This window comes from Hydrogenophaga intermedia (genome assembly GCF_023715105.1).
Lineage (GTDB): Bacteria > Pseudomonadota > Gammaproteobacteria > Burkholderiales > Burkholderiaceae_C > Hydrogenophaga > Hydrogenophaga intermedia_A.
Genome location: NZ_JAMBNO010000008.1, coordinates 1 through 55,320 on the forward strand (window position 1 = coordinate 1; position 55,320 = coordinate 55,320).

Annotated in this window: 53 protein-coding genes, 1 tRNA gene and 1 pseudogene (1 of these 55 only partly in view); 22 read left to right on the top strand and 33 right to left on the bottom strand. The window is 68.8% G+C overall.

Annotated elements, in window-relative coordinates:
- The 19 genes and pseudogenes from M3149_RS08730 to M3149_RS08820 all read right to left on the bottom strand — a co-directional run.
- Positions 1-246, bottom strand: a pseudogene (locus M3149_RS08730) (cell envelope integrity protein TolA); the annotation flags it as partial.
- Between the two features lie 4 nt (positions 247-250).
- Positions 251-694, bottom strand: a complete 444-nt coding sequence (locus tag M3149_RS08735) for a biopolymer transporter ExbD (RefSeq protein WP_251708919.1) — start codon at positions 692-694, stop codon at positions 251-253.
- A gap of 17 nt (positions 695-711) precedes the next feature.
- Positions 712-1,422, bottom strand: a complete 711-nt coding sequence (gene tolQ / locus M3149_RS08740) for a protein TolQ (protein ID WP_251708920.1) — start codon at positions 1,420-1,422, stop codon at positions 712-714.
- Between the two features lie 52 nt (positions 1,423-1,474).
- Positions 1,475-1,882, bottom strand: coding sequence for a tol-pal system-associated acyl-CoA thioesterase (gene ybgC, locus M3149_RS08745; protein ID WP_251709093.1), 408 nt, complete (start codon positions 1,880-1,882; stop codon positions 1,475-1,477).
- Positions 1,883-1,890: 8 nt separating this feature from the next.
- A complete protein-coding gene (locus M3149_RS08750) occupies positions 1,891-3,102 on the bottom strand; it encodes a pyridoxal phosphate-dependent aminotransferase (RefSeq protein WP_251708921.1) in 1,212 nt (403 codons plus the stop codon).
- Entirely contained in the window at positions 3,099-3,587 is a 489-nt protein-coding gene (gene nusB / locus M3149_RS08755) for a transcription antitermination factor NusB (RefSeq protein ID WP_251708922.1), read from the bottom strand. Before nusB ends, M3149_RS08750 begins: the two co-directional genes overlap by 4 nt.
- Positions 3,588-3,589: 2 nt before the next feature.
- Positions 3,590-4,054: a 6,7-dimethyl-8-ribityllumazine synthase gene (gene ribH / locus M3149_RS08760; protein ID WP_251708923.1), complete on the bottom strand. Its 465-nt coding sequence runs from the start codon at positions 4,052-4,054 to the stop codon at positions 3,590-3,592.
- A 23-nt stretch (positions 4,055-4,077) separates the two neighbouring features.
- Entirely contained in the window at positions 4,078-5,208 is a 1,131-nt protein-coding gene (gene ribBA / locus M3149_RS08765; RefSeq protein WP_251708924.1) for a bifunctional 3,4-dihydroxy-2-butanone-4-phosphate synthase/GTP cyclohydrolase II, read from the bottom strand.
- The gene (locus M3149_RS08770) at positions 5,205-5,849 is read right to left on the bottom strand and encodes a riboflavin synthase (protein WP_251708925.1); all 645 of its coding nucleotides are present in this window, start codon (positions 5,847-5,849) and stop codon (positions 5,205-5,207) included. Before M3149_RS08770 ends, ribBA begins: the two co-directional genes overlap by 4 nt.
- 94 nt (positions 5,850-5,943) lie before the next feature.
- The gene (locus M3149_RS08775) at positions 5,944-6,378 is read right to left on the bottom strand and encodes a type IV pilin protein (RefSeq protein WP_251708926.1); all 435 of its coding nucleotides are present in this window, start codon (positions 6,376-6,378) and stop codon (positions 5,944-5,946) included.
- The gene (locus M3149_RS08780) at positions 6,375-9,638 is read right to left on the bottom strand and encodes a pilus assembly protein (RefSeq protein ID WP_251708927.1); all 3,264 of its coding nucleotides are present in this window, start codon (positions 9,636-9,638) and stop codon (positions 6,375-6,377) included. Before M3149_RS08780 ends, M3149_RS08775 begins: the two co-directional genes overlap by 4 nt.
- Before the next feature lie 100 nt (positions 9,639-9,738).
- A complete protein-coding gene (locus M3149_RS08785; protein WP_251708928.1) occupies positions 9,739-10,446 on the bottom strand; it encodes a pilus assembly PilX family protein in 708 nt (235 codons plus the stop codon).
- Positions 10,443-11,216: a hypothetical protein gene (locus M3149_RS08790; RefSeq protein ID WP_251708929.1), complete on the bottom strand. Its 774-nt coding sequence runs from the start codon at positions 11,214-11,216 to the stop codon at positions 10,443-10,445. The genes M3149_RS08785 and M3149_RS08790 overlap by 4 nt, the downstream gene beginning before the upstream one ends.
- A complete protein-coding gene (gene pilV / locus M3149_RS08795; RefSeq protein WP_251708930.1) occupies positions 11,213-11,806 on the bottom strand; it encodes a type IV pilus modification protein PilV in 594 nt (197 codons plus the stop codon). Before pilV ends, M3149_RS08790 begins: the two co-directional genes overlap by 4 nt.
- Positions 11,793-12,386, bottom strand: a complete 594-nt coding sequence (locus tag M3149_RS08800; RefSeq protein ID WP_353056808.1) for a GspH/FimT family pseudopilin — start codon at positions 12,384-12,386, stop codon at positions 11,793-11,795. Before M3149_RS08800 ends, pilV begins: the two co-directional genes overlap by 14 nt.
- A 102-nt stretch (positions 12,387-12,488) precedes the next feature.
- The gene (gene ribD / locus M3149_RS08805; protein WP_251708932.1) at positions 12,489-13,619 is read right to left on the bottom strand and encodes a bifunctional diaminohydroxyphosphoribosylaminopyrimidine deaminase/5-amino-6-(5-phosphoribosylamino)uracil reductase RibD; all 1,131 of its coding nucleotides are present in this window, start codon (positions 13,617-13,619) and stop codon (positions 12,489-12,491) included.
- Between the two features lie 7 nt (positions 13,620-13,626).
- Positions 13,627-14,076 carry a transcriptional regulator NrdR gene (gene nrdR / locus M3149_RS08810; protein ID WP_251708933.1) on the bottom strand — a complete coding sequence of 150 codons (450 nt, stop codon included), beginning with the start codon at positions 14,074-14,076 and terminating at the stop codon, positions 13,627-13,629.
- Between the two features lie 7 nt (positions 14,077-14,083).
- On the bottom strand, positions 14,084-15,328 hold the full coding sequence (gene glyA / locus M3149_RS08815) for a serine hydroxymethyltransferase (RefSeq protein ID WP_251708934.1): 1,245 nt from the start codon (positions 15,326-15,328) through the stop codon (positions 14,084-14,086).
- Between the two features lie 234 nt (positions 15,329-15,562).
- Positions 15,563-16,444, bottom strand: a complete 882-nt coding sequence (locus M3149_RS08820) for a lytic transglycosylase domain-containing protein (RefSeq protein WP_251708935.1) — start codon at positions 16,442-16,444, stop codon at positions 15,563-15,565.
- Between the two features lie 675 nt (positions 16,445-17,119).
- On the opposite strand from M3149_RS08820, the gene M3149_RS08825 reads away from it, so the two are divergent.
- Positions 17,120-20,773: a DUF748 domain-containing protein gene (locus tag M3149_RS08825; RefSeq protein WP_251708936.1), complete on the top strand. Its 3,654-nt coding sequence runs from the start codon at positions 17,120-17,122 to the stop codon at positions 20,771-20,773.
- A gap of 155 nt (positions 20,774-20,928) precedes the next feature.
- Complete coding sequence (locus tag M3149_RS08830) at positions 20,929-23,586, top strand: DUF349 domain-containing protein (RefSeq protein ID WP_251708937.1); 2,658 nt, start codon at positions 20,929-20,931, stop codon at positions 23,584-23,586.
- Here M3149_RS08830 and M3149_RS08835 read toward each other — a convergent pair.
- Genes M3149_RS08835 through M3149_RS08855 form a run of 5 tightly spaced genes read right to left on the bottom strand, consistent with a single transcriptional unit; the run spans position 23,576 to position 26,903 of the window.
- Entirely contained in the window at positions 23,576-24,439 is an 864-nt protein-coding gene (locus M3149_RS08835; protein WP_251708938.1) for a zinc-dependent peptidase, read from the bottom strand. The two genes, M3149_RS08830 and M3149_RS08835, sit on opposite strands and share 11 nt — an antisense overlap.
- On the bottom strand, positions 24,436-25,227 hold the full coding sequence (locus tag M3149_RS08840; RefSeq protein WP_251708939.1) for a UDP-2,3-diacylglucosamine diphosphatase: 792 nt from the start codon (positions 25,225-25,227) through the stop codon (positions 24,436-24,438). The genes M3149_RS08835 and M3149_RS08840 overlap by 4 nt, the downstream gene beginning before the upstream one ends.
- A 7-nt stretch (positions 25,228-25,234) precedes the next feature.
- The gene (locus M3149_RS08845) at positions 25,235-25,741 is read right to left on the bottom strand and encodes a peptidylprolyl isomerase (protein WP_251708940.1); all 507 of its coding nucleotides are present in this window, start codon (positions 25,739-25,741) and stop codon (positions 25,235-25,237) included.
- Between the two features lie 2 nt (positions 25,742-25,743).
- Complete coding sequence (locus tag M3149_RS08850) at positions 25,744-26,316, bottom strand: peptidylprolyl isomerase (protein WP_285886814.1); 573 nt, start codon at positions 26,314-26,316, stop codon at positions 25,744-25,746.
- A gap of 8 nt (positions 26,317-26,324) precedes the next feature.
- Positions 26,325-26,903 carry a tetratricopeptide repeat protein gene (locus M3149_RS08855; protein ID WP_251708941.1) on the bottom strand — a complete coding sequence of 193 codons (579 nt, stop codon included), beginning with the start codon at positions 26,901-26,903 and terminating at the stop codon, positions 26,325-26,327.
- Positions 26,904-27,122: 219 nt separating this feature from the next.
- On the opposite strand from M3149_RS08855, the gene cysS reads away from it, so the two are divergent.
- From cysS to M3149_RS08890, 7 genes are all read left to right on the top strand, one after another.
- Complete coding sequence (cysS, locus tag M3149_RS08860) at positions 27,123-28,505, top strand: cysteine--tRNA ligase (protein ID WP_251708942.1); 1,383 nt, start codon at positions 27,123-27,125, stop codon at positions 28,503-28,505.
- The gene (locus M3149_RS08865; RefSeq protein ID WP_251708943.1) at positions 28,505-29,158 is read left to right on the top strand and encodes a DNA-3-methyladenine glycosylase family protein; all 654 of its coding nucleotides are present in this window, start codon (positions 28,505-28,507) and stop codon (positions 29,156-29,158) included. Before cysS ends, M3149_RS08865 begins: the two co-directional genes overlap by 1 nt.
- A gap of 22 nt (positions 29,159-29,180) precedes the next feature.
- The gene (locus M3149_RS08870; RefSeq protein ID WP_251708944.1) at positions 29,181-30,167 is read left to right on the top strand and encodes an acetyl-CoA carboxylase carboxyltransferase subunit alpha; all 987 of its coding nucleotides are present in this window, start codon (positions 29,181-29,183) and stop codon (positions 30,165-30,167) included.
- Positions 30,121-31,149 (top strand): tRNA lysidine(34) synthetase TilS, encoded by a 1,029-nt coding sequence (tilS, locus tag M3149_RS08875; RefSeq protein WP_285886818.1) that lies wholly within the window; start codon positions 30,121-30,123, stop codon positions 31,147-31,149. The genes M3149_RS08870 and tilS overlap by 47 nt, the downstream gene beginning before the upstream one ends.
- A 90-nt stretch (positions 31,150-31,239) precedes the next feature.
- Entirely contained in the window at positions 31,240-32,520 is a 1,281-nt protein-coding gene (locus tag M3149_RS08880; RefSeq protein WP_251708946.1) for an aspartate kinase, read from the top strand.
- 44 nt (positions 32,521-32,564) lie between these two features.
- Positions 32,565-32,657 (top strand) — tRNA-Ser (locus M3149_RS08885).
- Between the two features lie 62 nt (positions 32,658-32,719).
- A complete protein-coding gene (locus M3149_RS08890) occupies positions 32,720-33,616 on the top strand; it encodes a DMT family transporter (RefSeq protein WP_251708947.1) in 897 nt (298 codons plus the stop codon).
- A 7-nt stretch (positions 33,617-33,623) separates the two neighbouring features.
- Here the strand turns inward: M3149_RS08890 and M3149_RS08895 are convergent, their stop codons facing one another.
- From M3149_RS08895 to M3149_RS08905, 3 genes are read right to left on the bottom strand one after another with little or no spacing between them, the layout of a single operon-like run.
- Positions 33,624-34,052, bottom strand: coding sequence for an RNA-binding S4 domain-containing protein (locus M3149_RS08895; RefSeq protein ID WP_251708948.1), 429 nt, complete (start codon positions 34,050-34,052; stop codon positions 33,624-33,626).
- On the bottom strand, positions 34,049-35,473 hold the full coding sequence (locus M3149_RS08900; RefSeq protein ID WP_251708949.1) for a sensor histidine kinase: 1,425 nt from the start codon (positions 35,471-35,473) through the stop codon (positions 34,049-34,051). The genes M3149_RS08895 and M3149_RS08900 overlap by 4 nt, the downstream gene beginning before the upstream one ends.
- Entirely contained in the window at positions 35,470-36,144 is a 675-nt protein-coding gene (locus M3149_RS08905) for a response regulator transcription factor (RefSeq protein ID WP_251708950.1), read from the bottom strand. Before M3149_RS08905 ends, M3149_RS08900 begins: the two co-directional genes overlap by 4 nt.
- A gap of 119 nt (positions 36,145-36,263) precedes the next feature.
- Here M3149_RS08905 and M3149_RS08910 point away from each other — a divergent pair, with 119 nt between their 5' ends.
- The 10 genes from M3149_RS08910 to M3149_RS08955 all read left to right on the top strand — a co-directional run bounded on the left by M3149_RS08910 (position 36,264) and on the right by M3149_RS08955 (position 47,463).
- Entirely contained in the window at positions 36,264-37,223 is a 960-nt protein-coding gene (locus M3149_RS08910) for a Bug family tripartite tricarboxylate transporter substrate binding protein (RefSeq protein ID WP_251708951.1), read from the top strand.
- Between the two features lie 12 nt (positions 37,224-37,235).
- Positions 37,236-37,757 carry a tripartite tricarboxylate transporter TctB family protein gene (locus tag M3149_RS08915; RefSeq protein ID WP_251708952.1) on the top strand — a complete coding sequence of 174 codons (522 nt, stop codon included), beginning with the start codon at positions 37,236-37,238 and terminating at the stop codon, positions 37,755-37,757.
- Between the two features lie 90 nt (positions 37,758-37,847).
- Positions 37,848-39,338 (top strand): tripartite tricarboxylate transporter permease, encoded by a 1,491-nt coding sequence (locus M3149_RS08920; RefSeq protein WP_251708953.1) that lies wholly within the window; start codon positions 37,848-37,850, stop codon positions 39,336-39,338.
- A gap of 631 nt (positions 39,339-39,969) precedes the next feature.
- Positions 39,970-41,460: a sigma-54 interaction domain-containing protein gene (locus M3149_RS08925; protein ID WP_251708954.1), complete on the top strand. Its 1,491-nt coding sequence runs from the start codon at positions 39,970-39,972 to the stop codon at positions 41,458-41,460.
- A gap of 163 nt (positions 41,461-41,623) precedes the next feature.
- Positions 41,624-42,820 (top strand): substrate-binding domain-containing protein, encoded by a 1,197-nt coding sequence (locus tag M3149_RS08930; protein ID WP_251708955.1) that lies wholly within the window; start codon positions 41,624-41,626, stop codon positions 42,818-42,820.
- Positions 42,821-42,933: 113 nt separating this feature from the next.
- Positions 42,934-43,695, top strand: a complete 762-nt coding sequence (locus tag M3149_RS08935) for an ABC transporter ATP-binding protein (protein WP_251708956.1) — start codon at positions 42,934-42,936, stop codon at positions 43,693-43,695.
- Positions 43,692-44,432: an ABC transporter ATP-binding protein gene (locus M3149_RS08940; RefSeq protein ID WP_251708957.1), complete on the top strand. Its 741-nt coding sequence runs from the start codon at positions 43,692-43,694 to the stop codon at positions 44,430-44,432. The genes M3149_RS08935 and M3149_RS08940 overlap by 4 nt, the downstream gene beginning before the upstream one ends.
- An 11-nt stretch (positions 44,433-44,443) precedes the next feature.
- A complete protein-coding gene (locus M3149_RS08945; protein WP_251709095.1) occupies positions 44,444-45,463 on the top strand; it encodes a branched-chain amino acid ABC transporter permease in 1,020 nt (339 codons plus the stop codon).
- A 12-nt stretch (positions 45,464-45,475) separates the two neighbouring features.
- Positions 45,476-46,591, top strand: a complete 1,116-nt coding sequence (locus tag M3149_RS08950) for a branched-chain amino acid ABC transporter permease (protein ID WP_251708958.1) — start codon at positions 45,476-45,478, stop codon at positions 46,589-46,591.
- Complete coding sequence (locus M3149_RS08955; protein ID WP_251708959.1) at positions 46,588-47,463, top strand: alpha/beta fold hydrolase; 876 nt, start codon at positions 46,588-46,590, stop codon at positions 47,461-47,463. Before M3149_RS08950 ends, M3149_RS08955 begins: the two co-directional genes overlap by 4 nt.
- 17 nt (positions 47,464-47,480) lie before the next feature.
- Here M3149_RS08955 and hemH read toward each other — a convergent pair whose 3' ends face one another.
- Positions 47,481-48,572 carry a ferrochelatase gene (gene hemH, locus M3149_RS08960; RefSeq protein ID WP_251708960.1) on the bottom strand — a complete coding sequence of 364 codons (1,092 nt, stop codon included), beginning with the start codon at positions 48,570-48,572 and terminating at the stop codon, positions 47,481-47,483.
- Between the two features lie 19 nt (positions 48,573-48,591).
- On the opposite strand from hemH, the gene M3149_RS08965 reads away from it, so the two are divergent.
- Both M3149_RS08965 and M3149_RS08970 read left to right on the top strand, forming a co-directional pair.
- Positions 48,592-49,338 (top strand): HAD family hydrolase, encoded by a 747-nt coding sequence (locus tag M3149_RS08965; protein ID WP_251708961.1) that lies wholly within the window; start codon positions 48,592-48,594, stop codon positions 49,336-49,338.
- A gap of 131 nt (positions 49,339-49,469) precedes the next feature.
- Positions 49,470-50,120, top strand: a complete 651-nt coding sequence (locus M3149_RS08970) for a glutathione S-transferase family protein (RefSeq protein WP_251708962.1) — start codon at positions 49,470-49,472, stop codon at positions 50,118-50,120.
- Here the strand turns inward: M3149_RS08970 and M3149_RS08975 are convergent, their stop codons facing one another.
- The 3 genes from M3149_RS08975 to hpnD all read right to left on the bottom strand — a co-directional run bounded on the left by M3149_RS08975 (position 50,121) and on the right by hpnD (position 52,882).
- Positions 50,121-50,573: an SH3 domain-containing protein gene (locus tag M3149_RS08975; RefSeq protein WP_251708963.1), complete on the bottom strand. Its 453-nt coding sequence runs from the start codon at positions 50,571-50,573 to the stop codon at positions 50,121-50,123.
- A 120-nt stretch (positions 50,574-50,693) separates the two neighbouring features.
- Entirely contained in the window at positions 50,694-52,016 is a 1,323-nt protein-coding gene (gene hpnE, locus M3149_RS08980; protein ID WP_251708964.1) for a hydroxysqualene dehydroxylase HpnE, read from the bottom strand.
- The gene (hpnD, locus tag M3149_RS08985) at positions 52,016-52,882 is read right to left on the bottom strand and encodes a presqualene diphosphate synthase HpnD (protein ID WP_251708965.1); all 867 of its coding nucleotides are present in this window, start codon (positions 52,880-52,882) and stop codon (positions 52,016-52,018) included. Before hpnD ends, hpnE begins: the two co-directional genes overlap by 1 nt.
- Positions 52,883-53,053: 171 nt before the next feature.
- On the opposite strand from hpnD, the gene M3149_RS08990 reads away from it, so the two are divergent.
- Entirely contained in the window at positions 53,054-53,371 is a 318-nt protein-coding gene (locus M3149_RS08990) for a high-potential iron-sulfur protein (RefSeq protein ID WP_251708966.1), read from the top strand.
- Between the two features lie 13 nt (positions 53,372-53,384).
- Here M3149_RS08990 and M3149_RS08995 read toward each other — a convergent pair whose 3' ends face one another.
- Complete coding sequence (locus M3149_RS08995) at positions 53,385-53,903, bottom strand: Csu type fimbrial protein (protein ID WP_251708967.1); 519 nt, start codon at positions 53,901-53,903, stop codon at positions 53,385-53,387.
- On the bottom strand, positions 53,900-55,320 hold the 3' portion of the coding sequence (locus M3149_RS09000; protein WP_251708968.1) for a fimbria/pilus outer membrane usher protein. It continues 901 nt past the right edge of the window; 1,421 of the gene's 2,322 nt are visible here — the last part of the coding sequence; the start codon falls outside the window, past its right edge; it ends in the stop codon at positions 53,900-53,902. Before M3149_RS09000 ends, M3149_RS08995 begins: the two co-directional genes overlap by 4 nt.

Here is a 55,320-nt window from a genome sequence, read left to right on the forward strand (position 1 = left end):
GGGTGGTGGGGCGGGCGCCGGTGGTGGCGGTGGGGGTTCCACCGCGCGCGGTGCCGCCTGCTGCGGCAGGCGCGACCACAGCTCGGCCTCCACCGCCGGCGTGTCGGCGTCGTGCCGCCATGACACGCCCCAGGTGAGGGCGGCGATCAGCAGCGCGTGCACGGCGGCCGCCTTGCCCAGCGGGCCACCCCAGCGCGCGGGTGGCGGCGGGGCGAATTCGATGCGGCGGGCGGCGTTGGACGTCATGGGCTCAGCGGGTGGTCTGCACCGACAGGCCCACGCGTTGCACGCCGGCCTTCTGCAGCGTGTCCATCACGCGCACCACCGATTCGTACTTCACCGTCTTGTCGGCGCTGATGATCACCGGCACGGTGGCCGGATCGCTGCCCTCGGCTCCTTGTAGCTCGCGCACCCGCAGCGCCAGCAGGTTGATGGGCACCGGGACGCCTTCGGCACTCGCAGCGCGGCCTTCCACCACACGCAGTTGCTCATCCTTGTCGAGCAGCACCTGCACGAAGCGGTCGGGCTGGCGTGCCGCCTGGCCCACGCTGGGCAGCGCGATCTGGCTCGGCGTGATCAGCGGTGCGGTGACCATGAAGATGATCAGCAGCACCAGCATCACGTCGATGAACGGGACCATGTTGATCTCGTTGATCGTGCGGCGGCCACGGCCGCGAGAAGCGAGTTTGGCCATGTGGGTGCCCGCGTCGCTCAGTAGGTGGAGGCGCTGCCGGTCGGGCCGGCCGGATGCACCCCGAGGTTGCGTTGCAGGATGTTGGAGAACTCCTCCATGAAGGTCTCCAGGCCGTTGGCCACGCGGTCGATGTCGTGGGCGAAGCGGTTGTAGGCGACGACCGCGGGAATGGCCGCAAAGAGCCCGATGGCCGTGGCGACCAGTGCCTCGGCAATGCCGGGGGCCACCGTGGCCAGCGTGACCTGCGCCAGCGAGGCCAGGCCCGTGAACGCGTGCATGATGCCCCACACGGTGCCGAACAGGCCCACGTAGGGAGCCACCGAACCCACCGTGCCCAGAAACGAGAGGTTGGACTCGAGCACGTCGAGCTCGCGCTGGAAGCTTGCGCGCATGGCGCGGCGCGCGCCGTCGAGCAGTGCGCCGTTGTCGCTGATGCGGCGCTCGCGCAGCTTGTGGTACTCGCGCATGCCACTGGCAAAAATGCGCTCCATGGGCCCGCCCTGGCGGGCGTTCTGGGTGGCGGCGGCGTAGAGCTCGTTGAGGTTGGTGCCGGACCAGAATTCGCGCTCGAAGTCGTCGTTCTTGCCCTTGACGCGCTTGAGCGTGCCGAGCTTGCGGAAGATGGCGGCCCAGCTCAGCAGCGACATCAGCACCAGCAGCAGCACCACGGCCTGGACCACCCAGCTCGCGTTGAGCATGAGCTGGACGATGGAGAGTTCGGGAGTCATGGGGTCAGGGATACCAGAAGGGGATCAAAGGTTTCGTGATTGCGTGCGGCCGCTAGGTCAGGCCCAGGGCTTGCAGCAGTGCGGGCGGCATGCGGCGCGGGGTCAGGGTGCTCGCGTCGACCCAACCGATGCGGATGCTGCCTTCGCACAGCAGTTCGGCCCCGGGGCCGTGGCGGCGCGCGGTCTGCGCGATTGTCAGCGACGCACGGCCCGCTTCCGTCACCTGCGCGGTAACCAGAAGCAAATCATCGAGCCGGGCCGGGCGGTGGTACCGCACGTCGGTGGCGCTCACCACGAACAGGCCACCCGCGGTCTCGCGCAGGCGCTGCTGTTCCACGCCACGCGCGCGCAGCCATTCGGTGCGCGCGCGCTCGAAGAACTTGAGGTAGTTGGCGTAGAACACGATGCCGCCGGCGTCGGTGTCTTCCCAGTAGACACGCACGCGCCATTCGAACGGCAGGGCCGCGTTCACAGGGCCTTCTCCAGCCGCGCGACCGCCTCCTGGAGTTGCTCCAGCGAGCTCGCGGTGGAAAAACGCAGGTAGCGGCCCGGCTCGGCATGCGAGAAATCGCGCCCCGGCGTAGCGGCGATCTGGCAGCGCTGCAGCAGCTCGAAAGCGAAGCGCCAGCTTTGCGCGTTTTCGGGGCGCTCGCCGCCCGGGGCGATGCCCCAGCGCGTGGCGGCATCGGTGATGTCGGCCCAGGCGTAGAAGGCGCCGTCGGGCATCACCGGCACGGTCAGGCCCAGGCGGTTCAGTTCGGGAATGAAGAAGTCGCGTCGCGACTGGAAGGCCGCGCGGCGGCGCTCGTACTCGTGCAGGCTCTCGGGCTCGAAGCAGGCCAGCGCCGCGTGCTGGGCGATGGTGCTCGGGCAGATGAAGAGGTTCTGCGCCAGCCGCTCCACCGGCTCGACCAGTGCCGGCGGCAGCACCAGCCAGCCCAGGCGCCAGCCCGTCATGTTGAAGTACTTGCTGAAGCTGTTGACGCTGATCACCGATTCGCCCAGGCCACCGGGCAGCGAGAGCGCGCTCTGGCCGAAGGCGGTGTCGTAGCTCAGGCCGAGGTAGATCTCGTCGATGAGCGTGATGCCGTCGCGCGCGCGCACCTCGCCGGCGATGCGCTGCAGCTCGTCGCGCGCGATCGAGGTGCCGGTGGGGTTGGAGGGTGACGCCAGCAGCACGCCTCGCGTGCGTTCACCCCAGTGCGCACGCACCTGTGCTGCACTGAGCTGGAAGCGCTGGGCCGGACCGCTGGGCACCATCACCGCTCGCCCTTCGGCTGCCTGCACGAACTGCCGGTTGCAGGGGTAGCACGGGTCGGGCATCAGGATTTCATCGCCAGCGTCGATGAGCGCCAGGCAGGCCAGCTGCAGCGCCGCCGAGGCGCCGGCGGTGACCACGATGCGGGCTGGATCGATCTGCAGGCCCCAGCGGGTGTGGTACCAGCCGGCGATGGCTTCGCGCAGCGCAATGAGGCCCAGCGCGTGGGTGTACTGGCTGCGGCCGTCGCGAATGGCGCGTTCGGCAGCCTGCTGCACCAGCGGCGGCGCGGTGAAGTCGGGTTCACCGATGTTGAGCGCGATCATGGGGCGCGTGGCCGTGGCGGCCTCGCGCGCGGCAGCCTTGGCCACCTCCATCACGTAGAACGGGTCGACGCGCTGCGCGCGTGCGGCGAGCTTCATTTGCGCGCGCCGCCACGCGGCGAGGCCGCCACCTCGGCCGGACGCAGCTGCGCCGCCAGTGGATGCAGCACGCCGTTGACGAACTTGTGACCGTCGGTGCCCCCGAAGGATTTGGCCAGCTCGATGCACTCGTTGAGCACCACGCGCCAGGGCACGTCGGGGCAGTGCTGGAACTCGTAGGTGCCGATCCACAGCACGCCGTGCTCGATGGGAGACAGCTCCGCCAGCGGGCGGTCCAGGCGCGGCGCGATCAGTGCGTCCAGGTCGCTGGCTTGCGCCACGCAGCCGCGCACCAGGGCGTCGAAGTGCAGGCTGTCGCACTTGTGAAAGCCCGAGAGGTCGCGCGTGAAGGCGTCGATGTCGTCCACCGGGTTGCGGCCCACGAGGTGCTGGTACAGCGCCTGCAGCGCGAACTCGCGCGCGCGGGTGCGGGCCGATTTGTCGGCGGCCTTGCGGGGGGTGGGGGTGTCGGTGCTGGTGGCCATGCTCAACCGATCTGGTCCAGCACCAGCGCCATCTCGACGGCCACACGCGCGGCGTCGCGGCCCTTGTCGGTCTGGCGCGCCAGGGCCTGGGCCTCGTTCTCGGTGGTGAGGATGGCGTTGGCCACCGGGATCTGGTGGTCCAGCGCGACGCGCGTGACGCCGGCGCCCGATTCGTTGGCCACGAGCTCGAAGTGGTAGGTCTCGCCGCGGATGATGCAGCCCAGCGCGATCAGCGCATCGTATTCCTCGCGCTCGGCCATGGCCTGCAGGGCCACCGGCACCTCCAGCGCGCCCGGCACCTTCACGTGGGCGATGTGCTTTTCCTGCACACCCAGGGCCAGCAGCTCGGCGTGGCAAGCCTGGAAGAGGGCATCGGTGATGGCCTCGTTGAAGCGCGCCTGCACGATGCCGATGTGCAGGCGTTTGCCGTCGAGCTCGCCTGCGGATCCTTTGTCTGCACCAAACATGGTGAATTCCGTTTCCCTGGGTTTCAGTTCTGGCGGCCGATGAAGCCGGTGATTTCGAGGCCGTAGCCCTGCATGCTGGGCATGCGGCGCGGGTTGCCCATGAGCTCCATGCGGGCCACGCCGCATTCGCGCAGGATCTGCGCGCCCACACCGTAGGTGCGCAGGTCCATGCGGCCACGTTCGGGTGCCTGGGCGGAACGTGCCGTGCCTTCGAACTGCGCGAGCAATTGCTCGGCCGACTCGCCGCAGTTGAGCAGCACGGCCACGCCGCGGCCGCGCTCGCTGATGAAGCGCAGGCTTTGTTCCAGGCTCCAGCTGTGCATGGAGCGCCCGACCTCGAGCGCATCCAGCACCGACAGCGGCTCGTGCACGCGCACCGGCACCACGTCGTCGGTGCCCCACTGGCCCTTCACCAGCGCCAGGTGCAGCGCGCCGCTGGGCTGGTCGCGAAACGCGTGCGCGGTGAATTCGCCGAAAGCGGTGTTGAGCGGTCGCGAGCCGATCTTCTGCACCAGGCTCTCGGTGCGGCTGCGGTATTCGATCAGGTCGGCGATGGTGCCGATCTTGATGCCGTGCTCGGCGGCGAAGACCTGAAGGTCGGGCAGGCGCGCCATGGTGCCATCGTCCTTCATGATCTCGCAGATCACCGCGGCGGGCGTGCAGCCGGCCATGGCCGCGAGGTCGCAACCGGCTTCGGTGTGGCCGGCGCGCATGAGCACGCCGCCTTCCACCGCCTGCAACGGGAAGATGTGGCCGGGTTGCACCAGGTCGCTCGCTTTGGCGTTGGGCGCCACGGCGGCCTGCACGGTGCGCGCGCGGTCGGCGGCCGAGATGCCGGTGGTCACGCCTTCGGCGGCCTCGATGGACACGGTGAAAGCCGTGCCCATCTTGGTGCCGTTGCGCGGCACCATGGGCGGCAGGCGGAGGCGCTCGCAGCGCTCTCTGGTGAGCGTGAGGCAGATCAAGCCACGCCCATAGCGGGCCATGAAATTGATGGCGTCGGGCGTGACGTGGTCGGCCGCGAGCACGAGATCGCCTTCGTTCTCGCGGTCCTCTTCGTCAACGAGGATGACCATGCGACCGGCGCGCATGTCGGCCACGATGGCCTCGACCGGGGAGATGGCCACCGGTGCCAGGGGTTCGGGCGCGTTCATGCGGGTTCCTTGGGGGTGACGGGCGTTGCCGAGAGCATGCGCTCCACGTAACGCGCGACGGTGTCGATTTCGAGGTTGACGGTACTGCCAGCGGCCAGATCGCCGAGCGTGGTGTTCTGCACCGTGTGGGGGATGAGGTTGATGCTGAACTCGCAGCCGTCGGGCCGGTCGTCCACGCGGTTGACGGTCAGGCTCACGCCGTTGACCGTGATGGAGCCCTTGTAGGCCAGGTACTTGGCGAGGGCGGTTGGCGCCAGCACCCGCAGCTCCCAGCTTTCGCCCACCATGGCGAAATGGCTCACCGTGCCGATGCCGTCCACGTGGCCGGACACGATGTGACCGCCCAGGCGGTCGTGCGCGCGCAGGGCCTTTTCCAGGTTGACACGGCGGCCGACCTCGCCCAGGCCCGTCGTGCGGGCCAGCGATTCGGCCGATATGTCGATGGTGAAACGCCGGGCTGGCAGGTCGAGGGTGGTGACGGTCATGCAGGCGCCGTTGAGCGCAATGCTGTCACCCAGACCGACGTCGTCGAGGTAGCCCGGCGGTGCCTCGATGGCGAGGCGCCGTCCGTGCTGCAAAGAACTTCCCAGCGCATGGGAGTCGGCGATGCGCCCCACGCCGGTGATGATGCCGGTGAACATCCGTGCATTTTCGCAGGGTTTGGGGAGCCGCCCCGGAAACAGGGTTGCCGCCCGGCCGGCAACGGGGCGCAGGGCGCGGGCGGAATCCGCCCGCTCAGCGGTCCCAGCAGGTGGCGGTGTCGTCGGGTGTGGCCACCAAGGCGGTGGCCACTTGTGCGCGCAAGCCGGTGTGGGTCAGGCGGAACTCGCCGCAGCGGTCCGCCGCCTGCGCCCCGGCGGGGATGGCCACCAAGGTGAATGCGGTGGCGGTGAGAGAGTTGGGCAGGAAGTCGACCTGATAGCGCCCCCCCTCGACCGCCAACACTCCGGCAGGCACGGCGTCCGGGTAGCGGCCGCGGGCGGTGGCCGCGCGCTCCATCCACTGCGCGGCCTGCAACAGGGTGGCTCGCGCATGAGCGCGGTGGGTGCGGCGGACGTGCTCCTGGTAGGAGGGCAAGGCGACCGCTGCCAGCAAGGCGACGATCGCCACCACGATCATGGCCTCGATCAGCGTGAAGCCACCCGCGCACTTGGGCCCGCCGCGCTTCATGGGCGCAACTCCCGCCAGTCGGCCCGTGCAGGCGGGGGGACGATATCCTTGAGTTCGTCGGGGGAGACGTCCTTTCCCTGGCCGGTGCTTTTGCCGCCATTTGCCCTGGCAATGCGGAAGCGATCCCCCTGACCGGGCAACAACACGAACTCGTTGCTGCCGATGCGCGCGCGCGTGGCGGTGTCGATCGAGGTTGTGGTGTGCTGTGCGTAGAAAACGCCTCCCTTGGGCAGCTGGCCCGTGATCATGTCGCGCACGTTGAGCCAGTGCTGCCCGCTGGTGCTGGGCGGATCGCAGCTCTCCTGCGCGCTGGCCTCGCTCGGTGCGGTGGTGGTGAAGATCGCCTTGCGGCCGAGGAAGGTTTGCGGGTGGACGATCAACCGTTCGCCCGATACCGGGAGATCCACAAACCAGCCGCGCGGAGCCTTTTCGTCGTTGCGGGCGTAGCCCACCGCGTTGCTGGCCGAAGCCTGGTAGGCATCGTCGTGGGTGACGTCGTCCGTGTCCACCACCGGGATCGCGCCCGTGACCGGTTGCGACACCAGCCGCTCACGGATGTCGGCGTCAGCGAGGCGCCCGAGGTCTTCGCTCGTGAGGGCGTCGCCGGTGCCTTTGTACTTGCTCTTGTCCCACACCGAGTAGACCGTCTGCACGGCCTTGTTGGCCGGGTCGGTGGGCTGTAACAGTTGCCCGGTGCCGAAGAGCAGCTGGATGCCACCCAGTGGATGCGGCATCCAGGCCACCGCGGTGGTGATGGGTTGGGGCACGGTCGCGTTGTCGGAGTCGCTTGCCCGCAGAAAGGGCTGGCAGGTGGTGGCGTTGGAGCAGGTGGCGCCGCTGCCGTCCCACACCGCCACGCCCCATTTCGTGGGGTCGGTGTTGCTCAGGTTGAATTTCCAGAGCTGGCCCTTGAGGTCTCCGGCGTAGACGACGTCGGCGGTTCCGTTGCCATCGATATCGATCGGCCGGGCCGGCCCCAGGCCGTTGCCGGCGCCGTTGGTGCTGTTCGCCACGATGGGCCGCAGCGCGCGGTCCCCGTCGAGGTACTGGATCAGCAGCACCGGTCGCTCGTTGGCGCTGTTGACGCCGTTGCCCAGCACCACTGCCCAGCGGCCGTCGTTGAGCTTGACGATCTGTTCGCTGCGCTGCGTGAGGGGGCCGTCGGTCACGGCGGGCGCGTGCAGGTGACCGATGTCGCCGTGCGGGACCTGCGTGCCGGTGGCTTCCGCGGCGAACGTGCGATCGATCAGCACGTTGCCCGTACCGACGTTGGCGGGGTCGGTCACATCGAGCACGAAGTAGCCGCGTCCGCCCGCGCCCAGTGCACCCACCAGCAAGGTGCGCCAGTTCGGGGTCGTCAGCACGGTATTGCCGACCCGACGCAGGTCCGCGTCTGCGGTGAACGGGTGGCCGTCGACCGTGGCCTTGTAAGCGAACCCAGGCGTGGTGCTTTCGCGAAGGGTGTTGTACACACCGCGGGGCACATAGGCCAGGCGCTCCTCACCGGTATCGGCATCAAAGCCATGCAGCATGCCGTCGTTGGCGCCCACATAGACCATGGCCGGGCGTTTGGCCTGGGCGCTGCGGAAGGCGGCGTGGCCCTCCCAGTCGTGCCGCAGGCGTCGCGGGGGTGTCGTGATCCAGAGGTTGCTGTTGACAATGCTGCCCAGGCGCGACGCGCGGTCGCGCAAGGTGCCGCCGTTCTGTGTTTCCAGCTTGCGCTCTCCGCGCAGGTAGTCGAGCCGCTGTTGTCCCACGCTGTTGGTGGCGCCGTTCAATAGCTGGTTCTTGAGCGTGGTGTCGAGTGCGTTCCAGGTGAAGGCAACCCCGGCGCTGCCGTTGTGCGTGAAGATCTTGCGCTGGCTGAGGTTTCGGCTTTCGTCGTCCAGCCACGCGCTGGCGCGCCACTTGGGGCTGCTGCTGCGCGTGCCCGCGCTGCCCGACCAGTCCCAGGCCGTCACGTCGCCACGCCAGCGGTCGCTGTCGTACTCGGCCTCGTAGATCAGCTGGTCCTGGGCATGGCGCCCCGAGGTGGCCCCGATGCTCACCGAGCCGGCGCCGGCCGTCACGGTGATTTCGTTGAGGATGTTCTGGAAAGCGACGACCAGGGCGTTGGCATCGGGCGCCGGCACGAAGCGGCCCCGGCTGTTCAGGGCTGTGTGCCAGAGCTCCGCCTTGCGCGCGTCGCCACGCCTCTCGTAGTTGGTGCCCCCGTCGCAGGGCAGGTTGCCGCTGCCACTGGAGTTGGCCCCGCAAAACGGAGTGACCCAACCCACGTTGCCGCGGATGAGCCCGCCCAGCCCGGTGAAGGTGTCGCCGTGCCATGTCGGCGCGCCGGACCACGACGAAGCGCTCAGGAAGCCGATGGTGTAGTTCACCATGTGCTGCCACGTTGCCGGGTTGTTCCGTGGATTCCAGTAGGGATCGAGCATGGCCGAGTGGGTGTCGGTGCCAAACTCCTCGGGGCCGAGTGATTGCTGCGCGGGCGGCCGCAGCTGATTGGGTATGCCCGGTTGCAGGTCGCGCGACCAGTAGTAGAAGGACAGATCGGACAAGGAGCTGAGGTCGGCCGAGCCCCAGTTGTCGCGGTACAGCTTGGTCTGCTCGTTCGTGATGCTGTAGCGCGTGCCGTCAGGCAGTGTGGTGTCGCTGCCGTCAGCGTTGCCGCCGCGCACGATGCGCACGCCATCGGGGCCGGACATGTCGCGCTCTTTGAAGGGGGAGGGTGCGTTCCATGCCGAGTGACCGTACTCACCGTCGGTCATCAGGATGTGGTAACTGCGGCGGCACGCCAGCACTGGGGACTCGTCGGTGCCGGGGTTGTAGGCCCAGGGGCTGTTGACGCCCAGGCTCGTGGCACTGAGGTAGTCGCCCGCGTTCTTCATGACCCAATGGGTGGGCGTTCCCCGCACCGATGTGATGGATTCGACCCAATTGTTGAATTGGGTGCGGTGGGCTCCGCTGAAGCGGCGCATGCCGTTGTAGCCTCTACATGGTCCGTTGGTGCTGGTGTTGCTGCCTGGAATGGCGTTACAGCCGTGCATGGCCTGCCAGGCGAGGCGGATCTTGTTGTCGGGCAGGTTGGTGGCAGAGAACGTGGCGCGAAGGGCCGCCTTCAGGGCAGCAATGCCGGTGCTGCCCATGCTGGTGGAGTTGTCCACCGACACGATGATGTTGGGCGCAGCGCCCTGGCCCATGCCCCAGGGCCCGTGTTGCAGGGGCAGTGGCGATGCAACGGCGCCCGCCGCAAGGCCCGCCATCGCGCTTGCGAGGAGGGTTCGACGACCCGGCATGGGGCGGGAAAGGCGGTGCGACGGTCGGGTGTTCATTTGTGGACTCGACGTTGGAAAGCCTCTGGGCTCACAAGGCAGGGCGGGGGATGAAGACCGAGCGCAGGTGCACGCGCGTGCCCGCGCGCAGTCCGTACGCCACGGCGTTGATGCGGTAGATGTAGGGCTGGGCTGGCTCGGGTGCGACCAGTCCTTGCGTGCCGGTCTGGATGAGGGCGGCGGTGGAATAGCGGAACACCTCGATCCAGTACCAGCCGCTGGGCGCCGCGTTGTCGAGCAACGGGTTGCCGGTGTCGCCTGCCCGTGCGCCGGTGAAACGGCCGTACGTCGCACCGACCGCCTCGTGATCTTTCAGCCCCTGGTCGGTGCTGAGCGCCGTTTGCAGGGCGTTGATGTCCTGCGGCACGCACAGGCCGGCGATGCACCGGGTTGACTGCGCGGAGACCAGGCCCTGCAGCAGGTCGAAATCGTCGTCCTCGCGCGGGAACAGGCCCATGCCGTTGCTGCGGGTGCGGCAAACGTCCGATGTGGCCGAGGCCGGGCAGGCCGAGCCGTCGGCCAGCATGCCCTGGATGTCGAGTTCGGCATCGCGCAGCAGCGCTTCGGCCGCGGCGAATGCCCGTTGCTGGTCTGACTCGGTGGCGACGAGCTTGTCGTTGAGCCAGTTGCGACGTGTGCCGGACAGCAGCAGCAGGGAGGCCAGCAGCAGCATCACCAGCACGACGATGAGCGCCGCGCCGCGGGCCCGGGAGCGATCAAGGCGGGGAGGATTCATCATCGGGCCAGATTGCGAAGCTGGAACACGCGGCGAAACACCTTGTGCAGGCGCCCGTCGCCGGGCGTGACTTCCTGGCCCGCGCAATCGGTCAGCGGTGCGTCGATTTCGCCAGAGGGTTCGCTGGCCAGGTGCAGGCAGGCCTCTACCGCGACGACGGCGCTCCAGTTGGTGGGGGTGTCGAGGTACTGGAGATCGGCGCCGACCTGCTGGACGTAGCGCAGCCGCAGCGCTTGCACGCCGGCGATGAGTGCGCCTGTGGCGTCGGCACTCTTGATGCCATCGGGATACTTTTTCAAGTCGGTGGTGCGCACGCGGTTGTGGCCCTCGCAGCGCAGCTCACCGTCCACGACGCTGAACTTGCTTTCAATGCGATCAAGTTCTCCATCCGTGCCCAGGCAGCTCGCGCTGTGCGCCTGGGCATCGCCATCGGACACCGTGGTGATGCTGCTGGCGTCGCCATCCAGCGGGCCGGCTGCACCGCTGGCGGTGGTGGTCTTGAACCCGGCGTTGAAGGCCACGTCGGTGGAGCCGGCCGTGGTTTGCAGCCGCCGCGCCCCCGCTTGCCGCAGGTGCAGGCCGAGCACGCGCCACACGGTCGCGGCGTCCTGGTGCAGGGCGACGTCGGCGTCCAGCGTGCGGGAGGCCTGGCGCGTGTGCGAGACGCTCACCATCGCCGCCAGGGCCACCATCAGCCCGATGGTCAGCCCCACCATGAGCTCGATCAGGGCGCCGCCTGCGTGTCTGGCGGCCAGGAATCGGGGATGTGTCATGGCCGCAGATGCACCAGATGGCAGATGCGCGCCTCAGGACACGCGGCGTCTTTCACGCCGGTCCCTTGTGACGTGGTGCTTTGCCACACGCCGTTGGCTTCGTCGAGAAGCTCGACGTCTTCCTTCTCGCTGGCCGCTTCGGCCCGCGCACGTTGCCGGTTGCCGCCGTCCGACCATGCGATCAGCACACCGAACTGGTGCCGGTCGCCGTCTGCGTTGAACACCTGAGCATCGCCATCGGGCAGCAGGGCAGCCAGCTGTTGCTTCCAGGCGGCCAGATCGCTTTGTGCGATCTGGCTCGGGCTGCAGGCCTGCTTGCTGCAATCGGGCAGGTCTTCGGGTGGCGCCGATTTGAAGCCGGTCAGGTAGGGGTTGTCGGCGGGCTTGGCCGTCATCGCCCCCGGGTTGAGCAGCATGCGCTCCTTGAGGTCGGACGCCATCTGCACCGCCAGTGCTCGCGCATTGGTGTTGCGGGCTTCGGTGAGGTGGCCGGCCTGCAGCCGCGCCATGGCAAGCAAGCCAAGCGCGAGCACGAGCAGTCCCACCAGCGCCTCGATCAGCGAGACGCCGCGTTGTTCATTTCTCCCCATTGCAACCCTTGCCGTGAACCACGCGCAGGCGTGTGCCATTGCCGCACAGGTGTGCACCGGCTGTGCCCGCCTGCGCGGCGACCTGTGGCGATTGCGCCACCAACCCCAGGGCTGCGGGCAGGCCGCCGAAGCGGGTGATCTGGATGAAAGGCGCGATGTTCGCCATGCCGGTGCGATGCAGCCAGACGCCGCTGTGGTGGCCGCCATGCTGGATGACGGCTTCGCCAGCGTCCGGGACGTTGTCGCTGTCGAGGTCGACAAACAGCTGCCAGCCGCAGCGCCAGTCTCCGGTCGCTTGATTGGCCGCGCAGGGCTCGATGCGGCGCATCACCACCTGGCGGCCGGTGCGCACGGCCTCGGCCCGGCCGAGCTGAAGGGCTGCAATCAGCTCCTGCATGGCGCTGGCTTCGCGCTGGCGCTGCAGGGCCGCCGCGAACGACGGGGCGGCGAGAGCGGCGACGGTCCCCAGCACCGCGATCGCCACCAGCAGTTCGATCAAGGTGAAACCGGCGGACTGGGGGCGTCGATCAGGGAGTGATGGGCTCGGGCGCAATGGCATGGAGCTTGCGATGCTCTCCATGCGCCGCTGCGGGAGTGCCTGCCGCAGGACAAAGCGTCACATTGGTCAGACAGATCAAAGACTGGTACTTCAGATGTACTATTTGTGATGCCGGGCGCATGGTCAGGCGATGAAGCTGTCCCGACCGTCCACCACGGCCCGTACTCGCAGATCGACGCCCTGCTGCTGCACGTCGACGTAGCGCAGGGCAATGCCCTGCGCCAACTGTTCGAAAGGGCCCAGCGCGGCCATGCCGGCGCCCGTCCCCAGCAAGCGCGGCGCCATATAGGCCAACACCTCGTCGACCACCCCGGCCTTCAACAGCGACGCGTTGAGCTTGGCGCCGGCCTCAACGTGCAACTCGTTCACTTCGTGGCGTGCCAGCGCCGACATCAAGGCCACGAGGTCGGTCTTGCCACCTGGGCCGGGGATGTGCCAGGTCTCGGCGCCCCGCGCCTGCAAGGCTTGCGCGGCCGCGCTGTCCACCGCGTGTGCAATCCAGATGCGTCTCGGCCCGGACGCTGGCGGCTCGAACAGGCGCGCCGTTACCGGTGTTTCCAGCCGGCTGTCCACCACCACCAGGTGGGGTTGGCGCTGCAAGCCTTCGATGCGCGCATCCAGGCGCGGATCGTCTTCACGCACCGTGCCGATGCCGGTGAGCACGGCGCAGGCCCGTGCGCGCCAGTGGTGGCCATCGGTGCGCGCTGCCTCGCTGGTGATCCACTGGCTTTGCCCGTTGGGAAGGGCCGTGATGCCGTCGAGCGAGGCCGCGATTTTCATGCGCACCCAGGGCCGTGCGCGCAGCATGCGGCTGAAGAAGCCGATGTTGAGTTCACGCGACGCGCGGGCGAGTGGGTCGTCGTGTGGCAGCAGATCCACGCGCACGCCCGCCGCGCGCAGCCGCTCGATGCCCTGGCCAGCCACCTTGGGGTTGGGGTCCGTGGTGGCCACCACCACGCGCGACACACCCGCAGCAACCAGCGCGTCGCAGCACGGCGGCGTGCGCCCGTGGTGCGAACAGGGTTCCAGCGTGACGTGCGCGGTGGCGCCCACGATGCTGTGGCCTCGTGTCTGGGCGTCGCGCAGGGCCATCACTTCGGCGTGCGGGCCGCCTGCCTGCTGCGTGTGGCCCTGGCCGATGACGGCACCGGCGGCGCCCACCAGCACACAGCCCACGCGTGGGTTCGGGTTGCTCAGGTTGAGCGAGCGCTGCGCGAGCGCCAGGGCCTGCTGCATCAGCGCGCGCTCGTCCATGGCGCGCTCAGCGCTTCACCTCATCGACCAGCGCGCGGAACTCGTCGATGTCTTCGAAGCTGCGGTAGACGCTGGCAAAGCGTACGTAGGCCACCTTGTCGAGCTTCTTGAGCTCGCGCATCACCATCTCGCCGATGCGGTTGGCGGGTACCTCGCGCGCGCCCAGGTTGAGCAATTTTTCTTCGATGCGCTCGATGGCCGCGTCGACCTGCTCGGTGCTCACCGGGCGCTTGCGCAGCGCCAGGGCGAAGGAAGCGCGCAGCTTGCCCGGCACGAAGTCGACCCGGCGGCCGTCTTTCTTGACCACCGCCGGGAAACTCACCTCCGGGCGTTCGTAGGTGGTGAAGCGCTTGTCGCAGTGCCCGCAGCGGCGCCGACGGCGGATGAAATCCGCCTCCTCGGAGACGCGGGTCTCGACGACCTGCGTCTCCAGGTGGCCGCAGAACGGGCACTTCATGCGAGGCTTACTGGTAGACGGGGAAGCGCGCCGTGAGCGCGTTGACTTTGGCGCGCACCGCGGCGATGTTGGCCTCGTCGCGCGGGTTGTCCAGCACGTCGGCGATCAGGTTGGCCGTCAGTCGTGCCTCTTCGTCCTTGAAGCCGCGCGTCGTCATGGCGGGCGTGCCGATGCGCACGCCGCTGGTGACCATCGGCTTCTCGGGGTCGTTGGGGATGGCGTTCTTGTTGATGGTCATGTGGGCGCTGCCCAGCACGGCCTCGGCTTCCTTGCCGGTGATGCCTTTGGCCCGCAGGTCCACCAGCATGACGTGGCTTTCCGTGCGCCCACTCACGATGCGCAGGCCACGCTGCGTGAGCGTCTCGGCCACGATCTGCGCGTTCTTCACCACCTGTTGCTGGTAGGTCTTGAACTCGGGCGCGAGCGCTTCCTTGAAGGCCACGGCCTTGGCCGCAATCACGTGCATCAGCGGGCCGCCCTGCAGGCCGGGGAAGATGGCGCTGTTGATGGCCTTCTCGTGCTCGGCCTTCATCAGGATGATGCCGCCACGCGGGCCACGAAGGCTCTTGTGGGTGGTGGAGGTCACCACATCGGCGTGCGGCACCGGGTTCGGGTATACGCCCGCGGCGATCAGGCCGGCGTAGTGCGCCATGTCGACCATGAAGATCGCACCGATGTCCTTGGCGACCTTGGCGAAGCGCGCGAAGTCGATGCGCAGGCTGTAGGCCGATGCGCCGGCGATGATCAGCCTGGGCTTGGTCTCGTGAGCCTTGCGCTCCATCGCGTCGTAGTCGATCTCTTCCTTGTCGTTCAGGCCGTATGAGACGACGTTGAACCACTTGCCCGACATGTTCAGCGGCATGCCGTGCGTGAGGTGGCCGCCCTCGGCCAGGCTCATGCCCATGATGGTGTCGCCCGGCTTGAGGAAGGCGAGAAAGACCGCCTCGTTGGCCGATGCGCCGCAATGCGGCTGCACGTTGGCGGCGTCGGCGCCGAAGATTTGCTTGATGCGGTCGATCGCGAGCCGTTCGGCCACGTCCACGTGCTCGCAGCCACCGTAGTAGCGCTTGCCCGGGTAGCCCTCGGCGTACTTGTTGGTCAGCTGCGTGCCCTGCGCGGCCATCACGGCGGGGCTGGCGTAGTTCTCGCTCGCGATGAGCTCGATGTGGTGTTCTTGGCGGGCGTTCTCGGCCTGGATGGCGGCAAACAGCTCCGGGTCGGTTTGTTCGATGAGGATGCGGCGGTCGTACATGGCAGTCCTGTGTGAGGTGGAACCTTGCGCAATGAGACAAGGGCTGCCCAGGCGAACGGCGGAACGCCCGGCCTTGCGGCGCGGGCAGCACGCTTCCCAGTGGTTGTCCCGTTGGCAGCGGCACAGGGCCGTTGCGGGTGTCCACGTCAGCGGCCGACCCACTGCCGTGGGTGGCCACCTATCGCCAGTCGCGCACCGCCGGCTAGTTTAGCCGAGCGCCGACGGGCGAGAGGATCAGGAGGGCATCGCCGCGAGCGGGGCGGGCGGCGCAGGCCGCGCCTCGGCCTCGACTTCCACCTCGGGGGCCGGGTTGTTCACGGGGATGGCGCGCGCCGGCGGGGGTGCGGGCTCGTAGCGTTGCATGGGCTTGCCCAGGGCGACGCTCTTGATGCGCAGATGCTCGGCCATCACGCGGTTGATGTACCAGCTGCCGTCGGTGGTGACGGCGCCCACGTACAGGCGCAGGCCGCCCTCGATGGAGCCGGCGCGCTTGACGGCGTCTTCCAGCACCTTGGCGCCCACCCGCAGGTTGGACAGCGGGTCGAAGGCCGCGAGCTCACCGCCGAAGTCTTCGTACTTGTCGGTGTGCACGCGGGTGAGCACCTGCATCAGGCCCTGCGCGCCCACGGGGCTCTGGGCGAACGGGTTGAAGCGCGACTCGATGGCCATCACGGCCAGCAGCAGCGTGGGGTCGATGCGGATGCGTTCGCCGATGGCGTAGGCCTCGGTCACGAGCGCAGCCAGCGGTTCCGGCGCCACGCGGTATTTGCGGCTGAGCCAGGTGGTGACCTTCGCTTGTTGCTCGGTCAGGTCGCGCAGGCTGGCCACCGTGACGCGCTCGATCGCGGTCGGCTCGATGTCGACCTCGCGCTCGACGATCTGCTGGGCTTCCTGGCGCTGCAGCAGCCAGCTCAGCAGTCGCTCCTCGGCGTTGGCGCGCAGGTCAGCGCGCATGCCGAAGACGAGCAGCGTGACCGCGGCAAGCAAGCCCAGCAGAGCCAGGCCGTTCTGCGTGGTGTGAATGAAGCCCCGGTACACGTCGGCGCCGACGTGTTTCAGGGACGATGCCAGGGCACTGGGCGTGCTCTTCTGCGGCGTCGGCGAGTTGGTCCTCATGGATCGCTCCTTGCTGGTCGGCGTGGCCGCTGTGTGCGGCAGGCGCCGGTCGTTGGGGTCGCCATCGACGGGCCTCGTGGGAGGCTGCGTCGAGTTAGCCCTTGCGGGCAGCGTTGGGGTTTACCCTCGCGTGGGCAAAAGTCGGCGGATGGTAGGGGGGCGTTAATAACAAGTCAATGTTTTGAACTTTGATTAAAACAATAATTACTCATATAGACCCGAGGTCGGGTGTGAGGTTTCGCATCCTTTTCTGTGCGGGTCCAATGGCGGCGCGGGCTTGCAAGGCTCCGCGGCTTGATTGCCGCTCGTCGGCTGAACCCTGCCTTTCACGCTCCGAAACGTGTTTTTGGGGCCCCGGAATGACCGGGCCGGGGGCGATTGAAAAGTTCCATGGCGCACCGACGACCGTCACTTGTGGGTCATGGGTCGTGGGCGTAGCCTTCGCATGCCGGTTGTGATGACCGGCATTTGCCGACAGCGCGGCGATCCGCAAGTCGGCCCCCAACGGGAGCAATCTCTTGCTTCCAGGCCGGCGGGACAATTCCCTCCCACCGCCAAAACCGACGGCAAGTGCCTTGTTGCCCGCCGTCTACCCCGGCAGGTTCGCCCTGCCGGGGTTTCTTTTTCATGGGGTCGTTCATCGGGCGTTGGCCGGCTTGCGCCACACTGCAGACCATGGTCAAACCGCCCGATGCCCTGGCCCGCAGCCCCCTTGCCCGGCGCTGGCTGCACCGTCTTGGCTGGGCGTTGTCGGCTCTCATTCTTATATGGGGGCTGATGTGGCTGGCCCTGCCGCCCTTGATCAAGTGGCAGCTCCAGAAGCAGGGCAGTGCGGCACTGGGGCGTACGGTCACGCTGGAGCGTGTGCAGGTGCGGCCCTGGGCGCTGCGCTTCACCCTCGTGGGGTTGCGGGTGGCCAACGCGGCGGGCGACGCACCGCAGTTCTCGTTCGAGCGCCTGTTTTTCGACCTGGAACTGCAGTCGCTGCTGCGGCTGGCACCGGTCGTGGACGCGCTGCGCCTGGAGGCGCCGCGTTTGAGCCTGCGCCACCTGGGCAGCGGTCGCCTCGACATCGACGACATCGTGCAGCGCCTGACGCCGCCGCCGTCCAGCGAGCCGTCCCCGCCCGCGCGCTTCTCGCTCTTCAACATCGAACTGGAGGACGGCGCGGTCGAGTTCGTCGATGAGCCTGTGGGCGTCACCCACCGCCTGGAGGCACTGCACGTCGCGGTGCCGTTCCTGAGCAACCTGGGGTCGCGGCGCGAGGTGCAGACCGAGCCGCGCCTGGCTTTCAGACTGAACGGCAGCGCTTTCGACACGCGTGCCACCACCACGCCTTTCGCCGAAGACCGCCAGACGCGCGCGCGTCTGCAGATCCCCGACCTCGACGTGCAGCCCTACCTGGTGTATTGGCCCGCGACGATGCCCGTGAAGCTCGACGCCGCGCGGTTGCACCTGGACCTCACGCTCGATTTCGAGCAGCACACCCAGCCCGCGTTGGCGATCTCGGGCGAGGTCGGCGTGTCCGGCGTGCGCGCCAGCGAAGGCGGCCAACCGTTCCTGGCCTGGGAACGGCTGGATATCTCGCTGCGCCGGCTGGAGCCCTTGCGGCAGCGTGCCGAGATTGCGCGCGTGCGCCTGGGCGGGCCGCAGCTCGAGCTGTCGCGCAACGCGCAGGGTGCCCTCAACCTGCCACGCGTGCAGCCCCCTTCCGATGCCGACTCCGGTGGCACGGCAGCGCCCAGTGCGGTGTCGACCAGCGCTTCACCCTGGCAGGTGGTCGTTGACGAGGTGGCCCTGGCCGACGGCTCGGTGCGCTGGCGCGACGCGGCCGTGCAGCCGGTCGCCGATCTGGCGCTGAGCGCGTTGCAGGCCCGCGCCACGGGCATCACCTGGCCGGTGCGTCAGGCGGTGCCGGTCGAGATCGATGCGCAACTCGGCAACACGCCGCTGAGCGTGCGCGCCAGCGCCACCGAGCGCGAGGCGCAGGCCAGCGTGAGCCTGGGCGAGCTGCCGTTGTCGATGGCTGCGCCGTATGTGGCCCAGTACCTGGTGCCGCCGCTCGACGCAAGCCTGCAGGGAGACCTGACGCTGGACTGGCGCGCCGCGACCGGCACCGAGCCCGGGGTGCTGCGCATCGAGGCCACCAAGGCCCGGCTGGCGGCGTTGCGGCTGGGCACGGCGCGCGCGCCGCTGGCGCGGCTGCAGCAACTGGACGTCACTGGCGCACAGGTCGATCTGATCGGCCGGCAAGTGAACGTCGCCCGCATCGAGTTGCTCGCGCCCGACCTGGCGGTGTCGCGCGGCGCTGATGGTCGCTGGATGTTCGACGACTGGCTGCGTCGCGCCGCGCAGGCGGCCGCGCCACCCGCCGAGACGCCCGGCGGCGCCAGCGACGCCGCCTGGGGCCTGGTGCTGGCGGACGTGCAATTGAACGAAGGGCGCGTGCGCTTCACCGACGAGACCACGCCGCAGCCGGTGGCGCTGATCGTGCAGGGGCTGTCCGCGCGCGTGCAGAACCTGCAGCCGCTGGCTGAGCGGGCGCCGCAGGCGCCGCTGCAAGTGCGCTTTCGTGTAGCTGCGCCAGGTGCGGCCAGTGCGGCAGGTGCGGCAGGCCAGGCGCCGGCGATCGCGCGCGACGCCGGCCGCGTGGCGCTCGATGGAAACCTGCAACTGCCCGGGCGTGGCGTGGGGGCGGGCCTGCGCGGCCGGTTGCAGGTGGAGCGCCTGCCGCTGCACGCCTTCGTGCCCTACGCCGCAGAGCGGCTCAACCTCGAACTGTTGCGGGCCGACGCCAGCGTTCGCGGCGATCTGGCATTCAGCATGGCCGAGGCCGGGCCCACCGTCGAGCTGGCCATGGACGCCGCACTGGAAGACCTGCGCGCCCATTCGCTGGCGCCCAGCGAAGAGCTGCTGACCTGGAGCAGTCTGCAACTTCGCGGCCTGCGGGTGCGCAGCGCGCCCGGGCAGGCCGCATCGGTGCAGGTGGACGAGACCGTGCTCAGCGACTACTTCGCGCGCGTGGTGATCGACGAGCAAGGCCGCATCAACCTGCAAGGGCTGTTGAAGCCGGCGCCCGAAACCGGGGCGGTTGCAAGCGGGGGAGCCGACAGCGCTCCAGCGCCGGACATTCGTGTCGGCCCGATCAGCCTCGTCAATGGTCAGGTGCGTTTCTCCGACCGCTTCATCCGCCCCAACTACACGGCCAACCTGAGCGACCTCACCGGCTCGCTCAGCGCCTTCAGCAGCACGCCGCCCGCGCCCGGGCAGCCGTTGGCACTGGCCGATCTGTCGCTCAAGGGTCGGGCCGAGGGCACGGCCCAACTGGACATCAGCGGCCAGATCAACCCGCTGGCCACGCCGCTGGCGATGGACATCAAGGCGCAGGTTCGAGATCTGGAACTGCCGCCGTTGTCGCCCTACAGCGCCAAGTACGCAGGCTACGGCATCGAGCGCGGCAAGCTCAGCGTGGACGTGCGTTACCGCATCGAACCCGACGGCAAGCTCGAAGCGAGCAACCAGATCGTGCTCAACCAGCTCAGCTTTGGCGAGCGCGACAGCAACAGCACCGCCAACCTGCCGGTCAAGCTCGCGGTGGCGCTGCTGGCCGACCGCAACGGCGTGATCGACATCAACCTGCCGGTGAGCGGTTCGCTCAACGATCCGCAGTTTCGCCTCGGGCCGATCATCGTGCGGCTCATCTTCAACCTCATCGGCAAGGCCATCACGGCGCCGTTCTCCCTCATCGCCAGCGCGTTTGCGGGGGGAGGTGCCGATGCCAGCCAGCTGGAGTTCGAGGCCGGGCGCGCGCTGCTCGACGACGCCGACCGGCGCCAGCTCGAGGCGGTGGCCAAGGCGCTGGAGAACCGGCCCGCGCTGCGCTTGACCATCGTGGGCCACGCCGATCTGCAGGCCGAGCGCAGCGGCTGGCAGCGTGCGCGGCTTGACGCCTTGCTGCAGGCGGAGAAGCGCCGCCGGCTGGCGCGCGCCGGCGCGGCGGTAGCGCCGGATGTGCGGGTGGAGCCGGCCGAGCGCGACGAACTGTTGCGCGAGGCCTACCGCCGCGCCGACATTCCCAAGCCGCGCAACCTGATTGGCATCGCCAGGGACCTACCGCCTCAAGAGATGGAAGCGCTGTTGCTCGCGGCGCAGGTGCCAGGGGACGAAGCCATGCGCGAGCTCGCGGTGGCGCGTGCTGTGGCCGTGAAGGATTTCCTGCTCGGACTCAAGCTCGGCGAAGACCGTGTCTTCCTGGGTGCGCCGCGCACGGGCAGCGACGGTGGCGACGCCGCGCGGCCCCGAGCCGAACTGCAGCTGGCACCGCGCTGAGCGCAGCCATGCGCGTCGTTCAGCGGCGCGCATGTTGCGCTCATGTCGCGGCTGCGCCCGCTGGCGCAGCCCTGCGCCAGCGGCGACAATACGCGTTTCCTCCGTGCGCCCCGAGCGGCGCGCTCCGGTCGTCCCGACCGCCTCTGCCCAACCACATGTCGCTGTTTTCCCTGCGCCAGAAGCCCGCTGCCCCACCTGCCGTGAACACGCCCAACCCACCCAAGTCCGCCAACGCCCATCCCCTGGACGCGCTCACCGGCGGCGTCTTCTCGGCCGCCACCTCGGGCGATCGCAGCGCCCGTCTTCGTGAATGGCTCGCCACCGAGCCCTCGGCCGAGCAGATGAACGAGGTGTTCAAGGAACTCAGCCAGCGCGACCGCGGCGCCGCCAAGCCGCTGAAGGAAAAGCTCGACGAGCTCAAGCGCCAGAAGGCGCAGGAGCAGGCAGGCACCGAATGGGGCGCCAAGGCCGAGGCGCTGCTGGGCGCCACGCGCCTGAACCTGGCCGATGCCCTGGCCTGGCAGCGCGACGCCGCGCGCGCGGGCGCACCGCTGTCGCGCGAGCCGCTGGCCACGCTGCGCCAGCAACTGGCCGAGCGCGTCAAGGCGATCGAGGATCTCCAGCACGCGGTGCAGGTCGAGCGCGAGGCCGCGGTGCTGATCGCGCAGCGCATCGAGGTGCTGTCCACCAAACCATGGCGCGAGGCACAGGCGGTGGCCGATGCCCTGCGCGGCGACGTCGCCCAATGGCAGCAGCAGGCCGAAGGCCTCACGCACGACGCGCAGTGGGCCAGTGTGGAGCCCAAGTTCCCGCCCATGCTCGACGCCTCGCGCCAGCAACTGCAACTGGTGTGGGATGCCTTTGCCGCCGCGTTGGCGCAGGCGGTGGCCGCCGATACCGATCCGCAGGCGCCGCTGCCTGCCGTGCCCGTGTGGGCCGACGAATTGCGCGTCGCGCGCGGCGAGCCCGCAGCCGCTGCCGAAGCCGCGTCGGCAGCCGACAGCCAGGCGCACGCTGAGCGCCGCGAACGCGCTACTGCCGAGCTCGAAGCCGCGGTCGCAGCGCTGGAGGCTGAGGTGGGCCAGGGCCACGGCAAGGCCACGCCCAAGGTGGCCAACGAGGTGCGGCAACTGCTCAAGAAGCACGGCCGCCTCGTCGCGCCCGCGCTCGATGCGCGCGCGCAGGCCGCGCTGGCCCAGGCTGGTGAGCTCGAGGGTTGGCAGCGCTGGCGCGCCGACCAACTGCGCGAGGAGCTGGTGGCCAAGGCCGAGGCTTTGCTCGCCGCGCCGCAAGGCCAGCGCCTGGGCGGTCGCAAGCTGCAGGAGACCATCCGCCAGTTGCGCGAACAATGGAAGACGACCGACCAGGGCGGTGCACCGAACCACGCGCTGTGGAAACGCTTTGACGAGGCCTGTACCGCGGCGCACAAGGAGGTCGAGGCCTGGCTTGCGCAAGTGCGTCAGCAGGCCGACGCCACGCGCGCCCAGCGCATGGCGCTCATCGACGAAGTGAAGGCCTGGACGGCCGCACACGCCACGGGCACCGACTGGAAGGCGCAGTTGCGCGAACTGCATGCCTTCTCCGAACGCTGGCGTCAGGCCGGCCACCTGAGCGAGAAGGCGTTTGCCGAGATCCAGCCGCTCTGGAAGGACGCCATGCACCTGGCGCACGCGCGCCTGGAGGCCGCGCAGGCCGAGAGCACCGCGCGGCGCAGGGCCCTGATCGACGAGGCTGCGGCGCTGTCGCAGTCGCAGCCGCTGCGTCTGGACGCCGTGAAGGCGCTGCAGCAGCGCTGGCAGGCCGAGGCGCACGCCGTACCGCTGGAGCGCAAGCAGGAACAGAAGTTGTGGGAGGCGTTCCGCGCCCCCATCGACGCCGCGTTCGAGCGCAAGACGCAGGAGCGCCACCAGCAAGCCGGTGCCCTGAGCGCACACGACCAGCAGGTGCTGGACGCCGCGCGCGAGCTCGAGGCTGCCACGCAGTCGGGCGATGCCGCACGCATCCGCGCCGCCATGGCCGCGCTGGAGGCGGTCTCGCGCGCGGCGCCAGCGCCCGCCACTGCTCAGCCGCCGGCCGCCGAGGGCAGTGCCGCCCAGAGCAGTGCCACCGAGGGGAATGAGGCCGCGGCACCCGCAGCAGCACCCGCTGCCGCACCACGCAAACTGGTCGCCATGCGCGGCGACGACCGCCCGGGCCAGAAGCGCGCCGAGGTGGTGCCCGCAGGCCGCGACGGTCGCCGCGATGGCAAACCGGGCGCTCGCCCGGGGGGGCACGACGATGCCCGCGGCCCGCGCGATGGCGCGCGCTTTGGCCGCGACGACCGCGGCTTCGGGCGCGATGACCGTGCACCGCGCGGCCCGCGTCTGGGCGATGCGGCCTTTCGTGCCCAGCGCCAGGCGCTGGAGGCCGCGCAATCCAGCCTCAAACGCCTGGCCGAGCAGGCCCATGGCGAGGTGCTCACGCAGATTCTGGACGCCTGGCGCGGGCGCAATGCGGACCAATTGCCCGCGGCACAGGCCCTGGGTTCGCGCGTGGCAGCCGCGCAGCGCGGTGCCTGGGGTGCCGCGCTGGGCAAGGCCGCCGGCGACGCCGGCGATGCGCTGCTGCGCCTGGAGATCGCCGCCGATGTACCGACGCCAGCCGAACAACTGAGCGAGCGGCGTTTGCTGCAACTGCAGTTGCTCACGCGGCGACACGAAGCCGCGCCGGCCGAGACCTGGGCGCAGGATGTGGCGCGTGTGCTGGGTTCTGCCCACGACGAGCGCACGGCCCGCCGCCTGCAGGCCGCCCTCAAGGCGCTGCTCAAGCGCTGAGCGGGGCCGCCGCCGCGGCGGCGTTGAAGAAGCCGTCGTAGAGCGGCATCAGCGTCGCAAACTCGATGGCGAAGCGTTCGCGATTGACGAAATAGGCCTCGCAGGTCACGGCGAAGAACTCCGCCGCGTCTTTCGCGGCGTAGTCATCGAGCCAGGGGGGCTCGCCCCCGAAGCGCTCGGCGAGCGACACGGCTTCGCGAAACCCCGCGTAGGCCTCGCTCATGGTCTTGCGCCAGTGCAGGGCCGCCGTGCGACGGTCCGCCATGCCCAGAAAGCCATCGGGCAGCACCGGAGCGCCTTGCGGGTGATCGCCCGGGCTGAGTTCGCGCATGTCCATCTTGTGCACGAACTCGTGGATGACCACGTTGTGGCCGATGGCGGCGCGTTCGCCCGCACTGGCCACGTCTTCCCAGCTCAGCATCAGGGGGCCACCGTCCATGGCCTCGCCGGCGAGCGCCTCGGTGTAGTGGTGCACCACGCCCACGTGGTCGCGCACCTCGCGACGTGCCAGCACGGCGCCCGGTTGCACCACGATGCCCACGAAATCGTCGTACCAGTCGAGCCTGTCGGGCGCATGCTGCACCGCGCGGCCGTCGGGGCCGTGCATGTGCAGCAGCGGCCGGCACGCCTGCGCGGCGATCGACAAGGCCATCGCATCGGTGAGTTGCAGGCCGTTGGCGCCCACGAACTCCTTCTCCGCCAGAAAGTGGGCGCACAGCAGCCGAAGCTGTGCACGTTCGTCACCGGACAAACCGTGCAGGAAGGGCAGGGTGTTGAGCGTGTCGGCCCACAGCGCGTCGGGCACCGCGGCCACGCGGCGCCAGCGCCGCCGCAGCGAAGACCACCAGCTCATGAAAGCGCCACCCGGTCGGCGCCGGTGTGCGTCAGGCGCAGCACCTCGGCGCGCGGTGGCCGCGCGCTGGCATCCCAGTCACTGAGCACCATGCGTTGCAGGCCATCGCCCAGCGCGTGTGTGGCCGGACGGTGCGTGTGGCCGTGGATCAGTGTGGTGGCGCCCGCCGCACGCAAGGCCTCGCACGCGGCATCCGCATCGACATCGGCCCACAGGTCAGGGTCGTGGCCGAGTTCCTTCTTGCGGGCCTCGCTGCGCATGCGCAGCTCACGCGCGATGGCTTCGCGCTCGCCCAGCGGCTTGCCCAGGAACGCCGCCTGCCACGCCGCGCCGCGCACCTGGGCCCGAAAGGCGAGGTAGTCGGTGTCGGCCAGACACATCGCGTCGCCGTGGCTGAGCAGCCATCGCCGACCGCCGAAGGCCAGCACGGTGGGATCGTTCAAGCCTTGCATGCCGCTGGCCGTCAGCGCCTTAGCGCCGAGCAGGAAGTCGCGGTTGCCGGCCATGAAAAACACCGGACGGGCATTCGCAACGCGATGCAGCGCCGCCACGCAGTCGCACACGAAGGCGCGCTCGGGTGTGTCGTCGTGCTCGAGCACGTCGTCGCCCACCCACACCTCGAACAGGTCGCCCAGGATGAACAGCGCATCGGGCGCGGGTGTGCGCTCAAGGTAGGCCCGCCACAGGTCGCGCGTGGCCGGCTCCCCCGCCTGCAGGTGCAGGTCGGAGATGAGATCGACCGTGCGCCAATTGGACGGCGCAACGAGCTCGTCGGTGCGCTCGCCCATCAAGACGTCAGAGAGCGACGGCTTTTTCGATCACCACGTCGGCCTTGGGCACGTCGTCGTGGAAGCCCTTGCGACCGGTGGCCACACCTTCGATCTGTTTGACGACCTCGCTGCCCGAGACCACCTTGCCGAACACCGCATAGCCCCAGCCCTGCGCGCTGGGTGCGGTGTGGTTGAGAAAGCCGTTGTTGGTGACGTTGATGAAGAACTGCGCGGTGGCCGAGTGCGGGTCGTTGGTGCGCGCCATGGCCACCGTGTACACCTCGTTCTTCAGGCCGTTGTTGGCTTCGTTCTCGATCGGCTTGTCGGTCGGCTTCTGGTTCATGCCGGGCTCGAAGCCGCCGCCCTGGATCATGAAGCCGGGGATGACGCGGTGGAAGATCGTGTTGTTGTAGTGGCCCTTGTTCACGTAGGCCAGGAAGTTGGCGGTGGACTTGGGCGCCTTCACCGCATCGAGTTCGAGCGTGATCACGCCCATGCCGGCGATGTGCAGTTCCACTTGGGGGTTGGCCATGTTCATTTCTCCAGGGTGGCTTTGTTGATGGTGACGGGTGTGGCAGGCACGTTCTGGAACATGCCGCGGTTGGCGGTGGGCACGGCGCGGATCTTGTCGACCACGTCCATGCCGCTGACCACCTTGCCGAAGACGGCGTAGCCGTGGCCATCCGGCGCAGGCGCGTTGAGGTTGGCGTTGTCGACGACGTTGATGAAGAACTGCGCGGTGGCCGAATTGGGGTTGGACGTGCGCGCCATCGCGATCGTGCCGCGGTCGTTCTTGAGGCCGTTGCGAGCCTCCAGCGGAATCGGCGTGCGCGTGGCTTTTTGCACCATGTCGGGCGTGAAGCCGCCGCCCTGGATCATGAAGCCGTCGATCACACGGTGGAACACGGTGCCGTCGTAGTGCTTGTCGTTCACGTACTGCAGGAAGTTCTCGACCGTCTTCGGCGCCTTCGCCGCGTCGAGTTCGACCACGATGTCGCCCAGCGACGTGGCGAGCTTCACGCGCGGGGCGGGCGTTTGCGCGTGCGCAGCGAAGGCGAGGGCGGTGGTGGCCAGGAGCGCGATGATCGCGCGGCGTTGCATGCTCATGGTGATCCTCAGCGTTGGGAGTTGACGGGCTGATCGAGCAGCCCCTGCACGGCTTTGAGTTTGGGTTCGAGTCGCGGGTTCTGTGCGTCGATGGCTCGTGCGCGCTGCCAGGCACGCTGCGCCAGGCGGGCGTGCACGTCACCCAGGTTTTCCAGGGCCACGGCGTATTGCGGGTTCGCACGGATGGCGGCCTCCAGTGCGCTGCGCGCTTCGTCGTAGCGGCCGGCGGCAGCGTGGATCACGGCCAGGTTGTTGTGCGGCTCGGGCAGTTCGGGGAACTCCTGCGTCAGGCGCGAGAAGGTGTCCTGCGCGGCGGCGACGTCGCCCTTCTGGTTCTGTGCCACGCCCACCAGGAAGCGCATCTGCGGGTCGCGCGCATTGGTCTGCAGGTAGCGCTCGGCGCGCGCGATGGCCTCGTCGAACTGGCCGCTGCGCGTGAGGCGCGCAACCTCGTCGTAGGGCGCGGGCTGGATTTGTGCAAAGGCCTGCGCGCCGACCACCAGCAGCCCGGCAGCCAGCAGGCGCAGCGGGAAAGACCAACGGGAGATGGGTGCGCCGGGGCCCGGCAATGACGCTCGGTGGGACATGGAACCTCGTCGGCTGCGTCGGGCCGCACCGCGCCCGCCCAATGGCCCGATCACGCACGCCAGTGCGCAATGGGCGTCGATATACTGGCGCGCATTGTATCTGAGGGGTACCGGCGAGCCGGTCGCATCAGACCGTGCCTGCGGGGCGCCGGACCCGTCGGGCGCCGCGCTTGGGGTCGCGGTGGGAGGCGGTCGGCACCGGGCAGCCCCGCGCTTCCGATGACCCTGCACATCCACAACACACTCACGCGCCGGCTCGAACCGTTCGTGTCGATCGAACGCGGCCACGTGCGCATGTACGTCTGCGGCATCACGGTCTACGACCTGTGCCACGTGGGGCATGCGCGCTCCGCCATCGCGTTCGACGTCGCGCGGCGCTGGCTCGAGGCCAGTGGCTACCGCGTCACCTTCGTGCGCAACATCACCGACATCGACGACAAGATCATCCGCCGTGCGCTGCAGAACGGTGAATCCGTGCGTGCGCTCACCGATCGCATGATCGATGCCATGTACTCCGACTTCGACGCGCTGGGCATCGCACGCCCCACGCACGACCCGCGCGCCACCGACTACGTGCCGCAGATGCTCGACATCGTGCGCAAGCTTGAGGTCAAGCAACTGGCTTACCGCAGCGGCGACGGCGATGTGAACTACGCGGTGCGCCGCTTTCCCGGTTACGGCAAGCTGTCGGGCAAATCGCTTGACGAGTTGAACGCGGGCGAACGCGTGGCAGTGGCCCAGGGCAAGGAAGATCCGCTCGATTTCGTGCTCTGGAAAGCCGCCAAGCCCGACGAACCCGCCGACGCCCAATGGGATTCGCCCTACGGCCGCGGCCGCCCGGGCTGGCACATCGAGTGCTCGGCGATGGCGTGCGCGCTGTTGGGTGAAACCTTTGACATCCATGGCGGCGGCGCCGACCTGCAATTCCCGCACCACGAAAACGAGATCGCGCAGAGCGAAGGGGCCCACGGCGTTGCGCTGGCCAAGGTGTGGATGCACAACGGTTTCGTCAACGTCGACAACGAGAAGATGTCCAAGAGCCTGGGCAACTTCTTCACCATCCGCGAGGTGCTGCAGAAGTACGACGCCGAGACGGTGCGCTTCTTCATGTTGCGCGCGCACTACCGCAGCCCGCTCAACCACAGCAACGCGCACCTGGACGATGGGCGTGCCGCGCTCAAGCGGCTGTACACCGCGCTGTCATCGGTGCCCGCGGTGGACGTCGCCATCGACTGGACCGAGCCGTTCGCCGCGCGCTTCCAGACCGCGATGGACGACGACTTCAACACGCCGGTGGCCTTGAGTGTGTTGTTCGATCTGGCGAGCGAGGTCAATCGCGGCAAGAGCCCGCTGCATGCAGGGCTGCTGCGTGCGCTGGGCGGCGTGCTTGGTTTGTTGCAGGCAGATCCCGCCGCCTATCTGCAAGGAGGTGGTGCCGACAACGTGCTCGACGAGACCGTTGTTGCCACGCAGATCGCCGCGCGCGCCGCCGCCAAACAGGCGAAGAACTTCGCCGAGGCCGACCGCATCCGCAAGGCCCTGCTCGAGCAAGGCATCGTGCTCAAGGACAGCCCCACAGGCACCACCTGGGAGCGCGCCTGATGGCCACCGCCTCCACGCTGCCCGAGTTCGGCCCCGACGCGCCGCCGTACTGGGCCGACGCCTGCCGGCACCTGGTCAAGCGCGACCGCGTGCTCAAGAAGATCATTCCGCAGTACCCGGGCGTGGCCCTGCAGTCGCGCGGTGATGCCTTCGTGACGCTGGCGCGCAGCATCGTGGGCCAGCAGATCTCGGTGAAGGCCGCGCAATCCGTGTGGGACCGCTTCGAATCGCTCACGCGCAAGATGACGCCGGCGCAGGTGCTCAAGCTCAAGGTTGACGACATGCGCGGCGCCGGTCTGTCGGCGCGCAAGGTCGAGTACCTGGTCGACCTGGCGCTGCACTTTGCCGACAAGCGCGTGCGTGTGACCGATTGGCCGCAGATGGACGACGAGGCCATCATTGCCGAGCTGGTGGCCATCCGCGGCATCGGCCGCTGGACCGCCGAGATGTTCCTCATCTTCCACCTCATGCGCCCCAACGTGCTGCCGCTGGACGACATCGGGCTGCAGAACGGCATCAGCCAGGCCTACTTCTCGGGCGAACCCGTGAGCCGCAGCGAGATCCGCGAAGTGGCCGCCACCTGGGCCCCCTATTGCAGTGTGGCCACTTGGTATATTTGGCGGTCGCTCGACCCGCTCCCCGTGAGCTATTGAGCCACCTGAAAAGGAGCCTGAATTGGCCAAGAAGAACTTTCTCGACTTCGAGCAGCCGATCGCGGAGCTCGAATCCAAGATCGAGGAACTGCGTTACGTGCAGACGGAGTCTGCGGTCGACATCTCCGAGGAGATCGACAAGCTCGCGTCCAAGAGCCTGCAGCTCACCAAGGACATCTACAGCAACCTCACACCGTGGCAGATCACCAAGATCGCGCGCCACGCGGACCGGCCTTACACGCTCGACTACGTGCGCGAGATCTTCACGCACTTCGTCGAACTGCACGGCGATCGCCATTTCTCCGATGACCTGTCCATCGTCGGCGGTCTGGCGCGCTTCAATGGCCAGCCCTGCATGGTCATCGGTCACCAGAAGGGGCGCGACACGAAGGAGCGCGGCCTGCGCAACTTCGGCATGACCAAGCCCGAGGGCTACCGCAAGGCACTGCGCCTGATGAAGCTGGCCGAGAAGTTCAAGCTGCCCGTGTTTACCTTCGTGGACACGCCCGGCGCCTACCCGGGCATCGACGCCGAAGAGCGCGGCCAGTCCGAGGCCATCGGCCGCAACATCTTCGAGATGGCGCAGCTCGAGGTGCCGATCATCTCCACCATCATCGGCGAAGGCGGCTCCGGCGGTGCCCTGGCCATCGCGGTGGCCGACCAGGTGCTGATGCTGCAGTACTCGGTGTATTCGGTGATCAGCCCCGAGGGTTGTGCGTCCATCCTGTGGAAGACCAGCGAGCGCGCAAGCGACGCCGCCGAAGCGCTCGGCATCACGGCGCACCGCCTCAAGGCGCTGGGCCTGGTCGACAAGATCGTCAACGAGCCCGTGGGCGGCGCACACCGCGACCACAAGCAGATGGCCGCCTTCCTCAAACGCGCGCTCACCGACGCCCACCGCCAGGTGGCCGACCTCAAGGTGAAGGAACTGCTGGAGCGCCGTCACGCGCGCCTGGACGGCTATGGCCGCTTCACCGACACCAAGGCCGAAGCGCGCGAGAAGCGCTGACGCCACCGCCGCGGCGGCATGGCCCGGGGCCCAGGCGCTTGCCGACTGGGCCCTTCGTCATTGGGGCCCATCGGCGAGGCCCGAGGGGCCGATCGCCGTCGCCTGCAGCGGCGGCGCCGACTCCACTGCCTTGCTGCTGGCCGCGCACGCGCGCTGGCCGGACCGCATGCTGGCGCTACACGTGCACCATGGCCTGCAGGCCGCGGCCGATGGCTTCGAGGCGCAGGTACGCGGCCTTTGTGATCGTCATGGCATCGCGCTGCGCGTGAGCCGGGTGGATGCGCGCGCGGCCGCGGGCCAGAGCCCGGAAGACGCGGCCCGTATCGCTCGCTACGCTGCACTGGCCGACCTGGCGCGCGACGCCGGCGCCGCGTGGGTGCTGCTGGCCCAGCACCTCGATGACCAGGCCGAGACCGTGCTGCTCGCCTTGTCGCGCGGAGCAGGGCTGCCGGGTCTGGCGGCCATGCCCGAGGCCTTCGAGCGCGAGGGCGTTCGCTTCGGCCGGCCCTGGCTCGGGCTGCGTTCGCAAGCCCTGCGCGACTTCCTGCACGGTGTCGGCGAAACCTTCATCGAAGACCCGAGCAATGCCGACCTGCGCTTCACGCGCAACCGCATTCGCCGCGTGCTGGCGCCGGCCTGGGCCGAGGCGTTCGAGGGCTACCGGGAAGCCCTGTCGCGCACGGCCGCGCATGCGGCGCAAGCCCAGCGCCTGCTCGATGAACTGGCAGCGATGGACCTGGCGCACACCGGTGCGCCGCCGTCGATTGCCGCTTTGCAGACGTTGTCGCGCGACCGGCAGTCCAATGCGCTGCGCCGCTGGTTGCGCGGCGCGCACGGCGTGGCGCCCAGTGCGGCGCAGCTGCACGAGTTGCTCGACCAGATCGACGCCTGCCGCACGCGCGGCCATGCCATCCGCCTGCGCGTGGCCGATGGCTTCCTGGTGCGTGATGGCGACCGGCTGGCGTTTACCCCCTCGGTATAATCCCGCGGTTTTGCCCGAGCCTAAGCGGTCTCTGTGGCACCCGCAGCGGCGAGCGCTTCGCCCACCCTCCCTTTGAATGGCCCGGAATTCATGGCCCTGATCGTTCACAAGTACGGCGGCACCTCCATGGGGTCGACCGAGCGCATCCGCAACGTCGCCCGCCGCGTCGCCAAATGGCACAAGGCCGGCCACCAGATGGTGGTGGTGCCTAGCGCCATGAGCGGCGAGACCAACCGCCTGCTCGGCCTGGCCAAGGAACTGGCGCCCGCGAAGCAGAGCAAGGCCTACGGCCGCGAACTCGACATGCTGGCCGCCACCGGCGAGCAGGCTTCCTCCGCGCTGCTGGCGATCGCGCTGCAGGCCGAAGGCCTGGAGGCGGTGAGCTACGCCGGTTGGCAGGTGCCCATCAAGACCAACGATGCCTACACCAAGGCCCGCATCGAGTCGATCGACGACGCCCGTGTGCGCGCCGACCTCGCCGCCGGCAAGGTCGTCATCGTCACCGGCTTCCAGGGCATCGATGAGGGCGGCAACATCACCACGCTGGGCCGCGGCGGCAGCGACACCTCGGCCGTGGCCGTGGCGGCGGCGCTCAAGGCCGCCGAGTGCCTGATCTACACCGACGTCGACGGCGTCTACACCACCGACCCGCGCGTGGTGCCCGAGGCGCGCCGCCTGCTGCGCGTGAGCTTCGAGGAAATGCTCGAGATGGCCAGCATGGGCTCCAAGGTGCTGCAGATCCGCTCGGTGGAGTTCGCGGGCAAGTACCGCGTGCCGCTGCGCGTGCTCTCCAGCTTCACGCCCTGGGACATCGACCTGAACGAAGAAGCCGCCTCCGGCACCCTGATCACTTTCGAGGAAGACGAAGCCATGGAACAAGCCGTCGTATCCGGCATTGCCTTCAACCGCGACGAGGCCAAGGTCTCGGTGCTCGGTGTGCCCGACAAGCCCGGCATCGCCGCGCAGATCCTGGGCGCGGTGGCCGACGCCAACATCGAGGTCGACGTCATCATCCAGAACCTGAGCAAGGACGGCAAGACCGACTTCAGCTTCACGGTGCACCGCAACGACTACCAGAAGACGCTGGATCTGCTCAAGGCGCAGGTGCTGCCCTCGCTTGGCGCCGCCGACGTGGTGGGCGACAACCGCATCTGCAAGGTCAGCATCGTGGGCATCGGCATGCGCAGCCACGTGGGCGTTGCCAGCCGCATGTTCCGTTGCCTCAGCACCGAGGGCATCAACATCCAGATGATCTCCACCTCGGAGATCAAGACCTCCGTCGTGATCGACGAGAAGTACATGGAACTCGCCGTGCGTGCCCTGCACCGCGAGTTCGATCTCGACCAGACCGCCGACAAGATCGGCGGCTGAGCGGTCGTCCCGTGTTGTGCTTTGGGGCATAATGCGGGGCTTCCGGAGTGATGACCGAGTGGCCGAAGGTGCTCCCCTGCTAAGGGAGTATGGGGTGTAGAGCCTCATCGAGGGTTCGAATCCCTCTCACTCCGCCAAGTGTTCGAATGCAAAGGCGCCCCCCGGGGCGCCTTTGTTTTTTCCGTCGCACACCACGCCCATGTCCCAGAGCCTCTCGCGCACCGCCTTCGCCACGCTGCTGCTCATCGCCTTCATGATGGGCGCGAACCACGTGGCCGCGCGCCTGGCCTTCGACCATGGCGTGACGGTGGCCACCGCCGTCACCTTCCGCAGCGGCGTGACGGCGCTGGTGGTGGCGGCCATCCTGCTGGCCTACCGCGTGCCCTTGAAGCTGCAGGCGAATCACCGCAAAGCGCTGCCCGCGATCGGTCTGCTGATCGGCATCCAGAGCCTGTGCCTGTATGCCGCCGTGGCGCGCCTGCCGGTGGCGCTGGCGCTGCTGGCGTTCAACACCTACCCGCTGTGGACGGCGCTGTGGGCGCGCGTGGTCTACGGCCAGAAACCGGCACCTCACCTGCTCAAGGCCATGCCCCTGATGCTGCTCGGTCTCGCGCTCGCGCTCGACGTGTCGGGCGCGGCCTCGGGCCTGGGCGCGGGCGGGCACTGGGCGCGCATCGGCGTGGGCGTGGCGTTTGCGCTCGCGGCGGCGGCGAGCTTCGGCCTGGCGCTGGTGTTCACGCAGCACGAGGCGGGTGACCTGGATGGCCGTGTGCGCACCGCCAGCACCATGGGCATTGTGGCCGTCATCGCGCTGGTCGCGAGCGCCACGCAGGGCGGCCTGCACTTCCCGAATGCGTTGCCGGGCTGGTGGGGTCTGCTGGGCCTGACCTTTCTCTACGGCACCGCTTTCACCATCATGTTCACCGTGCTGCCGCGCCTGGGCGTGGTGGGCAATTCGGCCATCATGAACATCGAGCCGATCTTTGCCCTGGTGCTGGCCTGGGTGTTCCTGGGGCAGTCGATCGCGGCGATTCAGGTCGCGGGCGGCCTGATCGTGGTGGCCACGGTGATGTGGCTCGGGCTTCGCAAGGGCTGAAGACAGCTCAGTCGCGCTCGTCGTCCACCGAGGCGCTCCAGCGACTGCCCCAATCCTTGAGGGTGCGCCGGTCACGCTTGGTGGGGCGACCCATGGGCTGACTCAGAGCGGGCTCCGGGGCCAGGCGGCGCTGCTCGGCCATGGCCAGGCGCCGCGCAATGGACTCGGCGGTTTCTTCATAGAGCTGTTGCGCCACGGGCGCGCTGCCCCGCACCGCGCTCAGGCCGCGCACCACCACGGCCCGCAGGTCTTGACCCTGGCGGAACTCGATGGTGTCGCCCACGCGGGGTTCGCGCGAGGCCTTGGCCACCTGGCCGTTGACGCGCACCTGGCCCTTGTCGATGGCTTCAGCGCTCAGGGCGCGCGTCTTGAAGAAGCGCGCAGCCCACAGCCATTTGTCCAGCCGCACGCGCGGCGAAGTGTCGGGTGTCGTCATGTCAAGGGTTCGATGGGCAGTCTCACGGTGGCGTCCAGCCCAAGCACGGCACCCTCGACCACGCGGTTGTCGAGCGAGATGTTGCCGTCGATCGACTGCACGATGCCGAGGCAGATGGCCAGGCCCAGGCCCGAGCCCGCCAGGCTGGGGCCGGCGCCGTGGTCGGTGGCGAAAGGCTGGAACAGACGCTCGCGCAACGTTGGCGCAATGCCCGGCCCACTGTCGCGAACCAGCAGCACGGCCTGCCCGGCCTCGTGGTGCAGGCTCAGTTGCAGCGTGCCGCCGGCTGGCGAATGCTTGATGGCGTTGTGCAGCAGGTTGCGCGTGACCTCGCGCAGCGCCCACTCGTGCGCGCGCACGGGCGTGCGTCCCGGCAGGTCAAGCTGGAAATCCAGGTTGCGATCGGCGATCAGGGCCGAGAGGTCGAGTGATACCGCGCGCACGGTCTGGGCCCAGTCACTCACGGGCGCATCGCGGTGCTGGCGCATTTGCTCCACCTTGGCCAGCGCGAGCATCTGGTTGGCCAGCTCGGTGGCTCGCTCCACGGTGTGGGAGATTTCTTCCAGCGCCTGGCGCGGCTCCACGTCGCCGCGGCGGGCCGATTGCAGCTGCGTCTTGAGCACCGCCAGCGGCGTGCGCAACTGGTGCGAGGTGTCACGCACGAAACGCTTCTGGTGATTCAGCAGATGCGACAAGCGCTGCATGTGCTGGTTGGTCGCGTCCAGCAGCGGGAGCAGCTCGCGCGGTGCGTCGCTGGTGGGCAGCGGCGACAGATCGTCCTCGCGCCGCTGCACCAGCGCCTGGCTGAGTTCTCGCACCGGCCGGGTGGCCAGCTGCACCACCAGCACCACCACGAACGCGATGACGGCCAGCATGGCGGCCTGGCGCCACAGCGTGTCGATGAGGATCTGGCGCGCCAGCGTCTCCCGCAGTTCCAGCGTCTCGGCCACCTGGATCACTGCCATGCCCTGGCCCTGCACACCGGCCACCGGTTGCAGCAGCACGGCCATGCGCACAGGCGCGCCCCGGTATTCGTCGTCGTAGAAGTTCACCAGCGCCGCGTAGATGCTGTTCACCGGCACCGACTTGCGTGGCTCGGGCATGTCTTCGAAACCCGAGACCATCTCACCCTTGAAGCCCAGCACGCGGTAGTAGAGGCGGCTGCGGTTGTCCGCCTCGAAGGCCTCGAGCGCCGAGTAGAGCAACGTGGCCTGCACGCTGACGTCATCGCCGCTGCCTTGCACCTGCAGCTGTTCGCTCAGCGACTTCGCCGTCGCCAGCAGTGTGCGGTCGTACGCGGTGTCGGCCGCGGCCAGTGCCTGGCGGTACAGCACCGAGGTGTTGAACACCACATAGCCGAATACGGGCAGCAGAATGCCCAGCAGCAGGGTGCGGCGCAACGAACGCGCGCGCGGCTTCATGTCGATCCGGCTTTGAGCAGGTAGCCCAAACCGCGCAAGGTGACCAACTGTGCGCCGGTGTGCGCGATCTTCTTGCGCAGGCGGTAGGCCACCACCTCGATCGCCTCGGGCTGCACGTCGCGCTCGCCCGGAAACACCAGCTCGAAAAGCCGTTCCTTGGCGATGGCATGCCCCGGGCGGGCCAGCACCGCGCGCAGCAGGGCCATCTCGCGTGGCGTGAGTTCGAGCGGCTTGTCCTGGTGGTAGACGACGCCGCTGTCGCGGTCGACCGCCATGCCACACCAGGCGGTGGCGGGCGGGGCGTCGCTGCCGCTGTTGCGCCGCATCAGGGCGCGCACGCGGGCCTCCAGTTCGTCGAGGTCGAAGGGTTTGGGCAGGTAGTCGTCGGCCCCGGTGTTCAGGCCCAGGATGCGGTCGCCCACGGTGCCGCGCGCGGTGAGGATGATCACCGGCGTGTGCAGTCCCTCGGCGCGGGCCTGGGCCAGCACCTCCAGGCCGTCCTTGCCCGGCAGCGAGAGGTCCAGCAGCACGGCATCGGGTTGCGTCTGGCGCCACACCTCCACGGCGCGCAAGCCGTTGTCGCAACCCACCACCTGCAGGCCGCGCCGCTCGAACGAGCGGCTCAGCGTGGCCTGCATGGCGGGGTTGTCCTCGATCAGCAGCAGCTTCATCCGTGGCGGATTATCCGGTGGCAGACATCAGGGTTTCTCCGGAGGGTCAGGACAGCCAACTGACAGCGCTGCGGCGCAAGATGCCCGGCGTCGAGTTCCCTCAACCAAGGAGACAAACCATGCGTCGCGATACCTTCCTCAAATCCCTGGCCGCGCTGGCCGCTGCCGGCGCCGTGCCCTCGCTGGCCTGGGCCAACGCCAACATCAAGATGATGATTCCCGCCAACCCGGGCGGTGGCTGGGACGGCACGGGCCGCGCGCTTGGCGAGGCTCTGCGCGATGCCGGCGTGGCCTCGACGGTCACCTTCGAGAACAAGGGCGGTGCCGCCGGTGCCATCGGCCTGGCGCAGTTCTTCAACGCCAGCAAGGGCGACCCGAACGCGCTCATGGTGATGGGCGCCGTCATGCTGGGCGGCATCATCACCGGCAAGCCGCCGGTGTCGATCACGCAGGTCACGCCGATTGCACGGCTCACCACCGAATACAACGTGTTCGTGCTGCCGGCCGAGTCGCCGCTCAAGACCATAAAGGACGTGGTCGAGCAGCTCAAGAAGGACCCGGGCAGCGTCAAGTGGGGCGGCGGCTCGCGCGGCTCCACCGAGCACATTGCCGCGGCGCAGATTGCGCAGGCCGTGGGTGTGCCCGCCGCGAAGATCAACTACGTGCCGTTCCGTGGCGGCGGCGAGGCGGTGGCCGCCATCCTGGGTGGTAACGTCACCGTGGGCGGCAGCGGCTACAGCGAGTTCCAGCCCTACATCGAGAGCGGCAAGATGCGCGCGATCGCGGTCACCTCGGGCAAGCGGCTCGACGGCATCAACGTGCCGACGCTGAAGGAGCAGGGCATCGACGTGGAGATCGGCAACTGGCGCGGCGTGTACGGCGCGGCCGGCATCACCCCGGCTCAGCGCGACGCACTGGTCGCGATGATCGTCAAGGCCACGCAGAGCAAGGCCTGGGCCGAGGCGGTGAAGAAGAACAACTGGACGCCCGCGCTGCTGACCGGCAAGGCCTTCGAGGAGTTCGTGGACCGCGACTTCTCCACCCTGCGCGCGACCATGGTGCGCGCCGGCATGGTCTGACGAAAGCGAGCGATGAGCGAGATGCAGCAGGCCGCGCCTTCACGCGCGGGCCAAGTGGCAATCGGCCTGGGCGCGCTGGGTGTGGCCGCCGTGCTCGCCGTGGGCGCCTGGCAGATTCCCTCGGCCGCAGGCTATTCGGGCGTGGGGCCCGACTTCCTGCCGTGGGTGATGTGTGCGGCCATGGCCGTGTGCGGCGTGGTGCTGGTCTGGCAGGCACTCAACGGTGGCTGGCGCGACCTGGAGGTACCCTCGGGTGCGGCACAGGGCGACTGGCGTGCGCTCGCCTGGGTGGCCGTGGGCGTGATCGCCAACGCCTCGCTCATCACCACCATCGGCTTCGTGCTGAGCTGCACGCTGTGCTACACGCTCGCGGTGCGCGGCCTGCGCTTGAGCGAGGGCCGTGCGGGCGGCGGGGTTCGGCGGACCTTTGTCGACGTGGTGACGGGTGTGCTGATCTCGGCGCCCGTCTACTGGGTGTTCACGAAGCTGCTCGCCGTGAACCTGCCCGGCATCAGCGCCAGCGGCTGGATCTGACCATGTGCCCCAACGCACATCGCTTCGTTTGTTCGCTGCCCTCCCAGGGGGCGCAGGCCTCCCTTGGGGCGGCCCGGCGGGAGGCCTGACATGGGCGACATCCTCACCCAACTCATGGGTGGCTTTGCCACCGCTGCCACCCCCATCAACCTGCTGTGGGCGCTGGCGGGCTGCGCGCTCGGCACGGCCATTGGTGTGCTGCCGGGCCTGGGCCCGGCCGTCACGGTGGCCATGCTGCTGCCCATCACCGGCCAGGTGGAACCCACCGCGTCGATGATCTTCTTCGCCGGCATCTACTACGGTGCCATGTACGGCGGCTCGACCACGTCGATCCTGCTCAACACCCCGGGCGAGACCGGCACCATGGTGACCGCGCTCGAAGGCTTCAAGATGGCCCGCAACGGCCGTGCCGGTGCCGCATTGGCCACCGCCGCCATCGGCTCCTTCGTGGCCGGCACCATCGGCACGGTGCTGGTCACGTTGTTCGCGCCCTTCCTGGCCGAATTCGCCGTGCGCCTGGGCCCGCCCGAGTACTTCTGCCTCATGCTGCTGGCCTTCACCACGGTGAGCGCGGTGCTCGGCAAGAGCGCGCTGCGCGGCCTCACCGCGCTGTTCCTCGGGCTTTCGCTCGGGTTGGTGGGCATTGACCAGATCACCGCGCAGGTGCGCTACACCGGCGGCATCCTGGAGTTCATGGATGGCGTGGAAGTGGTGCTGGTGGCAGTGGGCCTGTTCGCGGTGACGGAGGCGCTCTACAACGCCTTGTACGAAGGCCGCATGCAGACCACCATGAACCGCTTGACCAAGGTGCACATGACCCGCTCGGAGTGGCGCCGCTCCTGGCCTGCCTGGTTGCGTGGCACCGCCATCGGTTTTCCGTTCGGCACCATCCCGGCCGGCGGCGCCGAGATCCCGACCTTCCTGAGCTACGCGACCGAGCGCAAGCTTGCCAGCCCCGAGGTGAAGGAAAGCTTCGGCACCACCGGGGCCATCGAAGGCGTGGCCGGCCCCGAGGCCGCGAACAACGCATCCGTCACCGCCACGCTGGTGCCGCTGCTCACGCTGGGCATTCCCACCACCGTCACCGCGGCCATCTTGCTGTCTGCGCTGCAGAACTACGGCATCAACGCCGGGCCGCAGCTGTTCCAGACCTCGTCGACGCTGGTGTGGGCGCTGATCGCCTCGCTCTACATCGGCAACGTGATGCTGCTGGTGCTCAACCTGCCGATGGTGGGCCTGTGGGTGCAGTTGCTCAAGATTCCGCGGCCTCAGCTCTACGCGGGCATCCTGATCTTCGCCACCGTGGGCGTGTACGGCATGCGCCAGAGTGCCTTCGACCTGTTCCTCATGCTCGGCATCGGTCTGCTCGGGGTGCTCATGCGCCGCTTCGACTTCCCTGCCGCCCCGGTGATCGTGGGCCTCATCCTCGGGCCGCTGGCCGAGGCGCAGATGCGCAACGCGCTGTCCATCGGCGAGGGCAACTGGATGGTCTTCGTGCAGCGGCCGATGTCGCTCACGCTGTTGATCGTGGTGGTGGGGGTTCTGGTGGTGCCGCGGTTGCTGGCGCTTCGGCGGCGCTGAGTCTGCTCACTGCATTCACGTGCCACCTTGGGTGGCGGGCCGAGGGCTTGGGCTGTGTGGCCGGGGGCTTCACTGCGCTGCCCCTTCGGGGTCCGCTGCGGTGCTCGTCTGCGTGGCCCACGGCATAACTCGCTGCGCGGGCTGCGCCCGCTCCGCTCAGACAGATGCCGTGAGTCAGATGACGAAGCGCGCTGCGCGCGCGGCCACGCAGCCTGTGCTCCTCGCCAGCGCACAGGCGCCCCCGTCCACACAGCCCACGCCCTCGGCAACGAGGTGTCGGCACGCCACCGGTGGAATACCAACCACGCTCGCGTCAGGGCGGTGCCCCTGGCTTTGGGGGCGCATGTGCGGCGCCGAGGAGCGCAGGGGGCAGGGCGGCGCGCGCAGCGCGCTTCCATGACTGACTCGCGGCATCTGTTTAGCGGAATGCGCGCAGCGCATGCAGCGAGTTATGCCGCGCGCCCTGCCTCCGAGCACCACAGGGAAGTCCTCGCGCAGCGAGGACCGCCGCAGTTGCGCCCCCAAAGCCAGGGGTACCGCCCTGACATCCGCCACAAAAGCGGTACGTCACCCGCCCCCGAGCATGGAAACCCCGGGCCTGCCTCATACCACCCAGGGGTACCATCTCCCCATGACCCGCGACGACCGCCTGCCCCGCGACGCGCAGAGCATTCTGGAGCTCGCTGCGCGTTCCATGTTCGATCTCTTCGCAAACGCCAGCGAGGGAATGATGCTGGTGGACCGCGATGCGCGGGTGGTGTGGATCAACGACCAGTACCGCCGTTTTCTGCCCGCGCTCGGCTTCGAGCGCGAGGAAGACTTCGTGGGCCAGCCTGTCAGCAGCGTGGTGCACAACACGCAGATGCACCGCGTGCTTGCCACCGGCAAGCCCATCCTCATCGACCTGCTCGACAACCGCGCCGGCACTTTCGTGGTGAGCCGCATTCCATTGCGCGACGACGGCGGGGAGGTGATCGGGGTATTGGGCATCGTGCTGTTCGATCACCCCGAGACCACGCTGCAACCCCTGATCACCAAGTTCGCGCGGCTCGAGCAGGACCTGAAGGAAGCGCAGCGCCAGCTCGCCACGCAGCGGCGCAGCAAGTACACCTTTGCCAGCTTCGTGGGCACCAGCCCGGCGGCGGTGGAGGTCAAGCGCCAGGCACGGCGTGCTGCCATGTCCACGAGCCCGGTGCTGCTGCTGGGCGAGACCGGCACCGGCAAGGAACTGCTGGCGCACGCCATTCACGCCGCGTCGCCGCGCGCGGGCAAGCCTTTCGTGGGCGTGAACATGGCGGCGGTGCCCGAGTCGCTGCTCGAAGCCGAGTTCTTCGGTGTGGCGCCGGGCGCCTACACCGGTGCCGACAAGAAGGGCCGCGATGGCAAGTTCAGAATCGCCGATGGCGGCACGCTGTTCCTCGACGAGCTCGGCGACATGCCCATGGCGATGCAGGTGAAACTGCTGCGCGCGCTGCAGGAAGGCGAGATCGAACCGCTGGGCTCCAACCAGCTCGTGCGTTGCGACGTGCGCGTGGTGGCCGCCACCTCGCGCGACCTGCCGCAGATGGTGCGCGACGGGCGCTTCCGCGAAGACCTGTACTACCGACTCAACGTGCTGCCGATCCGCGTGCCGCCGCTGCGGGAACGCCGCACCGACATCCCCCAGCTCATCGAGGCGCTGTGCGAGGACATTGCGGCGCGTGGCGGTGGCGCGCCGCTGGAGATCGGCCCGCAAGCGCAAGCGGTGCTGGCGGCCCAGCCCTGGCGCGGCAACATTCGCGAGCTGCGCAACGTGCTGGAGCAACTCGCGCTGCGCGCCGATTCACCCTTGATCACCGCCGATGACGTGGCCGCGGTGTTGCGTGAGGCGGGGCTGCCCGCGCTGGCGCCGGTCGAACGCGCCGCGCCCGGGCCGTTGCCGGCTGACACCGGCGAGGACGCTGACCTGCGCCCGCTGCCCGAGCAGATCGCCGAGCTGGAGCGCCGCGCCATCGCGGCGGCGCTGGCACGCACCGGCGGCAACCGCACGGCCGCCGCGCGGTTGCTGGGCATTTCCCGGGCCAGCCTGTATGACCGGTTGGCCGCCTCGCCCGAATTGTCTGATTTTCAGACGATTGACTGAAATTCAGACATCGAGGATTTTCGGTGCTGTCTGAAATTCAAACAACTCGGATCCGTCTCTCAAAAAAATCCTTTGATTTCAAAGGCTCACCGGGTTGGCACGGTGTCTGCAATGCACAGGGACGGCGCGCCGCGCCGCGACCCACCCATCGAGGAGACAAGACATGTTCCACGCCACCCGCCGTCTGGCGGTGATCGCCATGGCCTGCACGGCCACGCTCGCCTTCGCTCAGGCCAACAAGGGCGAGATCCGCATCGCCCACATTCACAGCAAGACCGGCCCCCTCGAGGCCTACGCCAAGCAGACCCACACGGGCCTGATGATGGGCCTGAGCTACGCCACCGGCGGCACCATGACGGTGGCGGGCAAGAAGATCGTCGTGATCGAAAAAGACGACCAGGGCAAGCCCGACGTGGGCAAGAGCCTGCTGGCCGCGGCCTACGCCGACGACAAGGTGGATCTGGCCATCGGCCCCACAGCCTCGCCAGTGGCGCTGGCCATGCTCCCCGTGGCCGAGGAGTACCGCAAGATCCTGCTGGTGGAGCCCGCCGTGGCCGACTCCATCACCGGCGACAAGTGGAACAAGTACATCTTCCGCACCGGCCGCAACAGCAGCCAGGACGCAGCCGCCAACGCCGTGGCGCTGGACAACGCCAACAACGTGATCGGCGTGCTCGCCAACGACAACGCCTTCGGCCGCGATGCCGTGAAGGCCGCCAAGGACTTCACCAAGAAGGCCAAGATCGTTCACGAGGAATACCTGCCCGTGGGCACGACGGATTTCACCGCCGGCCTGCTGCGCCTGGTCGACAAGCTCAAGGACCAGCCGGGCAACAAGTACATCTCGGTGGTGTGGTCGGGGGCGCCCACGCCGTTCGCCAAGATCGCCGAGATGGAGCTGGACAAGCGCTACGGCATCAAGCTCGCCACCGGCGGCAACATCCTGCCGGCGATGGTGGCCTACAAGCAGTTCCCGGGCATGGAAGGCGCCCTGTACTACTACTTCGGCATCCCGAAGAACCCGATCAACGACGCCATGGTGGCTGAGCACTACCGCCAGTTCAAGCAGCCGCCGGACTTCTTCACCGCGGGTGGCTTCAGCGCCGCGATGGCGGTGGTGACCGCGCTCAAGAAGACCAACGGCGACACCAACACCAACAAGCTCATCCAGACCATGGAGGGCATGAGCTTCGATACGCCCAAGGGCACGATGACCTTCCGCAAGGAAGACCACCAGGCCATGCAGAGCATGTATCACTTCCGCATCAAGGCCGACCCGGCCTTCGCCTGGGGTGTTCCCGAGCTGGTCCGCGAGATCAAGCCGGAGGACATGAACATTCCGATCCGCAACAAGCGCTGATCGTTCGCCCGCTTCACCGTTCGCCCTGAGCTTGTCGAAGGGCCCGCCCAGGCACGTGGATGGGCTTCGACAGGCTCAGCCCGAACGGTGTGTTGTTTCTCCCCGAGGCTGCCATGCTGCAAACCCAGAACCTCACGGTCCGCTTCGGCGGGCACGTGGCGGTGAATGCTGTCTCCTGCGCGTTCGCGCCGGGCACGCTCACCGCCATCGTCGGCCCCAACGGCGCGGGCAAGACGACCTACTTCAACCTGATCTCGGGGCAGATCAAGGCGTCGGCGGGCACCGTCACGCTGGACGGGCGCGATCTCACGAGCCTGAGTGCGCCGCTGCGCACGCGCGCTGGCCTGGGCCGGGCGTTCCAGCTCACCAACCTGTTTCCGCAGTTGAGCGTGCGCGAGAACGTGCGCATGGCGGTGCAGGCGAGGGCGGGCGCGGGGCTGGATTTCTTCCGCGTCTGGAGCGACCGCAAGGACCTGATCGAACAGGCCGATCGCATCCTGGAAGCCGTGGCGCTGGCCGACAAGGCCGAGGCCCGTGCGGCCAGCCTGCCGCACGGTGACCAGCGCAAGCTCGAGGTCGGCATCCTGATGGCGTTGGACCCGAAGGTCTACATGTTCGATGAGCCCACCGCGGGCATGAGCGTGGACGAGGTGCCGGTGATCCTCAACCTCATTCGCCAGCTCAAGGCCGACAAGACCAAGACCATTCTGCTGGTGGAGCACAAGATGGACGTGGTGCGCGAGTTGTCGGACCGCATCATCGTGCTGCACAACGGCGAACTGGTGGCCGACGGCGAACCCGAGGCGGTGATCGCTTCGCCCGTCGTTCAACAGGCCTACCTGGGCGTGAACCCGGAAGAGGAAGTGGCCGCATGAGCGCGAACGCCTTGCTCACGCTCGACGGCGTGCACACGCACATCGGCGCGTACCACATCCTGCATGGGGTCGACCTCGTGGTGCCCGCCAACCAGCTCACCATGCTGCTGGGCCGCAACGGCGCCGGCAAGACGACCACGCTGCGCACCATCATGGGCCTGTGGCATGCAAGCCAGGGGCGGATCACGCTGGCGGGCGAAGACATCACGGCCAAGGTCACGCCCGACATCGCACAAAGCGGCGTGGCCTACGTGCCCGAGAACATGGGCATCTTCGCGGACCTGAGCGTGCGCGAGAACATGCTGCTGGCCGCGCGCGGGGCGCGCACGCTCGACGACATCGACACCCAGCGGCTCGAGTGGATCTTCGACATGTTCCCGGCCATGAAGAAGTTCTGGCTGCACCCCGCAGGCAAGCTCTCGGGCGGGCAGAAGCAGATGCTGGCGGTGTCACGCGCCATCGTCGAGCCGCGCCGCCTGCTGCTGATCGACGAGCCCAGCAAGGGCCTGGCGCCGGCCATCATCCAGAACATGATCGCGGCCTTCAGGGAACTCAAGGCCGCGCAGACCACCATCCTGCTCGTCGAGCAGAACTTCAACTTCGCGCGCCAGCTGGGCGACAACGTGGCCGTGATGGACGACGGCCGCGTGGTGCACTGCGGCGCGATGGCCGAACTCGCCGAAGACGCCTCGATGCAGGCGCGACTGCTCGGCCTCTCGCTGGGAGCGCACCAATGAACACATCCGTGATGACCCCCACGGCGACGAATCCCGTTGCTCGCTGGCAAGCGCTCAAGGATTTCGACTGGAAACCCGTGGCCCTGGTGCCGCTGCTGGCCGCGCTCGCGCTGCCTGCGGTCGGCAGCCCGTCGACCTGGCTCACCCTCACCGTGGCAGGCTTGGCCATGGGCCTCATCGTCTTCATCATCGCCTCGGGGCTCACGCTCGTTTTCGGCCTGATGGACGTGCTCAACTTCGGCCACGGCGTGTTCATTGCGCTGGGTGCCTTCGTGGCGGTCACGGTGTTCGGCGCACTCAACGCCTATGCCATCGCCGACAGCTTCTGGCTCAACCTCGTGGCCCTGGTGCCGGCGATGCTGGTGGCCATGGCCGTGGCGGGCGCGCTGGGGCTGGTGTTCGAACGCTACATCGTGCGCCCGGTCTACGGGCAGCACCTCAAGCAGATCCTCATCACGATGGGCGGCATGATCATCGGCGAGGAGCTCATCAAGGTGATCTGGGGCCCGGGCCAGCTTGCGCTGCCACTGCCCGAGACGCTGCGCGGCAGCTTCATCATCGGCGATGCCTCGATCGAGAAGTACCGCCTGCTGGCCATGGCCGTGGGCCTGGCGGTGTTCGCCGCCATGGTCTGGACGCTCAACCGCACCAAGGTCGGCCTGTTGATCCGCGCCGGCGTGCAGGACCGCGAGATGGTCGAGTCGCTCGGCTATCGCATCCACCGCCTGTTCGTGGGCGTGTTCGTGGCGGGCAGCGCGCTGGCCGGCCTGGGCGGCGTGATGTGGGGCCTGTACCAGCAGACCGTGCTGCCGCAGATGGGCGCGCAGGTCAACGTGCTGATCTTCATCGTCATCATCATCGGCGGCCTGGGTTCCACGCTGGGCGCGCTGGTGGGTGCGTTGCTGGTGGGGTTGGTGGCGAACTACACCGGCTTCCTCATGCCCAAGGTGGCGCTGTTCTCCAACATCGCGCTCATGGTGGCCATCCTGCTGTGGCGGCCGCAGGGTGTGTACCCGGTGGCGAACCGATAAGGAGCGGATGTCATGTTGTCCCGTCTGCTCTCCCACGACCTGCCGCGCAGCCGTGTGCTCGGCCTGGTGCTCGTGCTCATCGTGCTCGGTCTGGCGTTTGCGCCCTTCCTGTTCCCGGGCGTGAAGGCGCTGAACGTGGCGGCCAAGGTGCTGATCTTCATTGCGCTGGTGGTCAGCTTCGACCTGCTGCTTGGCTACACCGGCATCGTGAGCTTCGCGCACACCATGTTCTTCGGCATCGGTGCCTACGGCATCGCGATCTCGGCAAACGCGCTCGGCCCCACCTGGTGGGCACTGTTCGTGGGTGCGGTGGGTGCGCTGGTGCTCTCGCTGCTTCTCTCCTTGCTGATCGGCTTGTTCTCGCTGCGCGTGCGGGCGATCTTCTTTGCCATGATCACGCTCGCCGTGGCCTCGGCCTTCCTCACGCTGGCTTCGCAGCTGAGCGACATCACCGGTGGCGAGGACGGCCTCACGTTTCGCCTGCCCGAGTTGCTGTCGCCCGGGTTTGCGCTGATGGAAGAGGACTTCGAAGGCCCGTTCGGCCCGGTGACGCTCAACGGCCGCTTCATCACCTACTACCTGCTGTTCGCGTGCGTGGCGGCCATGTTCCTGGTGATGCTGCGCATCGTGAACTCGCCCTTTGGCCGGGTGCTGCAGGCCATCCGCGAGAACGACTTCCGCGCCGAAGCCCTGGGCTACCGCACGGTGGTCTACCGCACGCTGTCCAACGTGATCGCCGCGTCTTTCGCCACGCTGGCGGGCTGCCTGCTTGCGCTCTGGCTGCGCTACAACGGGCCCGACACCTCGCTGTCCTTCGAGATCATGCTCGACATCCTGCTGATCGTCGTCATCGGTGGCATGGGCACGCTGTACGGCGCCATCATCGGCAGCGTGCTGTTCCTGGTGGCACAAAGCTACCTGCAGGACCTGCTGCGCTGGCTCGGTTCAATGGCTGAGGGCGTGCCGCTGCTGCCCGCGCTGCTCACCCCCGATCGCTGGCTGCTCTGGCTCGGCCTGTTCTTCGTGCTCTCGGTCTACCACTTTCCCACCGGCATCGTGGGCAAGCTGCGTGAACGCACCGCGATGCGCTCGCTCAGGACCGCGTCGCCGATGAAGGAGGGCGCATGAACTTCGCTGCCGTCGAGCCGCGCTCGCGCTACCTGATGTGCGAGGGCCGCGAGATCCACTTCATGGACTGGGTGCCCGCGCAGGCCGGCGGGCCGGTGGTGGTGGCCTGGCACGGCCTGGCGCGCACCGGGCGCGACATGGACCCGCTGGCCGCGCACCTGTGCGCACAGGGCTGGCGCGTGATCTGCCCCGACACCATCGGGCGCGGGCTTTCGCAATGGAGCCCGAAACCCGAAGCGGAGTACTGCCTGGACTTCTATTCGCGCATCGCGCGATCCCTGGTCGACCAACTTGGTCTGCAGCGTTTCCACTGGGTCGGCACCTCCATGGGCGGCGCCATCGGCATGGTGTGCGCGGCCGGTACGCTGCAAGGGCGCATCGAGCGCCTGGTGCTCAACGACATCGGCCCGCAGCTGGCCGCGCCCGCGGTGCAACGCATTCGCAGCTACGCCGGCAGCCCGGCGGCGTTTGCCACCATGGGCGAGCTCGAACAGTACTTCCGCACCGTCTACAAGCCCTATGGCTACCTGCCGGATGCGCAGTGGCGCCTGCTCACCGAGAGCTCGGCGCGCCGCCTGCCAGACGGCCGCGTGACGCCGCACTACGACCCGGCCATGGTGATGCAGTTCGAGCACCACCCGCAGGACTACGAACTCTGGGCCACCTTCGACCGCATCGACGTGCCCGTGCTGTGCCTTCGCGGCGCGCAATCCGACCTGCTGCTGGCCGACACCGCCGAGGCCATGCGCGACCGCGGGCCGCGCGCGCTGGTGGTCACCATCGCCGGCTGCGGCCACGCACCCGCGCTCAACGTGCCCGACCAACTGGAGCTGGTGCAGCGGTTTCTGAGCGAAGCCCGCTCCACGGTCTGAGATCGTCGGGGCAGAGCTTACTGCCGCGCGCCCATCGCCAGTGCACGCTCGCGGCTGCTCGCGCGGTCGGCTTCGCTGGCGCCATTGCGCGTCGGCCAGCCTTGCAGGTGCCGCTCCGCGATGTCGGCCATCGCGCGGATCCACTCGGGCCTGTCGTTCAGGCAGGCGATGTACTCGAAGCGTTCACCGCCGGCGTGGGTGAACGCCTCGCGCGCCTCCATGTCGATCTCCTCCAGCGTCTCGATGCAGTCGCCGGTGAAGCCAGGGCAGATCAATTGCACGCTCTTCACCCCCTGCTGCGCCAGCGCGATCAGCGTGGGCTCGGTGTAGGGCTCCAGCCACTTGGCCTTGCCGAAGCGGCTCTGGAAGGTGAGCACGTAGCCACTGGCGTCCAGCCCGAGGGCCTGCGCCAGGAGCCGCGCGGTCTTGTGACATTCGCAGTGGTAAGGGTCGCCCAGGTGCAGGGTGCGCTCGGGAACGCCGTGAAAGCTCATCACCAGCTTGTCCGCACGGCCGTGGGCCTGCCAGTGAGCGCGCACCGAGCGTGCCAGCGCCTCGATGTAGCCCGGATCGTCGTGATAGTGGTTCACGAAGCGCAACTCGGGCACGTGGCGCTGGCGCGCGGTCCAGGCGGTGACGGCATCGATCACGCTCGCGGTGGTGGTGCCGCTGTACTGTGGGTATGCCGGCAGGATCAGCACCCGCGTGGCGCCTTCGGCCTTCACCTCATCGAGCACCGTTGCCACCGACGGGTTGCCATAGCGCATGGCATAGCGCACCGTGAGCGCATGGCCACGCTCGCCCAGGTGGCCCCGCAGCAGCGTGGCCTGCTTCTCGGTCCAGACCTTCAGCGGTGAGCCCTCGGGCATCCAGATGCTGGCGTACTTGGCCGCCGATTTGGCGGGGCGCACGCGCAGGATGACGCCGTGCAGGATGGGCCACCACAGCAGGCGTGGAATTTCCACCACGCGCGCGTCGCTCAAGAACTCCGCCAGGTAGCGGCGCAGGGCGGCGGGCGTGGGTTCGTCGGGCGTGCCCAGGTTGACCAGGATCACGGCCGTGCGCAGCGGCTGGCCATGGGAGAAGGGTGGTTCGGCGGCAAAGGGCATGCGCTATTCTCCTGCAAGCATGAATACCCCCTCGAGCCCGGCCCACGGGCCTGCTTCCCCACCCCCCGCCACGCTCGATCCGGCGCGCATCAAGGCCATCAGCCTCGACCTGGACGACACGCTGTGGCCGATCTGGCCCACCATCGAGCGCGCCGAGGCCACGCTGGCCGCTTGGCTGCGCGAGCACGCACCGGCCACCGCCGCGCTGGCGGGCGACCCGCAGGCGCTGCGCGAGGCGCGCCATTACCTGCAGATCAAGCGGCCCGATCTGTCGCACGACCTGAGCGCGCTGCGCCGCGAGTCGATCCGCTTCGTGCTGCTGAAGGCGGGTGACGACCCGATGCTCGCCGAGCCCGCGTTCGAGGTCTTCTTCGCCGAGCGGCATCGCGTGGAGCTGTTCGACGACGCCTTGCCCGCCCTCGAATGGCTGGCCAGCCGCTACCCGGTGGTCGCGGTGTCCAACGGCAACGCCGACGTGCACCGGGTGGGGCTGGGCCGGCACTTTCACGCGGCGCTGAGCGCGCGCGAGTTCGGCGTCGGCAAGCCGGATGCGCGCATCTTCCACGCCGCGGCCGATGCTGCGGGTGTGCGGCCCTCCGAGGTGCTGCACGTGGGCGACGATGCCCAGCTCGACGCACTGGGCGCTCTGGTGGCGGGGCTTCAGGTGGCCTGGCTCAACCGCGGTGGTCAGGCCTGGGAACACGCACCGTTGATGCCGCACACCACCGTGCCCGACCTCATGACCTTGTGCAACAAACTGGTGTAAACACCCCCGCCGCGCTGCGCGCGACCCCCTCAAGGGGGCGCCACCAACGGCCCGGCAAAGCCGGTTCCGTGGTGTCCCTGGGTGGCGGCCCGTCGTGCGTTGCGCAGCATTGAACCCGAGCCTTGTTCGACATGTCCCTCACCCTCCACGGCATCGCCGCCTCGCGCGCGCTGCGCCCCCTGTGGGCCTCCACCGAACTCGGCCTCGAATTCCAGCATGTGCCCACGCCTTTCGGCGGTGGGGCCACGCGCACACCCGAATTCCTCGCACTCAACCCGAACGGGCACATTCCGGTGCTGGTCGATGCACGGCCCGAGGGCGAAGTGGTGGTCTGGGAAAGCATGGCCTGTGCGCTGTACCTGGCGCGCGTGTATGGGCGCGCCGATGGTGTGTCGATCGCGCCTGCCACCCCACGCGAGGAGGCCGAGGCTTTGCGATGGAGTTTCTGGGTCGTGACCGAATGCGAAGCCGATGCGCTCACCGTCCTCATGCACCGGGTGGCCATGCCCGAGGCGCGGCGCAAGCCCGAACTGGCCGATGCGGCCGAGAAACGGCTCGCGGTGCCACTGCGGGTGATCGAATCGCACCTGCAGCGCCAGCGTGAGGCCGGGCAAGCCTGGCTGGCGGCCGAACGATTCACCGTGGCCGATCTGTGCGTGGCCAGCGTGCTGTTGTGGGCGCGTGCCTCGCGGGTGCTGATGCAGGCACACCCGCTCACGCACGAATGGGTGCAGCGCTGCGTGGCGCGACCGGCCTATGTGGCCCTGCGCCGCGAAGGCTGATCAGAAGCCCCAGACCAGCCGGCGCGCCACCCAGCCGGTGGCGCCGTCGTAGCGCTCCACCCGCACCCAGTCGTCGCGCTTTTCCAGCGTCTTTAGCAGTTCGCCGCGTGCCAGCTCGGCCACGATCTGGTGCTCGGTGCCCGGGCCCTTGCGCAGGTTCAGCGTCTGGCTCTTGACGATGTGGTACGGCTCGTCGGAGGTGAGCGAACGTGCCACCCAGCCGGTGTCGTCCTCAAAATCCTTCACGCCGAGCCACTCGCCGCGGCGTTCGGTCACCTGCAGCGGGTAGCCGCGTTGCAGCTCCCACAACACGGTGCTGTTCAGGCTCGGCTCCTCGCGCATGTTCACCGTGCTGCCGGCAATGCTGACCATCTCCTGCGCCTGGGCCAGGGCTGCCGTGCCCAGGCACAGGGCGAGCAGGGTGTGGCGAAGGGGGTGGGTGACGGCGAACATGGGAGAGCTCCTTTCCTCGGAAAACGGCAGAACAGCGGGACAGGACCCTGGCGCTGCGCCAGGGTTCCCCAAGGGTACCAGCCGCGAACAGGGGGCAACAGGCCCACAGGCCGGCAGGATTTAACGGATCGCCTCGTCAAGCGCCCGGCGTGCGGCCTGCAGGCCGCTGCGCACCGCGCCTTCGAGCGTGGCAGGGTACGGGCCATCGACATGATCGCCCGCCGCCCAGAGCCCCGGCGCCACCGCGGCCGGCGCGCGCTGCAGGCCGGGCCGGCAGGCGAAGGTGGCGCGCTTTTCGGTCACCGTCTGCAAGGGCAGCAATTGCACCCCCAGCTGCGCCTGCGCCTGTGCCAGCGCGGCGGCCTGCAGGTCTTCGCGCTCGCCGCTGCTGTGGCTGATCACCAGCGCCAGCACACCCTGTAGTCCCGGCTCGCGGGGGCTGAGCGCGCCGCGGTCGAAGGCGAACTGCGCGGGCCCGTCACGCAGCGCCAGCATGGGTGCGGCCAGTCGGGCTGCAGGCGCCCACGCGTAGACGGTGGTGATGGCGGTGTGCTCGATGGCTGCCGCGGTGCGCGCCCAGTCGGGCGCCACGGGGGCCAGCGCGCGCGCCGCAGCCGGTGCGCCTGTGGCCCAGACCACGCTCTCGAACACGGCCTGCGTGCCATCGGCCAGTGTCAGGCGCCACCCGGCGCCCTCGTGAATGCCGTCGCGTTGCACGGCTTCGACGCGGGCGCCTGTGTGTACTGAATGGCCCTGTGCCTGCAGCCATTGCGCGGCCGCGTCGGGCAGCAGCGCGGAGAGATCGGTGCGCGGCAGCAGCAGCGCGGCCGGGGCCATGCCTGCGGTGGGTTGGCCAAACAGCGCATCGCGCAGCACGCGCAGGAACACGGCGCCGCTGGCCTGTGCTGCGGGCAGGTTCAGGGCCGAGATGCACAGCGGCTCGATGAGCTCTTCCATGGCGCGCGGCGGCACGCCGCGGCAGACCTCGGCCACGGTGGCATCGTCCGCGCAGGCGAACCCGACGGCACGCCAGCGCAATGCGGCGCGCAGCAGGCCCAGGCGGTCGCCCCATCCCCAGCCGCGCGCGGTGGCCATTGCCGCCAGCCCGTCCAGCGGTGCGGGCCAGCGCGCGGCCCAAGGTGGCACCTGCAGGCCGCGGCCATCGGCAAAGCGCAGCGACAGTGGCTGCACCTGCAGCACGTCCAGCGGCGCCACACCTAGACGCTGCATCAGGGTCAGCGTGTCACGGTAGGCGCCGATCAGGATGTGCTGGCCGTTGTCCAGCGGGCAGGCCAGGCCGTCGGGCCGTTGCAGCAGCAACCGTCGGGCCCGCCCGCCCAACGCATGCGCCGCCTCGAACAGCGAGACAAGCGCGCCGCCCTCGGCCGCCGCCACCGCCGCGGCCAGGCCGGCCCAGCCACCCCCCACCACCGCCACGCGCATCACAAACGCCCCAGGGCCTGCACCTTCCAGGCGAGCCAGAACTTGCGCAAAGGCGTGAGGCCCACGCGCTGCGTGAGCACGGCCATCGGGTCGGCCGCCACCTCGCGCAGCAGCGTGCGGTAGATGCTGGCCATCATCAGCCCGGGCTTCTGGCTGCGCCGGTCGGCGTCGGGCAACATGGCGAGCGCTTCGTCGTAGGTTCGCAGTGCGCGCTCGCACTGGAAAGCCATCAGCGCGCGAAAGCGGCGCTCGAAATCGGCGGCGTCGGCTCCCGGCGCCGCGCCGCGCTTGAGCAGCTCGTGCGCTTTCACGTCAAAGCGTTGCAGCTCGTCGATCGGCAGGTAGATCCGACCCCGCATCGCGTCCTCGCCGACGTCGCGCACGATGTTGGTGAGCTGCAGCGCCAGGCCCAGGCGGTGCGCGTAGTCGGTGGTGCGGGGCTCTTGCTGGCCGAAGATGCGCGCCGCCACCTCGCCCACGATGCCCGCGACCAGGTGGCAGTAGCGTTGCAGGTTGGCGAAGTCGAGGTAACGGTTCTGTTCCAGGTCCATCTGGCAGCCGTCGATCACGGCCATCAGGTGCCTTGCCTCGATGCCGAAGGCACCGGCCAGCGGCATCAGTGCCTGCGTCACCGGGTGCGTGGGCGTGCCTTCGTACGCGCGCGCCACCTCGGTGCGCCACCAGGCCAGCTTGGTCTGCGCCACGCCCAGGTCGCTCACCTCGTCAACCACGTCGTCCACCTCGCGGCAGAAGGCATAGAAGGCCGTGATCGCGGCGCGGCGATCGGGCGGCAGGAACAGGAAGGCGTAGTAGAAGCTGCTGCCCGAGGCAGCGGCCTTTTGCTGGACGTAGTCTTGCGGCGTCATGGGGTGGGGGGAGTGTACGCAGGGCTGCCGGATGGTCGCCGGGTTGCGGCCACAGCCACGTCTTCCTGAAGCCAGCATTAAGTTGCTTGCCTTACCCGGCCTTTCGTGTACAGCCCTGGGGATCCGTGGCAGCATGTCCCCAGCGGTCTTTCGATCCCCACGAGGTAAGCCATGACATCCCACAACCGTCGCATTTTCCTGTTGCAGGTTGCCGCCGGCTCGGCCGTGCTGGCGGCCAGCCGTGCCGCCCAAGCGCAGGGCGCGCCGATGCTTAACGAGACCGATGCGCAGGCCGTTGCACTCGGCTACGCGGCCGATACCAGCAAGGTCGACCAGAAAAAGTTTCCCAAGCACGCCGCCTCGCAAGCGTGCTTGGGCTGTCAGCTCTACACCGGCAAGCCGGGCGAAGCGAGTGGCCCTTGCGGGATCTTCCCGGGCAAGCAGGTGTCGGCCAAGGGCTGGTGCAGCGCCTGGGTGAAGAAGGCCTGATCGGCGTCCCGGATCAATAGGTGATGGTGACCATCACCTGATCGCCGTAGGTTCCGGCCGGCACGCTCTGGCCCGCAGGGATGCGGGCATACAGCGTGTGGCTCTGAAGCCCCTGCAGGCACACCAGCCCCAGCAGGCTGGTGGTGATGTTGCCGCCCACGCCCGCGCCAGCGGCGCCGCCATCACCCCAGGGAACGCTGCGCGCGGCGTCGCTGAAAAGCCCGTAACCCAGGCGGCCGGCGCCAGCCGCCATCTGACGGTTGCCCGCGGTGCCATGTTGGCCGTGCGAGATCGTGAGCGTGTAGCTCACGCTGCATGCCAGCAGCAGGTAGGCGGGTGTGCAGGTCACGGTGATGCCGGCCTGGCTGTCGACGCGCGGTCCGCCGGGGGATGCGTAGGTGCCGAAAGCCAGCGGTGTGGCGGCGACGGTGCAACTGTGGGCCTGCGCGAGGCCTGGCATGGCCAGCCACGCGAACAGGCCGAACGCCAACTTTGCGGTGCGGGGGATTCGGCCGCGACGATGAAACGTCATGGTTGCCCCGTAGGCTGGCAGGTGAGCGGCCCCAGGGTGGCTTGTGCCACACCGTCCGGCATCGCAAATCTCAGGATGCACGTTCCCTGCGGCCCCTCGATGAGCAGCGTGTTTTGCGGTGCTGCATCGGGCAGCCAGACCTGGCCGCCGTGGGCGAAAGGCGCGCCGCGTTGGCTGTCTTCGCGGATCTGGCCGTCGTGGCGCATGGCACGCGATCCCGGCGCCACCCAGGTACCGTCAGGCCACTTCACCTGCAGCAGCGCCGATCGCGTGCGGGCGGCAGGAAAACGCACGCGCACCGCCGTCTGAGCCGGGGTGCGCACCGCAATGGTCGGCACGCTCAGCGCCACGTCCAGTGGCAGCACATCGGCCGCAATGCCAACGGTGTTGTCCTGCCAGGGCAGCAGGCCCCAGACCCAGGCATGGCCGCGCGCGTCGGTGACGGCGGCGTCGCGGTGGTTGAGTTGCACCCCCACGCCGGTCAGTCCGTCGAGCTCCACGCGCGCGGCGGCGGTGTCGCCAATGGGGCGGCCCACCACCGGCGTGCCACCCAGCCACATCACTCCCCCTTGCGCGCTGGCGCGCCATTGTGTCGATGAGTGGTCCTTCCAGCGTGCGGCCTGCAGTTCGACACGGCCAGCCTCACCGAGCCAGCTCACGCCGACAAGGCCCTGCTGCACCTCGTTGCCGCCCTGAACACGCCAACCCAGGCCGCCAGCCATGGGCTCATTGCGCTGGGCCTGGGCACTCAGGCCGGGTGCCCCTCCGGCTTCGGTGTTGCCCTGCAAGCGAATGGCCACGCTGGTCTGGGGGTCCAATGCGCGTGTGAAGAGCAGGGCGGCGCTGGCACGGCCTTCGCGGCGGAACACACTGACGCCGGCATGCCAGTGCGGGCCGAGGCGACGCTGCGCGCTGGCTGTGAGCAAGCGGGTGCGCCGATCACGGGCGTCGCGCTGCCAGACCGCGCCTGCCGAGAGGGTGGTCTGTCCCAAGGTGGTGCCCGAAAACACCGAATGGCGCTGCCGCGCCGGGGTGCTGCCGTCGAGCAGGCGGTAGCGGGTGTCGCGGTGTTCGGTGGTGGCGCTGAAGGTGCCACCCAGGCCCACCCTCTCGAACCCGATCAGTGCGCGACGGCCCGTGCCCACACCATCGGTCCGGCTGGCCGCCAGGTGAGCGCTGAGCACGCCCAGCCGCGCCGGTATCCAGTGCAGCGCCGTGTGCCATGCGCGCGTTTCCTGTCCCCACTCCAGCCGCGCCATCAGCGTGAGGTCGTCGCGCAGTCCGCGGCGCACTGTGCCCGCAGCGAAGCCGCCCCGGTAGTGATCGTCTGCGCTGGCATAGCCCCGGCGCAGCACGCCGGCCTCGGCGCAGGCATCGCTGAGGCCCGGGCGCAGCAGGCGCGGGCTGACGTAGTAGG

Coding starts and splice junctions, on each gene's coding strand:
- M3149_RS08800 (WP_353056808.1), bottom strand. CDS start 12,386: ATGGAGAGCATCGCAAGCTCCATGCCATTGCGCCCGAGCCCATCACTC.
- M3149_RS08820 (WP_251708935.1), bottom strand. CDS start 16,444: ATGAGGACCAACTCGCCGACGCCGCAGAAGAGCACGCCCAGTGCCCTG.
- M3149_RS08855 (WP_251708941.1), bottom strand. CDS start 26,903: ATGTCCCACCGAGCGTCATTGCCGGGCCCCGGCGCACCCATCTCCCGT.
- M3149_RS08890 (WP_251708947.1), top strand. CDS start 32,720: ATGTCCCAGAGCCTCTCGCGCACCGCCTTCGCCACGCTGCTGCTCATC.
- M3149_RS08925 (WP_251708954.1), top strand. CDS start 39,970: ATGACCCGCGACGACCGCCTGCCCCGCGACGCGCAGAGCATTCTGGAG.
- M3149_RS08880 (WP_251708946.1), top strand. CDS start 31,240: ATGGCCCTGATCGTTCACAAGTACGGCGGCACCTCCATGGGGTCGACC.
- M3149_RS08970 (WP_251708962.1), top strand. CDS start 49,470: ATGTCCCTCACCCTCCACGGCATCGCCGCCTCGCGCGCGCTGCGCCCC.
- M3149_RS08900 (WP_251708949.1), bottom strand. CDS start 35,473: ATGAAGCCGCGCGCGCGTTCGTTGCGCCGCACCCTGCTGCTGGGCATT.
- hpnD (WP_251708965.1), bottom strand. CDS start 52,882: ATGACGCCGCAAGACTACGTCCAGCAAAAGGCCGCTGCCTCGGGCAGC.
- tolQ (WP_251708920.1), bottom strand. CDS start 1,422: ATGACTCCCGAACTCTCCATCGTCCAGCTCATGCTCAACGCGAGCTGG.
- M3149_RS08850 (WP_285886814.1), bottom strand. CDS start 26,316: ATGAGCATGCAACGCCGCGCGATCATCGCGCTCCTGGCCACCACCGCC.
- M3149_RS08845 (WP_251708940.1), bottom strand. CDS start 25,741: ATGGCCAACCCCCAAGTGGAACTGCACATCGCCGGCATGGGCGTGATC.
- M3149_RS08965 (WP_251708961.1), top strand. CDS start 48,592: ATGAATACCCCCTCGAGCCCGGCCCACGGGCCTGCTTCCCCACCCCCC.
- M3149_RS08905 (WP_251708950.1), bottom strand. CDS start 36,144: ATGAAGCTGCTGCTGATCGAGGACAACCCCGCCATGCAGGCCACGCTG.
- cysS (WP_251708942.1), top strand. CDS start 27,123: ATGACCCTGCACATCCACAACACACTCACGCGCCGGCTCGAACCGTTC.
- nrdR (WP_251708933.1), bottom strand. CDS start 14,076: ATGAAGTGCCCGTTCTGCGGCCACCTGGAGACGCAGGTCGTCGAGACC.
- M3149_RS08975 (WP_251708963.1), bottom strand. CDS start 50,573: ATGTTCGCCGTCACCCACCCCCTTCGCCACACCCTGCTCGCCCTGTGC.
- M3149_RS08840 (WP_251708939.1), bottom strand. CDS start 25,227: ATGGGCGAGCGCACCGACGAGCTCGTTGCGCCGTCCAATTGGCGCACG.
- M3149_RS08825 (WP_251708936.1), top strand. CDS start 17,120: ATGGTCAAACCGCCCGATGCCCTGGCCCGCAGCCCCCTTGCCCGGCGC.
- M3149_RS08910 (WP_251708951.1), top strand. CDS start 36,264: ATGCGTCGCGATACCTTCCTCAAATCCCTGGCCGCGCTGGCCGCTGCC.
- ribD (WP_251708932.1), bottom strand. CDS start 13,619: ATGGACGAGCGCGCGCTGATGCAGCAGGCCCTGGCGCTCGCGCAGCGC.
- M3149_RS08895 (WP_251708948.1), bottom strand. CDS start 34,052: ATGACGACACCCGACACTTCGCCGCGCGTGCGGCTGGACAAATGGCTG.
- pilV (WP_251708930.1), bottom strand. CDS start 11,806: ATGGGGAGAAATGAACAACGCGGCGTCTCGCTGATCGAGGCGCTGGTG.
- M3149_RS08865 (WP_251708943.1), top strand. CDS start 28,505: ATGGCCACCGCCTCCACGCTGCCCGAGTTCGGCCCCGACGCGCCGCCG.
- tilS (WP_285886818.1), top strand. CDS start 30,121: ATGGCCGCTTCACCGACACCAAGGCCGAAGCGCGCGAGAAGCGCTGAC.
- M3149_RS08920 (WP_251708953.1), top strand. CDS start 37,848: ATGGGCGACATCCTCACCCAACTCATGGGTGGCTTTGCCACCGCTGCC.
- M3149_RS08830 (WP_251708937.1), top strand. CDS start 20,929: ATGTCGCTGTTTTCCCTGCGCCAGAAGCCCGCTGCCCCACCTGCCGTG.
- hpnE (WP_251708964.1), bottom strand. CDS start 52,016: ATGCGCGTGGCGGTGGTGGGGGGTGGCTGGGCCGGCCTGGCCGCGGCG.
- M3149_RS08915 (WP_251708952.1), top strand. CDS start 37,236: ATGAGCGAGATGCAGCAGGCCGCGCCTTCACGCGCGGGCCAAGTGGCA.
- M3149_RS08750 (WP_251708921.1), bottom strand. CDS start 3,102: ATGAAGCTCGCCGCACGCGCGCAGCGCGTCGACCCGTTCTACGTGATG.
- M3149_RS08835 (WP_251708938.1), bottom strand. CDS start 24,439: ATGAGCTGGTGGTCTTCGCTGCGGCGGCGCTGGCGCCGCGTGGCCGCG.
- M3149_RS08775 (WP_251708926.1), bottom strand. CDS start 6,378: ATGAAGCGCGGCGGGCCCAAGTGCGCGGGTGGCTTCACGCTGATCGAG.
- ribH (WP_251708923.1), bottom strand. CDS start 4,054: ATGTTTGGTGCAGACAAAGGATCCGCAGGCGAGCTCGACGGCAAACGC.
- M3149_RS08780 (WP_251708927.1), bottom strand. CDS start 9,638: ATGGCGGGCCTTGCGGCGGGCGCCGTTGCATCGCCACTGCCCCTGCAA.
- M3149_RS08735 (WP_251708919.1), bottom strand. CDS start 694: ATGGCCAAACTCGCTTCTCGCGGCCGTGGCCGCCGCACGATCAACGAG.
- M3149_RS08930 (WP_251708955.1), top strand. CDS start 41,624: ATGTTCCACGCCACCCGCCGTCTGGCGGTGATCGCCATGGCCTGCACG.
- M3149_RS08940 (WP_251708957.1), top strand. CDS start 43,692: ATGAGCGCGAACGCCTTGCTCACGCTCGACGGCGTGCACACGCACATC.
- M3149_RS08990 (WP_251708966.1), top strand. CDS start 53,054: ATGACATCCCACAACCGTCGCATTTTCCTGTTGCAGGTTGCCGCCGGC.
- ribBA (WP_251708924.1), bottom strand. CDS start 5,208: ATGAACGCGCCCGAACCCCTGGCACCGGTGGCCATCTCCCCGGTCGAG.
- M3149_RS08955 (WP_251708959.1), top strand. CDS start 46,588: ATGAACTTCGCTGCCGTCGAGCCGCGCTCGCGCTACCTGATGTGCGAG.
- M3149_RS08950 (WP_251708958.1), top strand. CDS start 45,476: ATGTTGTCCCGTCTGCTCTCCCACGACCTGCCGCGCAGCCGTGTGCTC.
- glyA (WP_251708934.1), bottom strand. CDS start 15,328: ATGTACGACCGCCGCATCCTCATCGAACAAACCGACCCGGAGCTGTTT.
- M3149_RS08785 (WP_251708928.1), bottom strand. CDS start 10,446: ATGATGAATCCTCCCCGCCTTGATCGCTCCCGGGCCCGCGGCGCGGCG.
- nusB (WP_251708922.1), bottom strand. CDS start 3,587: ATGGCCACCAGCACCGACACCCCCACCCCCCGCAAGGCCGCCGACAAA.
- M3149_RS08945 (WP_251709095.1), top strand. CDS start 44,444: ATGACCCCCACGGCGACGAATCCCGTTGCTCGCTGGCAAGCGCTCAAG.
- M3149_RS08790 (WP_251708929.1), bottom strand. CDS start 11,216: ATGACACATCCCCGATTCCTGGCCGCCAGACACGCAGGCGGCGCCCTG.
- M3149_RS08995 (WP_251708967.1), bottom strand. CDS start 53,903: ATGACGTTTCATCGTCGCGGCCGAATCCCCCGCACCGCAAAGTTGGCG.
- hemH (WP_251708960.1), bottom strand. CDS start 48,572: ATGCCCTTTGCCGCCGAACCACCCTTCTCCCATGGCCAGCCGCTGCGC.
- M3149_RS08935 (WP_251708956.1), top strand. CDS start 42,934: ATGCTGCAAACCCAGAACCTCACGGTCCGCTTCGGCGGGCACGTGGCG.
- M3149_RS08770 (WP_251708925.1), bottom strand. CDS start 5,849: ATGTTCACCGGCATCATCACCGGCGTGGGGCGCATCGCCGACTCCCAT.